Raw genomic sequence first — 56751 nt, forward strand, 5'->3', positions numbered from 1 at the left:
GCTCGGCGTGGAGCACGTGCTGCCGGAGGACGCCGCGGGGGAGTGCGACGTCGTGGTGCACGCCTCCTCCACCGCCGCCGGCCTGGCGCGGGGGCTCGAGCTGCTCGGCGACGAGGGCGAGCTGATCGAGCTGTCCTGGTACGGCGACGAGGACCCGGCCGTCCCGCTCGGCGCGGACTTCCACGCCCGGCGGCTGCAGATCCGCGCCAGCCAGGTGGGCGCCGTCGCCCCCGCGCGCCGGGCCCGCCGCACGACCGCCGACCGGCTCGCCACCGCGCTGGACGCGCTGCGGGACCCTCGCTTCGACGCCCTGCTCTCCGGGAGCTCCGCCTTCGTGGAGCTGCCGGCCACCATGGCGCGGCTCGCCGCCGGAGCCCCGGACGTGCTGTGCCACGTGGTGGACTACGACCGACCCGCCCCGCCGACTTGAGGAGCCCCGTGTTCACCCTGACCGTCCGAGACCACATGATGATCGCCCACAGCCTGCCGGACCCCTTCTTCGGCCCCGCCCAGAACCTGCACGGGGCCACCTACGAGGTGGAGGCCACCTGGTCCCGGCCGGTCCTCGACGAGCACGGGGTGGTCATGGACATCGGCCTGGCCGGCGACCTGCTCACGGGCGTGCTCGACGGGCTGCGCTACCGCAACCTCGACGAGCACCCGGACCTCGCGGGCCGGCTGACCACCACCGAGGTGCTCGCCCAGTACGTGGCCGAGCGGCTCGCGGCGGGCGCGGCGTCCGTCGAGGGGCTCGAGCGGCTGGCCGTGACCCTGCGGGAGAACCCCGACGCCTGGGCCTCCTACACCCTCGAGCTGCCCGTGCTGAGCGAGCGCGGCGGGCCCGTCCCGGCCCGGTGAGCACGGTGCGGGCGGGCCTCGACGTGGTGGTGCCCGACGACGGCGGACGGCCCACCGGGGGATCGCTCTACGACCGCCGGCTCGTGGCGGCACTGGGCGCCCTGGGCCGCCCGGCCCGCCTCGTGCCGGTCGCGGGGGACTGGCCCGCCCCGGACGGCGCCGCCCGGTCGCGGCTGCGGCGGGCCCTGGGCGGCCCGTCCCCCGGGCGGGCGGTCGTCCTCGACGGCCTCGTGGGGTGCGCCGCCCCGGAGACGGTCGAGGACGCCGTGCGCTCCGGCGTGCCCGTGCACCTGCTCGTGCACCTCCCCCTGCCCGCCGAGACGGGGCTGGACCCCGCGGCCGCCGCGGAGCTCGCCCGGCGGGAGGCCGCCGCCCTCGCCGCGGCCACCGGGGTGCTGGTGCCCAGTGCCTGGGCGGCCCGGGACCTCGGCCGCCGCTACGGCGCCGCAGGCGTCGCCGTGGCGGAGCCGGGGGCCGAGCGCGGACCGGTGGCCGCGGGATCCTCCCCGCCGCGACTGCTCTGCCTCGCGTCCCTGACCCCGCGCAAGAACCAGCGCCTCCTGCTGCGGGCCCTCGCGCCGCTGGCCGGCCTCGACTGGACCCTCGACCTCGTGGGCCCGGAGGGCGACCCCCGCCACGTCCACGAGCTGGACGCCGCGGCCCGGCAGCTCCCCGACCCGGGACGCGTGCGCCGCCACGGTCCCCTCCGGGGTGCCGCGCTGGCCCGGCAGTGGGCGCGCACGGACCTGCTGCTGCTGCCCTCCACGGCCGAGACCTACGGCATGGTCGTCACCGAGGCGCTCGCCCACGGCGTGCCCGCGGTGGTCGCGGCCGGCACCGGCGCGGTCGAGGCCCTCGACGGCGCGCCGCCGCACCGGCCCGCCGGCGGCGCCGGGCCCACCACCGCGCCCGCCGCCGGGGCCCGGGCCGGCGCCGCCCTCGACCCCGCCGACCCGTCCGCCTGGACCGAGGTGCTGCGGGACTGGCTGACCGACCCCGCCCTGCGCAGGCAGTGGCGGGCCGCGGCGCTGGCCCGCCGCGAGCGCCTGCGCCGCTGGGAGGACACCGCCCGCGACGTCCTCGCCGCGATCGCCCGGCCGCCCGATCCGTCGGAGCCCCCGGGCACGACACCGGCGACGAGCACGCCGCCGCCGATGACCACCACTGCCGATGACCACGTCAGCACCGCCGCCACCGGCTGCGACGCCGACCACGACACCACCACCGAGCGCACCAGGAGACCGAGATGACGAACCACTCCGCCCCCGACCGTCCCGTCGCCGGCGACTGGCTGGCCCTGCGCGAGCCCGCCGACGCCGCCGCCCGCGAGGACTCGCTGCCCCTGATCGCCCGGCTCGTCCGGCACTGGGAGGAGCGCCCGCCGTCCGGCACCGACACCGCCCCGGGCACGGAGCCCGTCGTCGTCGTGGACCTCGGCGCCGGGACGGGCGCGAACCGGGCCTGGCTGGCCCGGCACCTGCCCGGTCCCCAGCGCTGGATCCTGCTCGACCACGACCGCGGGCTGCTCGAGCAGGCCGTGGCCGCCGCCCGGGCCGAGGGGACCGACGTCGTGCCCGTCCTCGCCGGGGTCGAGGAGCTCGGCCGGGTCCTCGCGGAGCACCCGGCGGACCGCCGGCTGGTCACGTGCTCCGCGCTGCTCGACCTGCTCACCCGGGAGCAGATCCGGGAGCTGGCCCGCGTGCTGGCCGCGGAGGGCGTCCCGGCGCTCCTCGCCCTGACCGTCGACGGCGAGGTCCTGCTCGACCCCCCGCACCACCTGGACCCCTCGGTGCTGGGCGCCTTCGAGGACCACCAGCACCGCGGTGAGCTCGCCGGCACCGACGCCGTGCGGCTGGCCGCGGAGGCCCTGCAGGAGCACGGGATGGCCGTGGACGTGACGCCCACGCCCTGGTGGATCTCCGACCAGGCGTGGGCCCGGCCCCTCCTGGAGCGGTTCCTCGCCGACCGGGCGGACGCCGCCGTGGAGCACCGCCCGGACCTCACGGCCGAGGCCCACGCCTGGCTGCGGACCCGCCTGGTGGACTGCGCCCGCGGCCGGCTGCGGGCCACGGTGGGGCACGCGGACGTGCTCGGCCTGCCGCCCGTCAGCTGAGCCCGCGCCCCGACCGCTCCAGCCACCGGACGTCCCGGCCGAAGGACACCAGCAGCAGGACCAGCGCGACGGCGACGGCGGTGACGGCCAGCGGCAGCGGGATGAGCGGGACCAGCGCCCCGAGCAGGACCCCGCCCTGGATCCCCGCCACGACCCGCCGGTACGAGGAGAAGGGCAGCCCGCGGCGCCACGCGGGACGCACCCGCAGGCCGAGCAGGAACAGGTAGCGCATGGCGCCGATCAGCACCACCCACCCGGCCCCGGGCAGCCCGAGCCGGGCGGCGACGGCCACGGAGAGGACGAGCAGCAGCGCGGCGTCGACCTCCTGGTCGAGCCGCGCGCCGGCGTGCGTGGCGGTGCCGGTGCGGCGGGCGACCCACCCGTCGACGCCGTCGAGCAGCCAGGCGGGCAGCGCGACGGCGAACACGGCCCAGCACCAGGCCTCGGCGGGGCGGCCCGCGTCCTGGCCCAGCACGGGCGCCAGGCCCACGGGCAGCAGTGCGGCGGCCAGCGCGACGAGCACCGAGCGGCCCACGGTGACCCGGTCGGCGGGGCCGTAGGGCTCACCGCGGCGGCGCACGGTGCTGCGCACCACCGCGCCGAGCACGCCGAGACCCAGCGCCCCCGAGGCCAGCAGCACGGGGAGCTCCGCGTCCGACAGCACGGGGAGCACCGCGAGCGCGCCGCCCAGCACCAGGAACGCCAGCACACCGTCCCGGCGCGCCGAGGGGCGGGAACCGGTGGATCGGGCCAGGGCCATGCGGTCGCCTTCCGCGTCGGGGGTCTTCATCGTGGGCGGGCCCGGCCCGCCGCGTCAATCCGGGCGACGACGGGCGGTGGCTAGACTGCGCCCATGCCCGCCGAGACCCCGCCAGCCCCCACCCGGCGGCGGCCCGTTCTCCGTGCGCTGCTCGCCACCGGCCAGGCGGCGGCCGGGCTCCTGCTGCTCGCCCTGCTGTTCCGCGCCCTGGGCACGGACGCGGTGCGCAGCGCCGTCGGGATCCTGACTCCCGCCACGGTGCTGCTCGCCCTGGGGGCCGGACTCCTGGCCACGGCGGCCCAGGCCCAGCGCTGGCGGCTCGTGGCCCGCAGCCGGGGCATGCCGATCGGCACCCGGGAGGCGCTGGGCGAGTGCCTGGCGTCCGGGCTGGTGAACCTGCTGCTGCCCGGCGGCGTGACCGGGGACGCGGTGCGGGTGCTCCGCCGCCGCCGGCGCGGCGACAGCTGGCCCGGGGCCGGCGGGTCCGTGCTGGGCGAGCGGCTGGCCGGGACGTCCGTGCTCCTCGCGGCGGGCACCGTGCCCGCCCTGGCGGTCGGCGGCTGGCTCGCCGCGGCCCTCGGCCTCGGGGCGCTCGGCCTCGGGGCGGTCGCCTGGCGCTCGACGAGCGGTGCCCCGGCGCGCGACCGGGCGGGGGTGTGGGCGCTGTCCGTGCTCGCCTGGGCCTGCTACCAGGGGCTGTTCCTGCTGGCCGCCGTGCGCACCGCCCCGCAGGAGTCCCTGGCGAACCTGTGGGGGACCTCCGTGCTGGGCCTCGCGGGAATGTCCGTGCCCGTCGGGGTGGGCGGCTGGGGCCCGCGGGAGGGGATCACCACCCTGGCCGCCATGGCCCACGGACTGCCCGCCGAGACCGGCTTCGCGATCTCGATCGGCTACGGACTGCTCGCCCTGATCTCCGCGCTGCCGGGGGCTCTCGTGCTGCTCCGGTGGCTGGGCGCGGGATCTCCGCGTCCCCGCCGGGAGTCGCAGAGGGCCGCGAGCGCACGCCCGGACCGCGGCGCAGACTGACCGTGGCGCGCCCCGCCGCGTGTCATGGGCGTCCGCACGACGTCACAACTCGACGCATTTGCATCATCCCCACCGTGTCATGCCATGAACTTGCGTTAACTGATGCAAACTCCAGGTGGGGTCCACCCGTGGGGGGCGGACCGATCGACTCTGGGGGGACCAGACATGTCATTTTTCCGTGGATCCACGCTGTCTTCGAGGGGCCAGAGCACGCAGGGCACCCGCCGTGTCGTCGCGGCACTGGCCGTCTCCACCGTCTTCGGGGGACTCGCCGTGGCAGTGCCGGCGCACGCCGCACCGCCGGCCGGGACGGGCGGTGTCTGCAACGGCGTCGTCAACCAGTTGTCGCACCGGGGAACGGTGCAGCAGAACCTGCTGAAGGCGGCCGCGAAGCAGAACGCCGAGCAGATCGCCGCGCTGCAGGCCGAGCGCGCCGCGCTGGTGACGACCTCCGAGGAGCTCGTGGCGGAGATCGCGGCGGGGGAGCAGGCTCTCACGGCCCTCGACGCCGAGGAGGCACAGGTCGCCGCCGACATCACGGCGGCCGAGGACGAGATCGCTGGACTGACCGCGGAGCTGACCACCACCGCCGCCGCGGTGTCGGAGGCCGAGGAGGCTCTGGCGGCCCTGGAGACCCAGCGGGCCGCTCTGCAGGACGAGCTGACTCCGCTCCAGGAACAGCTGGCCACTGCCGAGCGGAACCTCGCCGACCTCGAGGGCCGGGCCGAGGGCGCCACCGCCGACGCCACCGCCGTGCAGGAGCGGATCGACGCCGCCGAGGCCGAGCTGGCTGCTCTGGAGGCGACCGCCGCGGAGACCGCCGACGCCGTGGCCGCCCAGCACGAGCGGATCGACGCCGCGGGGACCGAGCTGGCTGCTCTGGAGGCGACCGCCGCGGAGGCGGCGCACGCCGTGACCGCGGCGGGCACCGCCGTCACCGACGCCGAGGCGGAGCTGCAGCGCCTCCGGGACGGCGGCCAGGCCGCGCAGGAACAGCTCGACGCCGCGCAGGACGAGCTCACCGGAGCCGAAGCGGTCCTCGCCGACACGCAGCGCAAGGCGGACAGCGCGGCCGGCGCCCTGGCCGAGCAGCAGGAGGAGATCACCCGAGCCCAAACCGACCTGGCCGCACTGCAGGCCACCGCGGACACCGCCGCCGAGGCCGTGACCGCCCAGCAGGAGCAGATCGCCCGGGCCGAGGCCGAGCTGGCCGTCCTCGGGGCCACCGCGAAGGCCGCCGCGGACGCCGCCGCCGCGAACGATGCGAAGATCGCCGTCGCCGCCGCCGGGATCGCCGTGCTCGAGGAGCAGCTCGGCGAGAAGCGCGCGGCGATCGAGGCCGCCGAGGCCGAGCTCGTGAAGGCCCAGGACGAGCTGCGGACGGAGCAGGAGCGGAAGACGTTCCTGGAGCAGGAGATCGCCCGCCTGGAGGCCGTCAAGGGCGAGGGCCAGACGAAGAAGGAGCGGGAGGCGCAGATCGCCCAGCACAAGGCGGAGCTCACGACCGTCACCGCGCAGATCACCGATACCACCGCACTGATCTCCGGCCTGCAGGGCGACCTGGGCGGGCTGCAGCAGCAGGTGACCGTCCTGAACGAGCAGCTCGCCGCGCAGCAGCAGGAGAGCGCCGCGCTGCAGCAGCAGGCGGCCCCCCTGCAGGAGTCGCTGGCAGCTGCCGACGCGGCGGTCGCCACCAGGACCGGCGAGATCGCCGACCTCCAGGACCGGCTCCCGGCGCTGCGGACCGCGGCGCTCGAGGCGCAGTCGGCGGCCTCGGCGGCGCAGGACGCGCTGACCGCGCTGCAGGAGGGCCTGCCGGCGCTGGAGGCCGCGGTCAGCACGGCCGAGAACGCCGTCGCCGCGCAGGAGCAGAAAGTCGCCGACCTGAAGGCTGTGCTGCCGGGGCTCGTGGACGGGGTGGAGACCGCCCAGCGGGAGATCGACGACCAGGAGTCCGAGCTCGCCGATCTGCGGACCGAGCTCGCGGACGCCGAGACGGCGCACCGGAGCGCCACCGCCGCCGTCGCGGAGCAGCAGGCGGAGCTCGACGCGCTCCGGGAGGAGCTGACGGGTCTGCAGGACGCCGCGCACGAGGCCGACCGGACGGTCGCCGCGAAGCAGGACGAGATCGCCGCGCTCTCCGCCGAGATGGACGCCGTCCTCGCGGAGCTGAAGGACCTGAACGCGCAGATCACGGCGAAGGAGCAGGAGATCCTCGGCACCCAGACCCGCGTCGCTCCTCTGCTGGCCGAACTCACCGAGGTCGACGACGCCGTCAGCACCACGGAGACGCGGCTGAGCACGCTGCAGGAGCAGGTGATGACGCTCGACGGCCGGCTGACGGACGCGCAGGATGCGCTGCGCGGCCTGGAAGCGGCCAAGAAGCAGAACAAGGACGCGATCCGGGCCCAGACGGCTGTCGTGCAGGGTCTCCAGGCGCAGCTCGGGGAGGTGCAGCAGCAGATCACGGCCATCGACGGCACCATCGCCCTCGGCGGCTGCCTCGCCTGATTCCGGGTGCCGGTGACGTCCTCACGCCGGCCCACGGGAGGGCGTCACCGGAGCGGAGCACTGGTCACACGATGGCCAGTAACCGGGAAGGATTGTGCCGGCCCACCGCCCGGGACAGACTGTCCCACGGGCAGGGGCGCGGTCCTCGGAAGGGGACCGAGGGCGCGGCCGGCCCCGTCCGCAGCGACCGGTCACTCCAGGGGGAACCCATGCGTCGTCTTCTGAGAAGCATCGTGCACGCCGTCGTCGCGGGACTGGTGCTCTCGCTGGCCGTGCTGTGGTCCGGGCCGGCGCAGGCTCGCACCGTCCCGGAGACCCTGGCCGAGGCCGAACCGGTCCGGGCCGGGGAGGTGACCACGGACTTCACCATCGACCACGTCGGCGTCCTGTGGGACGTCCCGGCCGGTCGGGAGCACGCCGCGGAGGCACCCGGCGCCGAGCCGCACGGTGCGGTGCGGCTGCGCCACGACGGCCGGTGGGGACAGTGGATCCCGCTGATGGAGGACGGCGTCACGAGCAAGGGGCAGTGGGCCAGCGGCCTGGTCCCCGCCGGCGACGCCGAGGCCTACCAGGTGCGCGGCATCCCCGCAGATGCCGTCGCCCCGCGCGCGGTGGCCATGAACACCACCGACGGGCCCCGGACCACCGTGGGGCGGGTCCCGGGCGGGGCCGCGCAGGCTCTCAACAGCAGCCAGTGCCGCTCCCGCGCCGACTGGGGTGCCGACGAGTCCCTGCGCCACGACGCCGCCGGCCAGGAGCTCTGGGCGCCGCAGTTCTACGACGCCCAGGTGACGACCGTCCACCACACCGCGACCGCCAACGACGACCCCGACCCGGCCGCCACGGTGCGCGCCATCTACCGCTACCACGCGGTCGATCAGGGCTTCGGCGACATCGGCTACCAGTACCTGATCGACGAGTTCGGGATCGTCTACGAGGGCCGGTGGTCGGGCACGGCCAGTACCTCGTGCGGGGCCGCGGGCGGGACCGGAGCCGACTTCGCCCACGAGGACGGCACCGACCGGATGGTGACCGGCGCCCACGTCGGCGGCTGGAACTCCGGGAACCTCGGGGTGGCGCTGCTCGGGGAGTTCACCGGCCACCGCAGGTTCGGGGCCGACCCGGAACCGGCGGCCGTGTCCTCCCTGGAGGAGCTGCTCGCCGAGCTGGCCGTGCGCCACGACCTCGAACCGGCCGCCACGGTCACCTACACGAACCCGGTCAACGGGACGCAGCGGACTGTGCCGGTCATCGGCGGGCACCGCGACTACGAGGCCACCGAGTGCCCGGGCGAGCGCCTCTACGCCCAGCTGCCCACCGTCCGCCTGCACGTGGCGGACCGGATGGCCGGCGCCGCCGACGACCCGCCCCGTGTCGCGCTCACCGCTCCCGCCGACGGCGCGACGGTGAGCGGGACGGTGCCGGTGACCGCCGAGGCCGTCGACGACGTGGCGGTCGCCCAGGTCGCCTTCGCCGTGGACGGCCGGGTCCTGGGCACCGACACCGACGGCACGGACGGGTGGACGGCGTCCTGGGACACCACCACGGTCGCCGACGGCAGTCGCACGCTCTCGGCGACCGCCACGGACTCGGCCGGGCAGACCTCGACCGACCTGGCCGAGGTCACGGTCGGCAACGGTCCCGGCGAGGAGAAGGGGAGGGGGACCCCGCCCGTCCGCCCTCCCCGCGCGGGGTGAGCCGGCCGCGCGCTCCCGGGAGGGCCACGGCGCTGTGGTCGCGGCTTCCGGGGACGGTCAGGCGGCGAGCACCCGGAGGAGGTCGGCGGCGACGCTGACGGCGATCACCGCCGGCGCCTTGCCCGGGATGCCGGGGAGCCCGATGGGGCAGGTGATGCGCTCGAGCGCGGCGTCGCCGTGCCCCTCCTCCCGCAGCCGCACCCGGAACCGGGACCACTTGGCCGAGGAACCGATCAGCCCCACGGAGCCGAGGTCGTCCCGGCGCAGCGCGGCGTCGCAGAGCACGAAGTCCTCCGCGTGGTCGTGGCTCATGATCAGCACGTGCGCCCCGGTCGGCAGCGCGGCGAGCACGTTCTCCGGGACGGGGCTGTGGTGGACGTGGACCTGCGCTGTCCCGTCGGTGACGTCGGCCAGCCGGGCAGGATCCAGCTGCCCCTCCCGGCTGTCCACCAGGTGCAGGTGCAGGGGCAGCCGGGAGAGCACCCGGGCGAGCTCGTGGCCCACGTGCCCCACGCCGAACACGGCGACGGACGGCCGGGCGCGCTGGGGCTCGAGCAGGACGCCGACCACGCCCCCGCAGCACTGCCTCCCGTGCTCCACGGCGGCGTGCTCGTTGAGCGAGAAGGTCATCGTCTCCGGGACGCTCGCCCCGGACGCCAGCATCGCCCGTGCCCGCTCCACGACGGTCGCCTCGAGGTTGCCGCCGCCCACGGTGTCCCACGAGGCCGTCTCGGCCACGACCATCTTGGCCCCTGCCTCCCGGGGGGCGTGCCCGCGCACCTCCGTGACGGTGGCGAGCACCCCCGGCGCGCCCGCCGCGCGCAGGTGCTGCAGCGCGTCCAGCCAGTCCACGTCAGTGCGCCGCCGAGGTGGCCGGTGCCGGAGCCTGCTCCGTGTCGGCGGCCAGGACCCGGCGCCCCTCCTGGAGCGCCCAGAACACCGCCTCCGGGGTGGCCGGGCTGGCGAGCTCGACGCTCCGGCGGCCGGGGCCGAAGGCGCCCGCCGCCTCCCGCAGCGCCTCGCGCACGCTGAAGGCCAGCATGAGGGGCGGTTCCCCCACGGCCTTGGACCCGTAGACGACGCCGCTCTCGGTGGCCTGCTCGAAGAGGTGCACGTTGAACTCCTCGGGCATCTCCGAGAAGCTCGGCAGCTTGTAGGTGCTCGCCGCCTGCGTGGCCAGCCGCCCTCGGTGCGGGCCGTCGGAGACGTCCCAGCGCAGCTCCTCGAGCGTCAGCCAGCCGGCCCCCTGCACGAAGCCGCCCTCGATCTGCCCGACGTCGATCAGCGGGGAGAGGCTGTCGCCGACGTCGTGGATGATGTCGGTGCGCAGCAACCGGTAGGCGCCGGTGAACCCGTCGACTTCCACCTCGGAGACGGAGGCGCCGTAGGAGAAGTACTTGAACGGCTCGCCCTGCATCCGGGCGCCGTCCCAGTGCAGCCCCTCGGTCCGGTAGTACCCGGCGGCCCACAACGAGATCCGCTGGAAGTAGGCGTCGTGGGCGAGCTCGGCGAAGGACATCTGCCGGTCGTGGAAGCCGATCCCGGTCACCGTGCCGTCGACGAACCGGACGTCGTCGGGGTGGATGTCGAACTTGCGGGCGGCGACCTCTGCCAGTCGGTCGCGGATCTGCTCGCAGGCGTTCTTCACGGCCCCGCCGTTGAGGTCCGCCCCGGAGCTGGCGGCCGTGGCGGAGGTGTTGGGCACCTTGTCCGTGCGGGTGGGCGCGAGCCGGACGGTCTCCAGGGGCACGCCCAGGGCCGTGGCCGCGACTTGGCGCATCTTGGTGTGCAGCCCCTGCCCCATCTCGGTGCCGCCGTGGTTGATGAGAACGGACCCGTCCTTGTAGACGTGCACGAGGGCGCCGGCCTGGTTGAAGGCCGTGAGGTTGAACGAGATGCCGAACTTCACCGGGGTAACCGCCAGCGCCCGCTTGGTGTCGGGATGGGCGGCGTTGAAGGCCGCGATCTCCTCACGGCGGCGCTCGACCTCGGCCCGGTCGAGCAGCTGCGTCCAGATGGTGCGCAGCCGCTCGGCGTGCCGGACGGGCTGGCCGTAGGGCGTGGTCTGGCCGGGGACGTAGAGGTTGCGGTGGCGCAGCTCCGTGGGGTCCACCCCGAGCAGCGGGGCGCAGCGGCCCATGACCTCCTCGATCACCAGCATGCCCTGGGGCCCGCCGAAGCCGCGGAACGCGGTCTGGGAGGTCTTGTGGGTCCGCGCGATCCGGCCGTGGACCTGCACGTGCGGGATCCAGTAGGCGTTGTCGATGTGGCACAGCGTGCGCTGCAGCACGGGCTCGGAGAGGTCCAGGCTCCACCCGCCGTCGCTGGTGACGGTGGCCTCGAGGGCCTGCAGGCGACCGCTCTCGTCGAAGCCGGCCTCCCACCGGGCGTGGTAGGGGTGGCGCTTGCCGGACAGGGTGATGTCCTGGGTGCGGTTGAGCCGCACCCGGACCGGCCGCCCGGTGAGCACGGACCCGAGGGCGGCAACGGCGGCGTAGCCGTGCGGCTGCATCTCCTTGCCGCCGAACCCGCCGCCCATCCGCAGGCACTGCACGGTGACCTCGTGGCTGTGCAGGCCGAGGACGTGGGCGACGATCTCCTGGGTCTCGGTGGGGTGCTGGGTGCTGCAGTGCACCAGGACCTGCTCGCCCTCGTCGACGTAGGCGAAGGAGGCGTGGGTCTCGAGGTAGAAGTGCTCCTGGCCGCCGAACTCGAACTCACCGCTGAAGCGGTGGGCCGCGGTGGCCAGCGCGGTGCTGGTGTCCCCGCGGCTGACGGTGGGCTGAGCGCCCTGGAAGCTGCCGGCCTCGATCGCCTCGGCCACGGTGACCAGCGACGGCAGCGGCTCGTAGTCGACCTCGACGGCTGCGGCGCCCAGGCGGGCGGCCTCCTGGGTCTCGCCCAGCACCCAGCACACCGCGTGCCCGTGGAACATGACCTCGGTGGGGAACAGCGGCTCGTCGTGCTTGGTGCCGGCGTCGTTGACCCCGGGCACGTCCGCCGCGGTGAGGACCCGGACCACGCCGGGGACCGTCAGGGCCGGGGCCGTGCGCAGGTCCTGCACGAGGGCGTGGGCGTGCGCGGCCTGCACCGGCCAGGCGTGCAGCACGTCCTGGTGGCGCACGATCAGGTCGTCGGTGTACAGGGCCGTGCCCGTGACGTGCAGGGCGGCGTTCTCGTGCGCGACGGGCACGCCCACCACGGGATTGACGGGGCGGTCGGCGAGGGACGTCATCGGGACACCTCCATGTCGGGGGCGAGCGCGTTCTGCGCCCAGAACTTGAGCAGGGCCTGCTCGAGCATGGCCGAGCGGTAGCGGGCGCTGGCTCGGTGGTCGTCGATCGGCGTGCCCTCCCCGGCCAGCGCGGCCGCCGCAGCGAGGACCGTGTCACGGTTCCACGGCGCACCGCTGAGGATGCGTTCCGGGGCATGCGCGCGGATCGGGGTGGCCGCCACCCCGCCCAGTCCGATCCGCGCGGAGGTGACCGTGCCGGCCTCCACGTGCACGGCGATGCCGACGGCCACGCTCGAGATGTCGTCGAAGCGCCGCTTGGCGATCTTGTGGAACGCGCTGTACCGGGCCGGTGGCAGCGGGATCCGCACGGCGCGGATGATCTCCCCGGGGCGGCGGACGCTCTGCCGGTACCCGGTGTAGTACTCGTCCAGGGGGACCTCGCGCTCGCCCCCGGCGGAGGCCAGCACCACGGACGCGCCCAGAGCCAGCAGCGCCGGGGCGGAGTCCCCGATGGGCGAGCCGGTTCCGAGGTTGCCGCCGAACGTCGCGGCGTTGCGGATCAGGCGGGAGGCGAACTGGGGGAAGACCTGGTCCAGCAGCGGCACCCGCCCGGCGAGGCCGCGCTCGACCTCGGACAGACTCAGGGCCGCCCCGATCTCGACACGCTCCTGCCCCACCTCGAGCGTGCGCAGCTGCTCGAGCCGGTCCACCGCCAGGGTCAGCGGCGGACGGGCGTGCTGGATGTTGACGCCCACGCCCGCGTCCGTGGAACCAGCGACCAGCTGGGCGTCCGGGGTGTCCTCCAGGTGCTCGAAGAGCTCCTCCATGGAACCGGGACGGACGAACTGTGCGCCCCCGGCCGCCACCCGGGTGAGCGGGGCCGGCTGCGCGGGCCGGTCCTGGCGCCGCAGCAGCGGGTCGGCCTCGGCAGGGGTGCCCAGCGCGTAGGCGGCGTCGCGGATGGGGCGGTAGCCGGTGCAGCGGCAGAGATTGCCGCTGAGGGCGTGCAGGTCGAAACCGTTGGGCCCGCACTCGTGGTCGGCCGCGTGCTCCTCGCCGACGACCTCGGTGCCGGTCTGGGCCCCGCCGGCCGCCTCGGTGGCCGCGCCGGGGGCCTCGCGCTCGGGACGGTAGTACTCGGCGGCCATGGAGCAGACGAAGCCGGGGGTGCAGTACCCGCACTGGGAGCCTCCCCGGAATGCCATCTCCTGCTGGACGGGGTGCAGCGCCGCCGGCGTGCCGGTGCCGCCCGCGGTGCCGAGGCCCTCTGCGGTGACGACCTCTTGACCGTCGAAGGCGGCGGCGGGGGGCAGGCAGGCGTTGACGGAGGTCCACCGGCTGCGTCCCTCGCCGTCCGGCCGGGCCACCAGCACCGCGCAGGCACCGCACTCGCCCTCGGCGCAGCCCTCCTTGGCGCCGGTCAGGCCCTCGCCCCGCAACCAGTCCAGCAGCCGGGTGTGCGGGCCGACCTCGGCACCGTCCCGGGCCCGACCGTTGACCGTCACTCGGATGTCGCTCATACCTGCTGCTCCTCGGTGCATGCCACTGGCCGCGACCTGGAGTCAGGTGGTTCCCCGGGGGTACTGGGAGCTCTCTGGCGGCGGACCAGCGCGATTCGTCGTTGCTCGCCCGGTAGATAGTCCGCTCGAGGACCCGCCGTAGGCTGAGTCACACCATAACCACGCCGTGACGGGGCCGCAAGAGAACGGTCGCCACCACCGGGTCAGGGTGGATCTGGAAGAATTCTTCCACAATGTGTTGTAGGTCACGTGGATCTCCTCTAGGTTGGCCTCAGCCAAAGGCGGGCCCCGATCGACCGGGGCTATCTACCGGGCATGATCTGACAGCCGGGCGGGCCTGCCGACGGACAAGCCGTTTCTCGGGTTCCCCCACGATCCGTGAGGACCTGAGCATCATGTCGACCATCCACGAAACCACTCCGCGCACCCAGGTCCACCTGGAACGTGCCGTCGAGCTCGCGGCGGAGAACGCCGCCGGCGACGGCGGGCCGTTCGGCGCCGTCGTCGTGACCGCGGACGGGCGGGAGTTCCCCGCCGTCAACCGCGTGACGGCGGACCACGACCCCACGGCGCACGCGGAGGTCATGGCCATCCGCAGCGCCTGCCGCGAGCTGGGGACCTTCGACCTCAGCGGCGCCGTGCTCTACACCAGCTGCGAACCGTGCCCGCTGTGCCTCTCGGCCTCGCTGTGGGCCCGGCTGGACGCGGTGTACTTCGCCGCCGACCGGCACGACGCCGCGGCCGGCGGATTCGACGACGCCGAGTTCTACGAGTTCTTCGCCCGGAGCGCGCAGGAGCGGGACCGGGCCCTTCCGGTCCGCCACGTCGCCCTCGCCACGCGCACGGAACCGTTCGAGGCCTGGGCCGGCAACGCCCAGCGCACCGCGTACTGATCCGAGCACCCCGCCGCCCCGGTCGGCTCCTACCGGGACCACCAGATCTGGACACTTCACGGGAGACCCGCCGGCAACGGACGGCCCGGGAAAAACAGAGGATCGCCGGACCTTGCGTAGCAGAGCCGACGCCTGCGCGCTGAAGGAGGCTCCTTCCATGTCATCGACCACACCTGACCGTCCGACCGACGCCCGCGCGGCGGACGCCCGCACGACCCCGGCCCGCACGAGCCGCCGTGGGCGCCCGGCGCCCGCGCCCGGACCGGAGGACGAGCGGCTGCCGCTAGGACGCACCACCGCCTACGGCTTCCAGCACGTCCTCACCATGTACGGCGCCATCGTGGCCGTCCCCCTCATCATCGGGCAGGCCGCCGGACTCTCCGGCGAGGAGATCGCCCTCCTCATCAGCTCCTGCCTGCTCATGGGCGGGGTCGCCACCGTCCTGCAGAGCTTCGGGGCGCCCTTCTTCGGCTCCAGGCTGCCGCTCGTGCAGGGGGTGTCCTTCGCCGGGGTCGCCCCCATGCTCGCGATCCTGGCCGGGGGCAACGACCTGACCACCATCTTCGGGGCCGTGCTCGTCTCCTCGGTGGTGGGCTTCCTGCTCGCCGGCGCGTTCTCCCGCGTCCTGCGGCTGTTCCCACCCGTGGTCACCGGAACGGTGATCACGGTCATCGGCATCTCCCTGCTGCCGGTCGCGATCTCCTGGGCCGCCGGCGCCGGGGACGGAGGCGCCGCCGACCCCCGCAGCCTCGCGCTCGCGGGGATCACCCTGCTCATCGTGCTGGTGCTGTCCAAGGTGGGCGTCGGAATGATCTCCCGCCTGTCCATCCTGCTCTCCTTCGTCCTCGGCACGGTGATCGCCCACGCGATGGGGATGGTGGACTTCTCCGGTGTGGGCGAGGGGGGCATCGTCACCTTCCCGACGCCCCTGGCCTTCGGACCCCCGACCTTCGAGGTCGCCTCGATCATCTCGATGCTCATCGTGGTGCTCGTGACGATGACCGAGACCACGGCGGACATCCTCGCGGTGGGCGAGATCACGGGGGCCAAGGTCGACTCGAAGCGCGTGGCCAACGGCCTGCGGGCGGACATGCTCTCCTCCGCGGGGGCGCCGCTGCTCAACTCGTTCACCCAGACGGCCTTCGCCGCCAACGTGGGCCTCGTCGCGGTGACGGGCGTCCGCAGCCGCTTCGTGGTCACGGCCGCCGGCGTCATCATGGTGGGGCTGGGGCTGTTCCCCGTCATCGGCGAGGTCGTCGCGGCCATTCCCACCCCGGTGCTGGGCGGTGCGTCGATCGTGCTCTTCGGCACGGTGGCCTCGTCCGGGGTCCGCACGCTGGCCAAGGTGAACTTCAACAACTCGATGAACCTCGTCATCGTGGCGGTCGCCTTCGCCTTCGGCCTCATCCCCGTGGCCGCACCACAGTTCTACGCCGGATTCCCGTCCTGGACCCAGACCATCCTCGGTTCGGGGATCAGCGCCGCGGCGCTCGTGGCCATCGCCCTCAACCTGCTGTTCAACCAGCTGACCGCCGGCAACTCCCGGCACCAATCCGTCATGGCGGCGGCTCCGGTGCGGGTCGTCCGGGCGGACACCCTGGCGCACCTGCGGGAGGGCGACCGGATCCAGGGCGGTGCCGTGGTGGACAGCGACGGAGCCGAGGTGGCGGTCGTGGCGGAGCACCACTTCGACGACGTCCGGAGGATGATCGACGACGGGGAGATCACGCACACGGGGCAGATCCGGACGGTCCTCGCCGCCAAGGACGCGACGGCCTGAGCGCCCGCACCCCACCTGCGAGGCCTCGACCAGGGGCGTTCCCCGCCTCCGCCCGGCACACCGCCGGGCGGAGGCGGGGAACGCCCTGCGACGGTGTCCGGGCCGGCCCGATCAGCTTGCTGCCACCGGGCCGCGGCGCCCCGCCCGGGCCCGGTCCGCGAGCGCCGCGCCCGGCGGGGCCGGGAGCTTCAGGCGTTCACCAGGCGGCGGGCCGCCGCGGAGTGCTCGGCGGTGAGCGCCTCCACGTCCAGACCGGCGATCGCACCGTCCTCCACGAGCCAGCGCCCGCCCACCATCACCCGGTCCGCGCGCTCCGCGCCGCACAGCAGCAGCGCGGAGAGCGGGTCGTGGGCGCCGGAGAAGCGCAGCCCGTCCAGCCGGAACATCGCGAGGTCCGCCTGGGCGCCCGAGCGCAGCACACCGAGGTCCGGGCGCCCGAGCAGGCGCGCGGAGCCGCGCGTCGCCCAGCCGAGGGCCCGCTCCGGGGTCACGGCCTCCGCCCCGTAGCGCAGCCGCTGCACGTACAGGGCCTGCCGGACCTCCTGCACCAGGTTGGAGGCGTCGTTGGAGGCGGACCCGTCCACCCCGAGCCCCACGGGGACTCCCGCCTCCTCGAGCTCCACGGCCCGGCAGATCCCGGAGGCCAGGCGCATGTTGGACGTGGGGCAGTGGGCCACGCCCACCCCGGCCGCGCCCAGGCGGACCACCTCGGCGTCGTCGAAGTGGATGCCGTGGGCCAGCCACGTCCGGTCGGTGAGCCAGCCCGTGGACTCGAGGTGGTCGACCGTCCGCAGCCCGAAGCGCTCCCGGCAGAAGTCCTCCTCGTCGATGGTCTCGGCGAGGTGGGTGTGCAGCCGCACGTCCAGCTCGCCGGCCAGCACGGCGGTGTCCCGCATGATCTCCCGCGTCACCGAGAACGGGGAGCACGGGGCCAGGGCGATCTGGGTCCGGGCGCCGTCGCCGCGCTCGTGGTAGGTCCCCACCAGGCGTGCGCTGTCGGCGAGGATCGTCCCCGCCTCCTGCACCGTCTGCTGCGGGGGCAGCCCGCCGTCGCGCTCGCCCAGGCTCATGGACCCCCGGGAGAGGACCGCCCGCATGCCGAGGCTCCGGGCGGCCTCGACCTGCACGTCGATCGAGTGCTCCATGCCGCCGGGGAACAGGTAGTGGTGGTCGGCCGCCGTGGTGCAGCCCGAGAGCAGCAGCTCCGCCATCGCCACCGTGGTCGCGAGCTGCAGGTCGCGGGGGCGCAGGCGGGCCCACACCGGGTAGAGGTCCCGCAGCCACGGGAACAGGGGGACGCTGACCACTGGCGCCCAGGCGCGCGTGAGCGTCTGGTAGAAGTGGTGGTGCGTGTTGATCAGCCCGGGCACCACCACGTGCTCCCGGGCGTCGAGGACCGCGCACGGAACGCTCGGGGCTCCGCCGGCCTGGACCAGCTCCACCACGGTGCCGGAGGCGGTGTCCACCACGACACCGCCGGCCGTGTCCGCGGAGGCGTCCTCGCCGGTGTACAGGGCCAGGGGCTCGCGCAGCCACAGCCGGTGGGAGCCGGGGTTCGAGGTGTGGGGACGCACAGGGTTCTCCGATCGGTCGCAGGACTCGTCACCGGCGCCGTGCGCCTCGTGTGCTCCGAGGGCGGCACTCGGCGCCGCCAGCTCAGTGAGGTCCTGTCTGCTGATCCAGGAGACCGCTCCCGCGGTCCCGGTGACCGTAGCACCGGCGGATGTTCGCTCTCAACCGTCCGGGCCCCGACGACGGGCCCGTCCGCCGTCCGGTCAGTTCTCCCCGCGCCGGAGGAGTCGGCCGTGCGGTGTCTCGAAGTCCACGGCGGTGCCCCGCACGAAGGTCCTGCGCACTCTTCCGGACAGCGCCTTGCCCTGGTACGGGGTGATGGGGTTCTTGTGGTGCAGCTTCCCGGCGTCCACGACGAAGGCGTCGTCGGGTGCGAAGACCACCAGATCGGCGTCATAGCCCAGGGACAGCCTGCCCTTGGAGCGGAGGCCGGCCCGCTGGGCGGGCCTCGTCGACATCCACTCCACCACGCGGCCCAGGTCTACTCCGCGGCGACGGGCCTCGGTCCAGATCAGGGACAGACCCAGCTGCAAGGAGGAGACCCCGCCCCAGGCCACCCCGAAGTCGCCGTTGTCGAGGTCCTTCAGGTCCAGGGTCGAGGGGGAGTGGTCGGAGACGATGAAGTCGATGGTGCCGTCGATCAGACCCTCCCACAGCAGCTCGCGGTTGCCGACCTCCCGCACCGGCGGGCAGCACTTGAAGGCGGTGGCGCCGTTGGGCACCTCCTCGGCGAGCAGGGTGAGGTAGTGCGGGCAGGTCTCCACCGTGATGTCCAGGCCGTCCCTCTTCGCGGTGGCGAGCATGGGCAGGGCGTCCGAGGAGGACAGGTGCAGGATGTGGGAGCGGGCGCCGGTCCAGCGGGTGCGCTCGATGACCTCGGCGATGGCCAGGTTCTCGGCGCCGCGCGGGCGGGACCTGAGGAAGTTCTCGTACACGTCCCCCTCGGGCCGCGGGGCACGGTCGATGGCCCGGGAGTCCTCGGCGTGCACGATCATCAGCGAGTCGAACGTCTTGATCTCGGCGAGGTCCTCCTCCATCTCGTCGGCCTCGAGGTGGGGGAACTCGTCCACCCCGGAGTGCAGCAGGAAGCACTTGAAGCCGAAGACGCCGTCGTCGTGCAGCTCGCGCAGGTCGGGCTTGTTGCCGGGGATGGCCCCGCCCCAGAAGCCGACGTCCACGAAGACGTTGTTCTGGGCGAAGAGCCGCTTGTACTCGAGGGCCGGCACGTTGACCGTCGCCGGGACGGAGTTGAGCGGCATGTCCAGGACCGTGGTGACGCCCCCGGCGGCGGCGGCGCGGGTCGCGGAGGCGAACCCCTCCCACTCGGTGCGGCCGGGCTCGTTGATGTGCACGTGGGTGTCCACCAGGCCGGGCAGCAGGTGCTCGTCCTCGGCCAGTTCCACGACCTCGCGGCCCGCCAGGCCGGCGCCGAGGGGTTCGATGGCCACGATCCTGCCGTTGCGCACGCCGACCTCGCGCGGGGCGAAGTGGTCGCCGCAGGAGACGTTCCGGCCGCGCACCACGAGGTCGAACTCGCGGTGGTCCCCCGCGAAGGCGCCGTCGTCGTCCGCCCCCAGGTGGGGGTCGTCGGCGGCATCAGCGGGGATCCCGTGCTCCCGCTGGTAGTCGGCGATCAGCCGGCGGACGCGCTCGGGGTCGTTGACGTCGTGGCTCACGTCCAGCTTGTGCGCCTGCTCGGCCTCGTAGGCGCTCCGGGCGGAGGCGGGCTTGGTGGCCGCGCGGGCGGAGTCCTCCCGGGCGATCGCCGCGGGGTCCTCGCTCAGCTGCTGCGCACGCCCGGCGGCGTCAGCGGTGCCGTCCGCGCCCCGGCCGGGCTCCGCGGGCGGTTGCCGCGGGTCCGGCCGGTGCCCCTGCTCGTCGCTCTGCTGCCCGCCCCGGCCGGGGGTCTCCGGCTGCTGCGGCGTCTTCTTCTCCGTCATGTCGGAGCTCCTCCTCGTCATCGGCGTCCGCACCGGCCGCCGGGTCGTCAGTTGGGTCGGGTCCCGGTGAGCAGGCCGGGGAGATCGCGGGCGAGGCGGGCGCCCACCTGCTCGAGCAGCCTGCCGGCCTCGCGCATGCTGACCCGCGGGTCCGGTTCGAGCTCGGCCAGGGCATAGGTGCGCACGAAACCCGCGGCCCGGCGGGTCTCCTCGTCCAGGGTGGTGCGGCCGCACACGGCCACCACCGGCACGCCGGCGGCGTGCGCCGTGGCGGCGACCCCCATGGGGGTCTTCCCGCCGAGCGACTGCTCGTCGAGGCTGCCCTCCCCGGTGACCACGAGGTCGGTGCCCGCCATCCGGTCGGCGAGGCCCACGAACTCCAGGACCACGTCGATGCCCGGGCGGCGCCGGGCCCCGAGGACGGCGAGGGCCGCGTAGCCCACGCCGCCGGCGGCCCCGGCGCCGGGCGACGCGGCCGCGGCCAGGGCGGCCGGGCCCAGGGCGTCCGCCAGCCGGTCCCGGAAGACCGTCAGCGCGGCGTCGAGGGATGCCACGAGCTCCGGGCCGGCGCCCTTCTGCGGGCCGAACACGGCGGCCGCGCCGTTGGCCCCCGTGAGCGGGTTGTCCACGTCCGCGGCCAGGACGAACCGTGCGTCCCGCACCCGGGGGTCCAGTCCGGCGAGGTCCACCCGGGCCAGCCGGGCGAGCTCGGCGCCTCCACGGCCCAGCTCGGCGCCCTCGTCGTCCAGCAGGCGCGCGCCGAGGCCCTGGAGCAGCCCGGCACCGCCGTCGGTGCAGGCGCTGCCGCCCACTCCCAGGACGATCCGGGTGGCTCCGGCGTCGAGGGCGGCGCGGATCAGCTCACCGGTGCCGCGGCTGGTGGCGCCCCCGGCGTCGAGCACGGGATCGCCGTGCTCGTCCACCGGGAGGGCGGCCAGTCCCGAGGCCAGGGCCATCTCCACCACCGCGGTCCGGTCCAGCAGGGCGAACCCTGCCTCGACGGGGTCCCCGACGGGACCGGTCACGGTGGCGGAGCAGGCGGTGAACCCGGCGCCGACGGCGGCGTCGAGGGTGCCCTCGCCGCCGTCGGCCACCGGGACGGCCACGACCGCGGCGGACGGCTCCACGGACCGGATCCCCGCTGCGAGGTGCTCCACCACGTCGGTGGCTTCCAGCGAGCCCTTGAACTTGTCCGGGGCGACGACGATGCGCACGGTCGTTCCTCCTGTTGTGTGCGGACGGGGATCAGTCGAGCAGGGCGATCGCGGTCGGGGCGTCCGCGCCGCGGGCGGCGAGCTCCTCGAACTCGACCACGTTGTCGATCTCGGTCCCCATGGAGATGTTGGTGACCTTCTCCAGGATGACCTCCACGACCACGGGCACCCGGTGCTCCTCCAGGAGGGCGCCGGCCTGGTCGAAGGCCTCCCGCAGCTTCTCGGGGTCGGTCACGCGCAGGGCCTTGCAGCCCAGGCCCTCCACGACCTTCAGGTGGTCCACCCCGTAGCCCTGGGTCTCCGGGGAGTTGATGTTCTCGAAGGCCAGGGAGACGTTCTGCTCCATCTTGAACCCTCTCTGGGACTGGCGGATCAGGCCCAGGTAGGAATTGTTCACCACCACGTGGATGTAGGGAAGGTTGAACTGCGCCCCGACGGCCAGCTCCTCGATCATGAACTGGAAGTCGTAGTCGCCGGAGAGGGCCACCACGGTGGCCTCGGGCTTGCCCCGGACGACGCCGAGGGCGGCGGGCCCGGTCCAGCCCAGGGGGCCCGCCTGGCCGGCGTTGATCCACTGGCGGGGGCCGTGCACGTGCAGGAACTGGCCGCCGGCGATCTGGGAGAGCCCGATCGTGGAGACGTAGGTGACGTCCGTGCCGAAGACGGAGTTCATCTCCTCGTAGACGCGCTGCGGCTTGACCGGGACCTGCGTGAAGTGCGTCTTGCGCTGCATGGAGCCCTTGCGCTGGGCGCAGTCCTTGACCCACACGGACCAGTCCGGCACGGCGAACCGCTCCTTCCGCTCCCGGGCGACCTCGAGGAGGACCTCCAGGGCCGCGCCGGCGTCGGAGACGATGCCGAGGTCGGGGGAGAAGACGCGCCCGATCTGGGTGGGCTCGATGTCGATGTGCACGAACGTGCGGCCCCGGGTGTAGGTGTCCAGGCCGCCGGTGTGCCGGTTGGCCCAGCGGTTGCCGATGCCGAGCACGAAGTCGGACTCCAGGAACGTCGCGTTGCCGTAGCGGTGGGAGGTCTGCAGCCCCACCATCCCGGCCATCAGCGGGTGGTCGTCCGGGATGGCGCCCCAGCCCATGAGGGTCGGGATCACCGGCACGTCCAGCAGCTCGGCGAGCTCGACCAGCTGCGCGGAGGCGTCGGCGTTGATGATGCCGCCGCCGGCCACGATGAGCGGGCGCTGGGCGGAGGAGAGCATGTCCAGGACCTTCTCGGCCTGCGCGCGGGTCGCCGCGGGGCGGTGCACGGCCAGGGGCTCGTAGACGTCGATGTCGAACTCGATCTCGGCGAGCTGCACGTCCAGGGGGAGGTCCAGCAGCACCGGTCCGGGCCGGCCCGAGCGCATGAGGTAGAAGGCCTTCTGGAACGCCCCGGGCACCTGGCCCGGCTCCAGCACCGTCATGGCCATCTTGGTGACCGGCGCGGCGATCGTGGAGATGTCCACGGCCTGGAAGTCCTCCTTGTGCAGCTTGGCCACGGGGGCCTGGCCGGTGATGCACAGGATCGGGACGGAGTCCGCCCACGCGGCGTAGAGGCCGGTGATCATGTCGGTGCCGGCGGGACCGGACGTGCCCACGCAGATCCCGATGTTGCCGGGGGCGGCGCGGGTGTAGCCGTCGGCCATGTGCGAGGCGCCCTCGACGTGCCGGGCGAGGGTGTGCCGGATGCCGCCGTGGGCGCGCATCGCGGAGTAGAACGGGTTGATGGCGGCGCCGGGCAGGCCGAAGGCCTCGGTGGCGCCCTCCTTCTCGAGGATGGCGACGACGGCGTCGACCGTGCGCATTCTGGCCATGATGAACTCCTTGGAAGCAGGACCCGGGATCGGGTCGGGAAGCGGTGGGGCGGGGTGGGGCAGGTCAGCGGCCGGAGCGGCCGGAGAGCTCCTCGACGAGCTTGAACAGACCCGAGTGGTCGAGTCCGCCGTCGCCCTTGTTGACGGTGGCGGCCACGAGCTGGGCGACGATGGCGCCGAGCGGCACGGCCACGCCGGCCTCGCGGGCGGCGGAGGTCACGATGCCCATGTCCTTGTGGTGCAGCTGCAGCCGGAAGCCCGGGTCGAAGTTGCGGTCCAGCATCTTCTGGCCCTTCTGGTCCAGGACCTTGGACCCGGCCAGGCCGCCGCCGAGGACCTTCAGCGCGGCGTCCGTGTCCACGCCGTAGGCCTCGAGGAAGACGACGGCCTCCGCGAGCAGCTGGATGTTGCCGGCCACGATCAGCTGGTTGGCGGCCTTGACGGTCTGCCCGGAGCCGGCGGGGCCCACGTGCACGATGGTCCTGCCGACGGCCTCGAGCACCGGGCGGGCGGCCTCGAAGTCCGCGGCCTCGCCGCCGACCATGATCGAGAGCACGGCGTCGACGGCGCCCTGCTCGCCGCCGGACACCGGGGCGTCCAGCGGGCGCAGGCCGTGCTCGACGGCCTCCCGGGACAGGCGGGCGGCGACGTCCGGGCGGATGGAGCTCGCGTCGATCCAGACGGTGCCCTTCGGGGCGTGGGCGAAGACGCCGTCCTCGCCGGTCACGACGCCCTCGACGTCCGGGGAGTCCGGGACCATCGTGATCACGACGTCGGCGTTCGCCACCGACTCGGCCACGCTGGACGCGCCCTGGCCGCCGGCCTCGACGAGCTGGTCGATCTTGTCCTGCGAGCGGTTGTAGCCGACGACGTCGTAGCCGGCCTTGACGAGGTTCTTGGCCATGGGCAGGCCCATGATGCCGAGTCCGATGACGGTGACGTTGGTCATGGTGGGAGTCCTCACTGTGGGGCCCGTGCGGTGCGGGCGACGGGCGGTGGTGGCAGGAGCGGGGGAGGAGGGGCGTCAGGCGCCGGCGCGGGCGGCGGACCACGCCGAGGTCCAGGCGAAGGGGTCCTGCTGCGACGCCTTGTACTCGAGGCCCACCCAGCCGGTGTAGCCGAGCTCCCGGCTGCGCTCGACCCACTGCTGGAGCGGGAGCTCGCCGGTGCCGGGCTCGTTGCGGCCGGGGGCGTCGGCGATCTGGATGTGGCCGAAGTCCGCGGCGTGCTTCTCGATGACCGCGGCGACGTCGTCGCCGTTGACCGACAGGTGGTAGAAGTCGGCGAGCAGCCTGATGTTGTCCGCGCCGGCCTGCTGGACCTTCGCGATGACGTCGAGGGCGTCCTGGGCGGTCTTCAGGGGGTAGGCCTCGGTGCCGGAGACGGGTTCCAGCAGCACGGTCCCGCCGATCCGGGCCACGCCCTCCGCGGCGGCCACGAGGTTGCGCACCGCCAGCTCGTCCTGGGCCTCCGGGGAGTGCTCGGGCCGGCGGTTGCCGTAGAGGGCGTTGAAGGCCCTGCACCCGGTGCGCTCGCCGATCGCGGCGACCACGGCCACGTTGTCCTTGAACTCGTCGCAGCGGCCCTTCCAGGACACGAGTCCCCGGTCCCCGCCCGGCATGTCGCCGGCGTTGAAGTTCAGCCCGCTCAGCTGCACCCCCGCGTCCCGGATCGCGCCCACGAAGGCGTCGACGTCGCGGTCCGCGGGCACGGACTCGGCGAAGGGCCACCAGAACTCGACCGCGTCGAAGCCGGCGGCCTTCGCCGCAGCCGGCCGCTCGAGCAGGGGCAGGTCGGTGAGAAGGATGGAGCAGTTCACGGTGTAGGACATCGGGATCCTCCTGGTTCGGACGGGACCACCACAGATTTCGAGATGTGGAAGTCAACTTCTGTCTTGTGAAACAGCGTACGGTTCCCTGTGACGCAGGTCAATCCCTGTTTGGAATAAGTATTTCGTGATGTGGAAATCGAGACGCGTGGTCCGATGGCATGGAAGAACCCCGTGCCGCCGCGGTGGCAGGGCGGCACGGGGTCCGGTCGGTGGGGACGGGATCGCCGTCCGGTCAGCGCAGCTTCATCTGCCGGTTGACGTCCTTGTAGAGGAGGTACCGGAAGCGGCCGGGCCCGCCCGCGTAGCAGGCCTGGGGGCAGAACGCCCGCAGCCACATGAAGTCGCCTGCCTCCACCTCGACCCAGTCCTGGTTGAGCCGGTAGACGGCCTTGCCCTCGAGGACGTAGAGCCCGTGCTCCATGACGTGGGTCTCGGCGAAGGGGATCACCGCGCCCGGCTCAAAGGTCACGATCGTCACGTGCATGTCGTACCGGACGTCGTCCGGGTCCACGAAGCGGGTGGTCGCCCACTTGCCGTCGGTCCCCGGCATGGCCGTCGGCTCGACCTCCTGCTCGTTGGTGACGAACGGCTCCGGCACCTCGATGCCCTGCACGTACTCGTAGGCCTTGCGGATCCAGTGCAGACGGGCGGGCTCGCCGCCGCGGTTGCGCACGGTCCACTCGCACTCCGGCGGGAGGAACGCGTAGCCGCCGGGGGAGAGCTCGTGCTCCTCCCCGTCGACGGTCAGGACGAGCGCACCCTCCATGAGGAAGAGCACGCCCTCCACGCCGGACTCCGTCTCGGGCCGGTCGCTGCCGCCGCCGGGGCCGACCTCCACGATGTACTGCGAGAAGGTCTCCGCGAAGCCGGACAGGGGCCGCGCGAGCACCCAGACCCGGGTGTCCTCCCAGAACGGGAGCCGGCTGGTCACGATGTCCCGCATGGTCCCGCGCGGGATCACCGCGTAGGCCTCCGTGAACATCGCCCGGTCCGTGAGCAGCTGGGTCTGGTCGGGGTGGCCGCCGTGCGGCGCGTGGTAGGTGGTCTCGGTCATCTGAAGTCGCCTCCGGTGGTCGATGCGGCCGGTGCCGCGGCCTTGGGATGGGCCAGGGAGAAGAGCTCGTGCTCGCCGATGCCGGCGCTCTGCTCGAGCTCCTCCCCGGAGATCGCGCCGCACAGCACGCCGCGGTGGACGAAGCGGGCCAGGGCGCGAGCCGTGGCGGGCTCGTCCATGATCTCCGACTCGATGCCGTGCACGTAGTTCTTCAACCGCAGCGCCGCCGGGGGGAAGCCCTCGCGGTAGAAGAAGTACGTGGCGAGGTAGCGGGTGGGCAGCTGGTGCGCGTGCAGGTCCCAGCCCTGGTAGTAGCCCCGCTCCAGGGAGCGGCGCACCAGGCGGGCGTGCAGCCGCCAGGCGGCCAGCTTCTGCTGCTCGTTCCCGGTGGGCAGGATGTTCGTGGAGCCGTCGGAGAGCCGCACCCCGGTGCCGGCCACGGCGACCTGCATGACGGCCTTGGCGTGGTCGGCGGCCGGGTGCTCCATGGACTGGTACTGAGCGGCGATCTGCAGGGAGTCGGAGTAGTCGTAGGTCCCGTAGTGCAGGGCCTCGACCCGTCCGTCCGTCCGGTGGAGCATCGCCGGGATGGGGCAGGCGCCGTCGGCTCCCAGGATCATCGGGGCGGTCTCCATCTGCACCTCGAAGCGCAGCCGCCCGGCGGGCAGACCGAGTCCCGCCTCGAGCTGTTCGCAGGCCTCGACCATGACGTCGACCTGCTCCGGGGTGCTCACCTTGGGCAGGGTGAGCACGAGGCCGCGGGGGAGGCCGTCCTCGCTGTGCCCGGCCTCCCGCAGTCCGCCCTCGTGCACCAGGGTGGTGACGAACAGGTCGAGCGTGCGCAGCCCGCGGTCCCGGGTGGCGGCCTCGAAGCACTTGAAACGGATCCCGATGTACGGCGGCGCGGTGCCCTCCCGGACGGCCAGGGCCACGGTGTGCGCCGCGCGCACGACCCACTCGTCCTCCTCCTCGTCCCCGCGGTCGCCGAAGCCGTCCTCGAAGTCCAGACGGACGTCCTCGATGGGCTCGGTGGCGAGCTTGTGCTCGACCGCTCGGACCACCCGGTCGACCAGGCCGGGGTCGGCACCCTCGGGAGCGACCTGCGCCGCGAGGGAGGCCGCCCCGAGCCCGGCCACGGCCTCGGCGGCGCGCTCTCCCCACTGCCGGGCGGTCGCCGGGGTGAAGCTGTCGGCGGGGAGGTAGACGGTGTGCACCGGCTGGCGTGTCCCCGGGTCCCCCGGATAGGACCGCCGGAGCAGCTCGTCGGTGCCGGCCAGCCGCTCGGCGGCGCGCTGCCGGAAGGCCGTGCCCAGCGTCCCGGCGCCCTGGACGTCGGCGCTCACTTCGTGGCCACCCGGTCGCGGTCGGACTGCTCGAGCAGCTCGTAGGCGGGCAGGGTGAGGAAGTCGACGTAGTCCTCGCCCAGCACCAGGTCGGCGATCAGGGCGGCCGCGGGCTCGAAGTGCGCCTCGTAGGACTCCTGGTCGACCTCGCCGCGAAGAACCTCCTTCTGCCGCTGGAGCTCCTCGGCGACGAGCTCACGGGTCGCGGTGTTGCCGGTGTCCTCGTAGACCACGCCGTTGCGGATCTGCTGCCAGATCTGCGAGCGGGAGATCTCGGCGGTGGCTGCGTCCTCCATGAGGTTGTGGATGGCCACGGCTCCGTTGCCGGACAGCCACACCGCGGTGTAGCGGATCGCCACGTAGAGGTTGGCCGCGAGCTCCTGCTGGGTGCTCACCCGCCCGGCGCTGGCGACATCGAGCAGCTGCTCGGCGCTCACCTGCACGTCCTCGCGCAGCCGGTCCACCTGGTTGGGTCGCTCGCCGAGGACCCGGTCGAAGACCTCCCGGCACGTCGGGACGAGGTCGGGGTGGGCCACCCAGGACCCGTCGAAGCCGTCCTCGGCCTCGCGGGTCTTGTCCGCGCGCACCTTGGCGAACGCGGCCTCGGTGGCCTCCTGGTCCCGGCGGTTCGGGATGACGGCGGCCATGCCGCCCATCGCGAAGGCGCCGCGGCGGTGGCAGGTCCGCACGAGCAGCTCGGTGTAGGCGCGCATCAGCGGGGCGGTCATGGTGATGGTGGAGCGGTCCGCCAGGACGAACTTCTCACCGGCGTCCCGGAAGTACTTGATGATGCTGAACAGGTAGTCCCAGCGCCCTGCGTTGAGCCCGGAGGCGTGCTCGCGCAGCTCCCAGAGGATCTCTTCCATCTGGAAGGCCGCGGGGATCGTCTCGATGAGCACGGTCGCCCGGATCGTGCCATGCTCGATGCCCAGGTGCTCCTCGGCGAACGTGAACATGTCGTTCCACAGCCGGGCCTCGAGGTGGGACTCCAGCTTCGGCAGGTAGTAGTACGGTCCGTGCCCGTTGGCCAGCAGGAGCTTCGCGGTGTGGAAGAAGTGCAGGCCGAAGTCCACGAGCGCGCCGGAGGCCGGCTGCCCGTCCACGGTGACGTTGTGCTCGGGCAGGTGCCAGCCGCGGGGCCGGGTGACGACCACGGCGAGCGGGACGTCCTGGCGCAGCGCGTACTGCTTGCCCTCCGGGGACGTGAAGCTCAGGGTGCCCCGGGCGGCGTCGCGCAGGTTGAGGACGCCGTCCACCTGGTTGTGCCACGTGGGGCTCGAGGCGTCCTCGAGGTCGGCGAGCCAGACCTTGGCCCCGGAGTTCAGCGCGTTGATCGCCATCTTGGCCGGCGAGGCGGGCCCGGTCATCTCGACCCGGCGGTCCTGCAGGGCCGGCGGCGCCGGGGCGACCGTCCAGTCCCCCTCGCGGATCTCCCGGGTCTCCGGGAGGAAGTCGAGGGCGCCGGTCTCGGCGGCCCGGCGGCGGTTCTGCTCCCGGGCGCCGAGCAGCTCGTCGCGGTGGTCGGCGAAGTTCTGGTGCAGGGCCTCCACGAAGGAGAGGGCCTCGGCGGTGAGGATCTCGCTCGCGCGGTCCAGGCCGGCTGGGATGGTGAACTCGATGGCCATGGTGGTCTCCGTTCGGTGCTGGGTTCGGTGGGCGTCGCGGCCCGTGGTGCGGACTCGGTGCCGCGCTGCTAGCGGGCGGCCACCGGCGCGAGCTGGCGGGTGTCCTGCTGGGCCGCCTGCTGCACGGCCTCGGCCACGGCCGGTGCCACGTGCTGGTCGAAGACACTGGGGACGATGTAGCTCGCGTTGAGCTCGTCCTCGGCCACGCAGTCCGCGATGGCCTGCGCGGCGGCGACCAGCATGTCGGTGGTGATGTCGGATGCCCCGGCGTCGAGCAGGCCGCGGAACAGGCCCGGGAAGGCCAGGACGTTGTTGATCTGGTTCGGGAAGTCCGAGCGGCCGGTCGCGACCACCGCGGCGTGCTCCGCGGCGACGCCCGGATCGATCTCGGGGTCAGGATTGGCCATGGCGAAGACGATCGCGCGGTCGTTCATGGCGGCCACGTCGGCCCCGTCGAGCAGGTCGGGGGCGGAGACGCCGATGAAGACGTCGCTGCCCACCACGGCCTCCTTGAGCGAGCCGGAGAACCCGGTCTCGTTGGTGTTCTCGGCGATCCACTGCCGGTGCGGGTCGTCGTAGCTCTCCCCGCGGTGGATGGCGCCCTTGCGGGAGCAGGCAATGATGTCCTGCACCCCCTGGGCCTTGAGCAGCTGGATGATGGCGTGCCCTGCGGCGCCCACCCCGGAGACCACGACCTTGACGTCGCCGATCTGCTTGTCCACCACGCGCAGGGCGTTGAACAGCGCTGCCAGGGCCACGATCGCGGTGCCGTGCTGGTCGTCGTGGAAGACGGGGATGTCGAGCTCCTCGCGGAGCCGGGCCTCGATCTCGAAGCAGCGCGGGGCCGCGATGTCCTCGAGGTTGATCCCGCCGTAGACGGGGGCCATGGCCTTGACGATCCGCACGATCTCGTCGGTGTCCGTCGTGTCGAGGCAGACCGGCCAGGCGTCCACGCCGGCGAACGCCTTGAACAGGGCGGCCTTGCCCTCCATAACCGGCAGGGCGGCGGCGGGGCCGATGTCGCCCAGCCCGAGCACCGCGGTGCCGTCGGTGACCACGGCCACCGTGTTGCGCTTGATCGTCAGCCGCCGGGCGTCCTCGGGGTTGTCGTGGATGGCCATGCACACCCGGGCCACGCCGGGGGTGTAGGCGCGGGAGAGGTCGTCACGGTTGCGCAGCGAGACGCGGGGGGTGACCTCGATCTTGCCGCCGAGGTGGATCAGGAACGTGCGGTCGCTGATCTTGCGCACCCGGACTCCGTCGAGCGCCTCGAGGGCGTCGCGCACCTCGTCGCGGTGGGATGCGTCGGAGACGTTGCAGCTGACGTCGACGACGACGTGGTCTGCGTGGGACTCCACGATGTCGAGGGCGGTCACGGCCGCGCCGGCCCGAGCGGCCGCGGTGGCGAGCTCGCTGGTGACGGTGAGGCCGGCCGGGGCCTGTACACGCAGGATCATCGAGTAGCCGGGACTGGGCGTGGCCATGGTTCCTCCAAGAGCGGTGGTGCGACCATTTCAGTCGCATTGTGGAATGAAACTTTCGTATTATGGATATTATGGGAGTCGGCCGAGGTTGGCAAGGAACTTTCGTGACACCTGTCACGGGGCCGGCCGCCGAGATCTCGCCCGCCGCACGAGGCGGCCGGGCCGTACCGACGGGAGATGGCCATGACCACGACGACCACACGAGCCGGTTCGGGTGGTGTGCAATCGGTGGAGCGCGTTTTCGAGCTTCTCGAGGTGATCACCGCGGCAGGTGGGGACATGTCGCTGAGCGAGCTCTCCGCCGCCGTGAAGCTCCCACTGCCCACCATCCACCGGCTGCTCCGCACGCTGGTGCCCTCCGGCTACGTCCGCCAGCTCCCCAACCGGAACTATGCGCTGGGCCCGAGGCTGATCCTGCTGGGGGAGGCCGCCGGGCGCCAGTTCGGTTCGGCGGCCCGCACGCGGCTGGACGAGCTGGTGACCGAGCTCGGTGAGTCGGCGAACATGGCCGTGCTCGACGGCCAGGAGGTCGTCTACATCGCCCAGGCCCAGCCCAACCGGTCCATGCGCATGTTCACGGAGGTGGGCCGCCGGGCCGACACCCACGACACCGGTGTGGGCAAGGCCATGCTCGCCACCCTGCCGGACGAACGGGTCCGCGCCATCGTGGGCGCGGCGGGCATGGCCACGCCCACGCCCAAGAGCATCGGGACCCTCGAGGAGCTCTTCGCGGATCTCGACCGGATCCGGGAGCGCGGCTACGCGATCGACGACGAGGAGACGGAGCTCGGGGTGCGCTGCTACGCGATGGCGGTGCCCGGCGCCCCCACGCCCACGGCCATCTCCGTGTCGGGCCCCGTGTCCCGGGTGGACGAGGACTTCGGCCGCCGGGCCGTGCCCGTGCTGCGCCGGGCCGCCGAGGCGATCGCCGCGGAGCTGATGCCCGCCTCGGGCTGAGGCTCGCACGCACCGGCTGCGCCCGCCGCCCCTCGTGGGGCGGCGGGCGCAGCCGTCGGATGCCCGGACCGTGCGGGTCAGGCGTCCCCGCCCGCGTTGCCGGTGGTGCCGGCGGTGACCTCGTCCAGGCGGTAGCGCTCGAACGCCCGGGCCGGGGCCCCGGCGTCCGCGTCCCCGCGGTCGGCGAGCATCTGCAGCGCCCGCACCACGATGGAGTGCACGTCCGTCCGGAACCAGCGCCGCGCCGCGGCCCGGGTGTCGGAGAAGCCGAAGTCGTCGGCGCCCAGGGTCGCGAAGTCGTTCGGCAGGTACTGCCGGATGCGGTCCGGCAGCTCCGAGACGAAGTCCGTGGAGGCGATGACGGGTCCTTCCGCCCCCGCGAGCTGCTGGGCCACGAACGGCACCCGGCGCGGTGCCCCCGGGGTGCGGAACGCCTCCCGCTCGGCGGCCAGGCCGTCGCGGCGCAGCTCGTTCCAGGAGGTCACCGACCACACGTCGGCGGAGACTCCCCACTCCTCGGCCAGCACCTGCTGGGCCTGCAGGGCCCACGGCACCGACACGCCCGAGCCGAGCAGCTGGACCTTGGGCCCGGGGTGCTCGGAGCGGGCGACCCGGTGGATGCCGCGGACGATGCCCTCGACGTCCACGTCCACCGGCTCGGCCGGCTGCTGGTACGGCTCGTTGTAGACCGTCAGGTAGTACATGACGTTCGGGTCCGCCGAGTCCGGGCCGTACATCTGCTCGAGGCCGTGCCGGACGATGTGGGCGATCTCGTAGCCGTAGGCCGGGTCGTAGCTGCGCACGGCCGGGTTCGTGCCCGCGAGCACGGGGGAGTGGCCGTCGGCGTGCTGGAGGCCCTCGCCGGTGAGCGTGGTGCGCCCGGCGGTGGCCCCGATGATGAAGCCGCGGGTCATCTGGTCGGCGACGGCCCAGAAGGAGTCGCCGGTGCGCTGGAAGCCGAACATCGAGTAGAAGATGTAGACCGGCACCATGGGCTCGCCGTGGGTGGCGTAGGCGGTGCCCGCGGCGGTGAACGCCGCGACGGCGCCGGCCTCGTTGATCCCCGGGTGGAGCAGGACGCCCTGCGGGGACTCCTTGTAGGCGAGCATGAGCTCGCGGTCCACGGAGAGGTAGTTCTGCCCGTTGGGGTTGTAGATCTTCGCCGTGGGGAAGAACGAGTCCATGCCGAAGGTGCGGGCCTCGTCGGGGACGATGGGCACGATCCGGTGGCCGAAGTCCTTGCTCCGCATGAGGTCCCGCAGCACGCGGACGAAGGCCATGGTGGTGGCCGCCATCTGCTTGCCCGATCCCTTCTTGCCGGACCGGTAGGCGTCGTCGCCCGGCAGAGCCACGGGGGCGTGCCCGGCCTGGCGCGAGGGCAGGCCACCGCCCAGCTCCCGGCGCCGGGCCAGCAGGTACTGGATCTCCGGGGCGTCGGGGCCCGGGTGGTAGTACGGGGCGCCGTAGAGGTCGTCGTCGATCTGCTCGTCGGTGACCGGGATGCGCAGGTGGTCCCGGAAGGCCTTGAGGTCCTCCAGGGTCAGCTTCTTCATCTGGTGGGTCGCGTTGCGCGCCTCGAAGGAGGCGCCCAGGCCGTAGCCCTTCACCGTCATCGCGAGCACCACCGTCGGCTTGCCGCGGAACTCGGTGGCGGACCGGTAGGCCGCGTAGACCTTCCGGTAGTCGTGGCCCCCGCGCTTGAGGGCCCAGATCTCGTCGTCGGACATGTCCGCGACGAGCTCCTTGGTCGTGGTGGACCGGCCGAAGAAGTGGTCGCGGACGAACCCGCCGGACTCCGCCTTGAAGGTCTGGTAGTCCCCGTCGAGGGTCTCGTTCATGATCCGCACGAGCTCGCCCTTCGTGTCGGCCGCCAGGAGCGGGTCCCACTCCCGGCCCCAGAGGACCTTGACCACGTTCCAGCCGGCGCCGCGGAAGAAGGCCTCCAGCTCCTGGACGATCTTGCCGTTGCCGCGCACCGGCCCGTCCAGGCGCTGCAGGTTGCAGTTGATCACGAAGGTGAGGTTGTCCAGCTTCTCGTTGGCGGCCAGCTGCAGCAGTCCGCGCGACTCGGGCTCGTCCATCTCGCCGTCGCCGAGGAACGCCCACACCTGCTGGTCGGAGGTGTCCTTGATGCCCCGGTGGTGCAGGTAGCGGTTGAACTGCGCCTGGTAGATCGCGTTCATCGGCCCGATGCCCATCGAGACCGTGGGGAACTGCCAGAAGTCCGGCATGGACCGGGGGTGCGGATAGGACGGGATGCCGTCGGCGCCCTTGGACTTCTCCTGCCGGAACCCGTCCAGCTGCTCCTCGGTGAGCCGGCCCTCCAGGAACGCCCGGGCGTACATCCCCGGGGAGGCGTGGCCCTGGAAGAAGACCTGGTCGCCGCCGCCGGGGTGGTCCGGCCCGCGGAAGAAGTGGTTGAAGCCGACCTCGTAGAGGGTCGCCGCGCCCGCGTAGGTGGAGATGTGCCCGCCCACGCCGATCTCGGGGCGCTGGGCCCGGTGCACCATCACCGCGGCGTTCCAGCGCAGCCAGCGGCGGTAGGTGCGCTCGACGTCCTCGTCGCCGGGGAACTCCGGCTCCTGGTCCATGGGGATCGTGTTCACGTAGTCCGTGGTGACCGTCGGGGCCGCCGGGCCCCCGGCGGCGGGCCGTGGTGCCGACGACTGCAGGATGTACTGCGTCCGCTCCCGCACCTGCTTCTCGATGAGGTCCTCGAACGAACCCGTCCACGCCGCGGTCTGCCGCGGAGCGCCGTGGGGGAGCTCGGGTGCCGGCCGGTGGTGGGTCTCGACCATGTGCTCAGGGTTCACGTCAACTCTTTCTCAGTAGTGATGGGTGGAGAAGAGATCTGTCCGGTGCACGACCTGCGGCGCCGGGGTCCCCGGCGCCGCAGGAGGTTCACGGTGGATCGATGCTGGTGCGTCAGTGGGCGGAGGACCCTCCGGCGCCGTCCGAGGACCGGCAGATCCGGGTGTCGATGATCTCGCCGGCCGCGGTGATCACGGGGACCGCGTTGCCGTCGCAGTCCACGAGCTTGCCGTCCTTGACGGTGTCGCCCTCCTGCAGGTGGTCCTGCAGGTGCTCCAGGCTCTCGTAGCGCACGGCGCGCACCGGGGCGTTGGCGAAGACGGAGCCCGTGCCCCGCGGCGGGTTGCCGGCGCGGAACTCGTTGTAGAGCAGGTTCAGCAGCACCGCCATCACGGCCGCGGAGCTGATGCCGGAGTGGAAGATGGTCTCGAACCAGCCCGGGAAGTTCGCGTAGATCTCGGGGACCGCGATCGGCAGCATGCCGAAGCCGATGGAGGTGGCCACGATGATCAGGTTGGCGCCGTTCTTGTAGTCCACCTTCGCCAGGGTGCGGATGCCGGAGGCGGCCACGCTGCCGAAGAGCACGATGCCGGCCCCGCCCAGCACGGGCGGCGGGACCGCGGCGACGACCCGGCCCAGGACGGGCAGCAGGCCGAGGACCACCAGGATCACGCCGCCGGCCGTGACGACGAAGCGGCTCTTGACGCCGGTGATCGCCACGAGCCCGACGTTCTGGGCGAAGGCGCTCTGGGTGAAGCCGTTGAAGAGCGGGGCGACCGCCGAAGCCGCCATGTCGGCGCGCAGGCCGTCGCCGATCCGCTTCTTGTCGACCTTCGTGTCGACGATCTCGCCGACCGCGATGATGTCGGCGGTGGTCTCGGTGAGGATCACCAGCACCACGATGAACATGGAGAGGATGGCGGCCACCTCGAAGACCGGGGGGCCGAAGGCCAGCGGCTCCGGGAACGCGAAGATGTTGCCCTCGAGCACCTGGCTGAAGTCGGCCTTGCCGAGGAGCACGGCGGCGACCGTGCCCAGCACCAGGCCCAGGAGGATGGACAGCCGGGAGATGGTGGCGCTGCCCACCTTGGACAGCAGCAGGATGATCAGCAGCGTCAGGCCGGCCAGCCCGAGGTTGCCCACCGAGCCGTACTCGGGGGACTGGGCGTTGCCGCCCATGGCCCAGCGGGCCGCCACGGGGAACAGCGTCAGCCCGATCGCGGTGATCACCACGCCGGTGACCACCGGCGGGAAGAACCGCACGATGCTGGCGAAGAAGGGCGTGATGAGGAAGCCCAGGACCGCGGAGGCGATCACGGCGCCGAAGACGGACTGGATGCCGCCCTCGCCCTGGGCGATCGCGGTCATGGTGGCCACGGACGCGAAGGAGGTGCCCTGGACGAGAGGCAGCTGGGAGCCGAAGAACTTGATGCCGAAGGACTGCAGGATCGTGGCGAGACCGCCCACGAAGAGGCAGGCCGCGATGAGCAGGCCCTGCTCCTGCGGGGTCACCCCCGCGACGCCGCCGATGATGAGCGGGGGCGCGATGATGCCGCCGTACATGGTGAGCACGTGCTGCAGCCCGTAGCCGAGGCTGCTGCCCACCCCGAGGTACTCGTCCTCCGGGCGCGTGCGGGTGCGGGTGCTGGGCGGCTCGGCGGTGCGTGACCTGGCCATGGTGTTCTCCCAGGGATCCTGGTGACGGGAGAGGCCCGGGGCCGGCGAAGGGGCCGGGCCGGGGCGGAGCGAGGAGGTGAAGAGGAGTGCGCGGTGCGCGGTGGTCGCGGCGGGAGCGCCGGACGGGCGGGCGGCGGACGCGCCGGCCGCAGGAGGGTGTGACGGGGGCCCGTCGTCGTCGTGCGCGGACGGCGACGACGGACCCCGGTGGCGCCGCCGTGGGCGGCGCCGGCTGGTGCGCAGCTCAGCAGAAGCCGGCGATGCCCATCCAGGCGTGCTCGTTCTCGGGCGCGCCCTTGCGCTGGACGGTGGCCTCGATCAGGCCGAACGGACGGTCCGCCGCGTAGTGCGTCTCGTTGTTGTTCGGCAGGTCGCAGAACCCGAGGTCGTAGACGAAGTGGTGCTTGTTCGGGCAGGAGAACTTGATCTCGTCGATCTCCGGGTGGGCCTCGATGACGGCCTTGCCCATGAGGTAGAGGGTCTCCTGCAGCGCCCGGGAGTAGTGGTCGGTGAACTTGGAGAGGATGATCTTCTTGACGTCCTCGTAGACGGCGTCGAAGTCCACGTCGGTCGTGTTGTACCGCCAGCGGGTGGCCACGTCCGTGGACATGATGCGGTCCTCGGTCTCGGGCAGCGTCGTGTACTTGTCCTTGGGGTAGCCCGCGAAGCCGGACTCGGTCGACTTCAGGACCGTGAGGTCCTTGAACCCGGAGATGACGGTGCGGGACCCGCCGTCGGCCACGACCACCGCGGTCCGCACCTCGTCCTTGTTCTGCACGAAGCAGTGGTCGTGGTCGTCGATCCGGTTCCAGGCGTACTCCTGGGCGGCCCAGCGGCCTCCGGTGATCCACTCGAACTCGCCGGTGAAGTGGTCGGCGAGCTTGAGCAGGAGCTGCTCGGGCGACTCGATCCCGTACTGCTGCGCGAAGGCGAAGACGGTGTTCTTCTGCGTGTCGGTCGGCACGCAGTGGGCGTTGTCGCCCTCCGTGTGCACGGCCTCGAGGTCGCCGCGCAGCTGCGAGGTGACCACGAGGTCGCGGATCTCGTGCCGGGCGGTGGCGCGGTCGACGCGCACGACGTGGTTCTCCGCCTTGCCGTACTGGTTCTTGCCCAGGACGACGGTGTCCGTGGCGGTCCGGGTGGTGACGTCAGTCATGACGATTCTCCTTGGCGTGTGGGACGTGCTCTCTGCTGCTCGGGGCGGTCGAAGACGGGCGGACCCGTCAACTCCTGGGTCAACTGCCCCGGTAGGTGGAAAAGGCGAACGGGCTCAGCAGGAGCGGCACGTGGTAGTGCCGCTCCTCGGCCTGCACCGTGAAGTTCACCGTCACGAACGGGTAGAACGTCGGCTGGTTCCTGCCGGCGAAGTACTGTCCCGTGGCGAAGGTGATCCGGTAGTCGCCGGATTCCAGGGTCTCTGGGCCCAGTTCGGGCACGCGGCCGTCGGCGTCGGTCTCGGCGGTCGCGATGGAGGTGCCGTCGGCGGCCTCGAGGGCCACGGCGATCCCCCGGGCGGGGGTGCCGGTGACGGAGTCGAGGACGTGGGCGGTGACGTAGCTCATGGGGTGACGAGTCCTTCGAGTCGGAGGAGCGCGATCTGGCGCAGCTGGTCGGCGACCACGCCCTGCTCCGTCGCGGGGTCGTTGGTCATGCGGGCGGAGAGGTTCTCGAGGATCTCCTCGGGGGTGCGCCCCGCGGCGCGGATGAGGAACACCTGGCCGAACCGCTCCTCGTAGGCGAGGTTGCCCTCGCGCAGGCGCTGCTGGACGCCGGTGTCCGAGGGGTCGACGGCGGCCTGCTCCGCGCGCGACAGCCCGGCCTCCTCGCTGTCGCCCTCGGCCCGCTCACCGATGCGGGGGTGGTGGGACAGGGCTCCCTCGATCTCCTCGGCGCTGAACGGCTTCGCTGCCGTCCGGGCCGTGGTGAGCAGGGCATCATGGTGGGCGTAGGGCCGGGCGTCGACCACGGCCTCCAGCCAGCGCGGGATGTCGAGCGCCGGCCGGACGGCCTCGGCCGCCTGGGTCCTGCTGAGGGAGTTGAACTCGGTGAGCTTCATGGAGTGCGCCTCGCGACCTTTCCGTATTCCGTATTGTGGAATAAAACTTTCACTACATACAGTGAACTGGCTCACAGGCCAGAAGTCAATGGGTCGGAGAAATATTCCGTCGCCCATGACGGACCCTCGTCCGAGGCGTCCGTGCCCACCAGGACCGAGGAGGCAGAGATGCAGGCAGCGACTGATGTGACGGGGGAGCCGGGGCGGGGGCCGGCGCACGAGAAGGTGGCCGTGGTGACCGGGGCCGGTTCGGGGATCGGCCGGGTCGTGGCGCGCCACTTCCTGGCGGCCGGGTGGGTGGTCGTGCTCGCCGGCCGGCGGCGGGCCGCGCTGGTCGAGACGGCCGGAGGGGAGCGGGGCGCCCGGGTCGTGCCGGTGGACGTGGCCGACGCGCAGGGCGTGTCGGCGGCCTTCCAGGAGATCGAGCGGCTGACCGGGCGGATCGACGTGCTGTTCAACAACGCCGGCACCTTCGGGCCCCGCGGCGAGGTGGACGAGATCGATCCGGAGGAGTGGGGGCGCACGCTGGGGGTCAACCTCACCGGGACGTTCCTGTGCTCGGCGCAGGCCTTCCGGATCATGAAGCGGCAGAGCCCCCGGGGCGGGCGGATCATCAACAACGGCTCGATCTCCGCCCACGCGCCCCGGCCGCTGTCCGCCGCCTACACCGCGAGCAAGCACGCCGTCACCGGTCTCACCCGGTCCCTCGACCTGGACGGGCGCCCGTACGGCATCACCTGCGGACAGATCGACATCGGCAATGCGGCCACGGAGCTGCTGGCGGGGCTGGGCACGGATGACGGCGCGCTCCAGGCCGACGGCACGCTCCGCCCGGAACCGAGCTTCCCCGTCGAGGAGGTGGGGCGGGCGGTGCTGCTGATGGCCGAGCTCCCCGCGTCCGCCACGGTGAACTCGCTCGTGCTCACCGCCTCCGGGATGCCGTTCGCCGGGCGGGGCTGACGGGCCGGAGCGGCGCCCGGGAACGCCGGCGGATCCGTCCCCCGGGACGCCCGCCGCCTGGGCGACCGCCCTGGCGGCGGGCGACCGCCGGCGGAGCCGGTCCTGCCGTCCTGCCCCAGCGGGCGCCCCCTGGTTCCGCCGACCGGTCTTGACGCCACGATGAGGGTCCACTAAGTTTCATAATGTGGAACTAGAATTCCATTCTATGAACCCAGGAGGACCCGTGAACCACACCGCGCCGTCGACCGCATCCGCGTTCTCCATCGACTGCACCGCCATCGACTGCGACCCCGATCTCAGCCGTCCGCAGGGCCCGCACCGCAGCACCGCCCCGCTGTGGGTCCTCGCGGTGTCCTCCGCCTGCATCGGTGCAGTGGTGGGCCGCGTGCTGGCCCGGCACCACTCCTAGCCCGGTCCTTCGGACGCCGGTGCGGACCGGAAGCCCGGTTCGCACCGACGTCCCTGCGCCCGAGGGGAGTCCGTCCGGCTGCCTCGTCGGCGCCGATGATTCCGGCTCACCGGCAGGGCACGCCCGGATCCCTGCCTCAGGGGTGAGGGGACCGATCGGCCGGAACCCCTCTCCCTCCCGCCCCGATGACAGGAAGTCCGATGAGACGAGCAAAGATCGTCGCCACCATCGGCCCGGCCGTTGCCGGCCGCTCCCGGACCCGGGCGCTGCTCGCGGCCGGGGTCGACGTGGCACGCCTGAACATGAGTCACGGCGATCACCAGGTCCACGACACCACCTACCTCGACATCCGCGCTGCCGCCGCTGAACTGGGCCGCGACGTGGGCGTCATGGCGGATCTGCAGGGACCGAAGATCCGGCTGGGCCGCTTCCTCGACGGACCCCATGAGCTGGCCGTCGGCGACCGGTTCACGATCACCGTCCGGGACGTGCAGGGCACCCGCGAGATCTGCTCCACCACCTTCGCCGGCCTGCCCCGGGACGTCCGCGTCGGAGACGCCCTGCTGATCGACGACGGCAAGGTCGCCCTGCGGGCCACCGAGGTCACCGACCACGAGGTCATCACCGAGGTGACCGTGCCCGGGGCGGTGTCGGACAACAAGGGCATCAACCTGCCGGGCGTCCCGGTCGATGTTCCTGCGCTGTCCTGCAAGGACGAGGAGGACCTGCGCTGGGCGCTGGGCCGCGGTGTGGACTTCATCGCCCTCTCCTTCGTGCGGAACGCCTCCGACATCGGCCGTGTGCACGAGATCATGGAGGAGGAGGGCCGACGGGTCCCGGTGATCGCGAAGATCGAGAAGCCGCAGGCCGTGGAGGCTCTCGGGGAGATCGTCAAGGCTTTCGACGCCCTCATGGTGGCCCGCGGTGACCTCGGGGTGGAGATGCCCCTGGAGGACGTCCCGGTGGTCCAGAAGCAGGCCGTCGAGCTGGCCCGACGCTGGGCCAAGCCGGTGATCGTGGCCACCCAGGTCCTCGAGTCCATGATCGACAGCCCCCGGCCCACCCGCGCGGAGGCCTCCGACTGCGCCAACGCGGTGCTCGACGGCGCGGACGCGGTCATGCTCTCCGGGGAGACCAGTGTGGGCGCCCACCCGGTGACCGCCGTGCAGACGATGGCCCGCATCATCGCCTCCACCGAAGCCCACGGGCTCGAGCGCATCCCGCCTCTGGGCAGCGCACGACGGACCCGCGGTGGGGCCATCACCATGGGGGCGGTGGAGATCGCCGACCAGCTCCAGGCACACTCCATCTGCACCTTCACCCAGACCGGCGACTCCGCCCGCCGGCTCTCCCGGCTGCGCCCCGTCCTTCCGCTCTACGCGTTCACCCCCACGGAGGACGTGCGCAACCAGCTCACCCTCGCCTGGGGCATCCACCCCCTGCTGACCCCGGTCCCGGCACACACCGACGAGATGACCGCGCACATCGATTCCGCGCTCATGGACAGGGAGCTGGCCGCGCCGGACGACCTCGTGGTCATGGTGGCCGGTGTCCCGCCCGGGGTCCCCGGGTCCACGAACCTCATCAAGCTCCACCGGATCGGCGAGCAGGCCGGTCCCGACCGGGCGTCCACCCGGACTCCAGACCCTCCCCGGGGGGCCTGAAGTCGCCGTGCCCGGACGCACGGTGCCCGCAGGGCTCCTCGTGCCGCTCGCCCGGGGCCCCGCCCACCCGCACCGCACGGACGGCCTGGTCCGTGGTCACGGCCGGGGAGCGTCGACGAGGCCGTCCCGACGAGGCCGACAGGCGCCGACGGACCTGGCGACGGACTCGCCGGTCGGCACGAAGGGCTCCTCCGCGCACTGCGGAGGAGCCCTTCGGGTCTGCCGGACGTGCGTCAGCCGGCCAGCCGGCGCCGGAGGTCGGCCACGTGCCCCTCGGCCTGGACGTTGTACTCCGCGGAGCTCACGGTGCCGTCCTGCTCGATCACGAAGGTCGAGCGGAGCGGGCCGACCACGGTCTGCCCGTTGACGGTCTTCTCACCCCAGGCGTCCCACGCCCGGGCGGTCGACGAGTCCGGGTCGGAGAGCAGCCGGTAGGGGAGGTGGTGCTCCTCGGCGAAGCGCCGCAGGGTCTCCTGGTCGTCCCCCGAGACGCCGAGCACGGTGACCCCGAGGGACTCGAGGGACGCGAGATTGTCCCGGAAGTCGCACGCCTCGGACGTGCAGCCAGGGGTGAAGGCCTTCGGGTAGAAGTAGACGATCACCCGGCGGTCGCGCAGGTCGGAGAGTCGCACCTGTCGGCCCTCGTGATCGGTGAGCGTGAAGTCGGGGGCCTGCCGGCCGGTCTGGATCTGCGGTGTCATGGGTGCTCCTGAGCGCGGTGGTCGGGGCGGGGCGGGACGTGTTGCCGCGGGTGCCGGGGGTGAGCGGGGCGGTGCTACGGGCGCCGGGTCGAGAGGCGACCCATCGCGGCCCCGACACAGGCCGAGGACACCGCGAGCACCCACAGCGGGGCGGAGCGGGTGTCGGCGTGCGTGGGCAGGGCGAGGTCCGGATCGCAGTCGGTGCCGGTGTAGCTGAAGAAGGACGCGTGGGCGGCGGAGGCCGGGCTGGCGTTCATGGGAACTCCTTCGGGTTCGTAATGCGGAATCCTAATTCCGTAATACGAAATATACCGACGACCGAGCCGGACGTCAAGAGGTCCTGGGATGGCTGCGACCCGGGTCGAGGACGCACGGCGGAAGGGGGCGGTGCTCAGGCCCGGAAGGTCAGCTCGGTGCAGAGGTCGTCGCCGAGCACGAAGCGGCGCACCGGGGCGCGCAGGGCCCCGGACAGGTGGTCCGCGCCGCGGAACCGGATGCCCGGCACGCCGTCCCCGATCAGCAGGGGTGCGGTGGTGAGGTAGAGCCGGTCCAGCGTCCCGGCCGCGAGGAACCTCGAGACGGTGCGTCCGCCGCCCTCGACCAGCACCCGGTGCAGGCCTCGCCCGGCCAGGGCCTCGAGCACGGCCCGGGGTGCCAGCCCGTGCTCGTCCGCGGGCACGGGCAGCACCGCGACGTGCGGGCTCGGGGGCGCGGGCACGTCCGCGTGCTCCCCGACGACCCACACGGTGGGCGCGGCGCCGTCCGTGAGCACCGCCGCGGTCAGCGGGGCCCGCGCCGAGGGGTCCAGGACCACCCGGGTGGGGTGGGGGCCGGGCACGGCGCGGACGGTCAGCCGGCAGTCGTCGGCGACGACCGTGCCGACCCCCACGACCACGGCGTCCACGAGCGCGCGCAGCCGGTGCAGGTGCTCCCGGTCCTGGGGGCCGGTCACGAACTCGGCGTGCCCGGTGCGGGAGGCGATGAACCCGTCCAGGCTCTGTCCCAGCTGGGCGAGCACGAGGGGCCCGCGGTGCGCCACGAGCGGCCCGTAGCGCTCGACGAGCTCCGCCCCCGGGGGCGGCACGGGACGGGCCCGGCCGGCCAGCAGGGCCTCCCAGGCGGCATCGGAGGCGGTGTCGCCGCCCGCGGGCGGAGCGGGGGCGGCATCGTCCGCGGGCGGTGGAGAACCGCCGGGGGCACGGGGCGCGGTGCTGTCGGTCACGGCGTCAGCTCCGGGCGAGGAACCGGTCCCGTGCCGTCTCCTCGGCGATGGCCCGCAGACGGTCGTACTGGTCGGCGGCGTCGGCCTCGAGCTTCGTCAGCTCCCCGGCGTCCAGGCGCGGCTCGGCGGGGGCGAGCTGCAGGAGGGTGACCCACATGCTGCGCTTGGCGACCACGAGGGACTGCAGCATCTCGAGCTCCCCGTGCGCGGCGATGCCGGCCCGCTCCCGGATCCGGCTCAGCGGATTGAGCCGGGAGGCGATGCCGGTGACGGTCCCGAGCCCCTTGGCCAGCCCGCGCCGGCCGGAGCCCAGGCGGTCGAGCATCGCCTCGAGGTGGCCGATGTCGTTCTTGATCTCGCCGACGAACGCGGTGAACCGCTCCTCGTACGGCGTGCCGGCCCACGTGGTGGCCGCCTCGTCGAAGAGCCGCACCCCCGAAAGGGCGCCCATGTAGTGCCCGAGCATGTAGGCCTCGAGCTTGTCGGACCGGACCTCGGCACCCGCGGCGCCGTCCGGGCCGGTGTGCGGCTGCTCGCTCATCTGCTTCTCCTCGTTCGTGGGGCGGCTCGTGGGACCGCGCGTGGGCGGGCGCTGCCGGGGCGCCCGCCCGGGGCGTGCCGGTGGTCGTCCCGGGGATCTCCTCGGCCTCCCAGCCTACTGACTTCGTCCTCCGCGCGGCAGGAGACAAGCGGCGGGAGACAGGCGGCGGCAGACGTGCGGCAGGAGGGGCCCCGGGCGCGAACCATAAGGGACATGACTATCATGGGCGCATGACTGAGAACGCGAACGGAGCCCCCGACCCCGACGAGCAGGAGACCCTCGGCGCCTCCAGCCCCGAGCCGGGCAGCGGGCTCGACCGCGACCCGGACGAGTGGGCCACCGGCGAGGAGCCGATGACCAGCGCGCAGCGCAGCTACCTCGACACCCTGGCCCGCGAGGCCGGGGAGGAGCTGCCGGCGGACCTGACCAAGGCCGAGGCGTCCAAGCACATCGACCGTCTGCAGGGCGAGAGCGGCCGGGTCCAGGACCAGTAGGTCCTGCACCGGCGGAGGGGGAGCACCGTGAAGATCGTCGTCCTGGGAGCCACGGGCAACGTGGGCACCGCAGTGCTCCGGCGGCTGCACGCCGCGCCGGAGGTCACGCAGATCGTCGGGGTCTCCCGCGAGGGGCCCGAGCGGGACGGTGAGCCCTACGACGGCGTGGAGTGGCACACCGTCGACGTCGCCGCGAAGGAGTCCACCGCGGCGCTGGCGGAGATCCTGGCCGGCGCGGACGCCGTGATCCACCTCGTGTGGCTCATCCGCCCGAACCGGGACCTCGCCCTGATGCACGCGACGAACGTGGACGGCCTCGTCCACGTGCTCGACGCCGTGGTGCTCGCCGGCGTGCCCCAGGTCGTCTACCCCTCCTCGCTCGGGGCCTACAGCCCCGGGCCCAAGGACCGGACCGTGGACGAGTCCTGGCCCGTCGGAGGGGTCGAGACCTCGCACTACAACGTGCAGAAGGCGGAGACGGAGGCGGTGCTCAACCGGTTCGAGGAGTCCCACCCCGACGTGGTGGTGACCAGGCTGCGGCCCGGCTTCCTGTTCCAGGCCGGCGCCGCCCCCGAGATCGGGGACTACTTCCTCGGTGCCCTCGTGCCCAAGCGGCTGATCGCCCGGCTGCGCCTGCCCGTGCTGCCGTTCCCCGAGCAGTTCCGCTTCCAGACGCTGCACACCGACGACGTCGCGGACGCGTTCTGGCGGGTCATCCAGCACCGGGCCGGCGGGGCGTTCAACATCGCGGCCGAGCCGGTGCTCGGCGCCGACGGCGTGGCGCAGGTGCTCGGCGCCAAGCGGATCCTGCCGGTGCCGCCGGCCCTGGTCAGGGCCCTCGTGGCGATCACCTACCGGCTGCGGCTGCAGCCCACCGACCCGGGCTGGATCGACCTCGCCGGGGCCGTGCCCATCATGGACACCACGCGGATCCGCGAGGTCACGGGCTGGTCGGAGACCGTCAGCTCGCTCGAGGCGCTCCGCCAGATCGTGGACCACCTCGACGGCCGCGAGGGTCTCGGCAACCGGGAGCACCGGCCCAGCTCACCCCTGGTGTAGCCGTTCCGGCGCCCCGGGCGGCCGCGTCCCCGGGGGTCCTCCGGGTCAGCGGCGCCGGAGCAGGGCCAGCACCGCGCTGACCAGGACCATGGCGCAGGCCGCGCCGACCGCGGCGGCGAACGCGCCGCGGTGGCCGGCGGTCTCGGCCAGGAGACCGGCCAGCGCCGCGCCCACGGCGGACCCGAGGACCACGCCGCTCGCGAGCATCGTCATGACCGTGCCCAGCCGCTCCGGGCGGGCGACGTCCCCGCCGATGGTGTAGATCGTGACCATGGCGGGCCCCAGGGGCAGTCCCGCGAGCAGCAGCACCACGAGCATCGTCCCGATGCCGCTCGGCAGGAGGAACAGCAGGCTCAGGGCGGCCATGGCGGCGGAGCTGACCACCCAGCGGGCGGCGGGCCGGAAGCGCTCCGGCCACCACGCGACGGACAGCGCGGCGGCCGCCGAGCTGATGCCGAGCACGGCGTAGAGCAGCCCGGTGGCGCTCTGCACGCCGAGCTCGCCGCCGAAGGCGTTGAGGCCGTTCTGCACGGCGCCGAAGAACGCGCCCATGGCCACCATGCCCAGCACGGGGAGCAGCACGAGGAGCCGCTCACGGCCGGGAACGGGACGGGCAGCCGCCAGCCGGCGGTCCTCGCGGGAGAGGGCCGGGACCGCCAGGCGCGTGGGGTGCACGGCGAAGGACGTGACCATCGTGAGCGTCAGGACCGCCGCGAGGACGAAGGGGGACCAGGGGGCGACCAGGGAGGCGAGCAGGCCCACCAGGGCCGGGCCGAGCACGAAGGTCAGCTCGTCGGCGGTGGACTCGTAGGACAGCGCGGTGTCCAGCTCCCGCCGGTTCCCGCCGACCAGCCCGCGCCACCGCACCCGGGCCAGCGGACCCACCTGGGGGCACGTGGCGCCCACGAGCAGGAACGCGCCCACGAGCAGCGGCACGGGCGGTGCGGCCGGCCCCGCGGGGGCGTGGGCGGTGACCAGCAGCAGCCCGATGGCCACGGCGTGGGCGAGGGCGGAGACCAGCAGGACGATCCGCTGGCCCAGCCGGTCGGCGAGGTGGCCCATCAGGGGCCCGCCCAGTGCCGAGCCGATGCCCACGGCGCCGGAGGCCAGGCCCCCGACGACGTAGGAGCCGCTGACGGCGGTGGCGAGCGTGAGCGCCCCGACGGTGAGCATCGCCAGGGGCAGGCGGGCCACGAAGGCGACCGGCAGGAAGTCGCGTCCCGCGAGGTGCACGAGCCGCGCGTACCGGCCGCCGGACGAGGGCGTCGTCCGGCGGCCGGTGGAGTGCTGCGCGGCCGCGGGCCGCTCCGCGGCGGGGATCCGGGCGGCGCGCTCAGCGGGGGCAGAGGTGGTCGGGGGGTTCACAGGGCTCCTCGGAGGAAGTGCGCACCGTCCCCCCTCCCGGTGCGCCCGACCCGGACAACAGGGGCCAGTCTATCGCTCGCGCGCCCCGCTGCCGGGGGTGGAGGACCGGTCTCCGTAGGTGATCTCCGCCGCACCCACGGCCGAGGAGACGTACAGGCAGGGCCGGTCACCGGGTGCGGCGGCGCAGACCGTGGCCGCCGTCAGGTCCTGGGGCTCGCGCTCGTCCGCCCCGGGCACCACGGGGACCCACCAGTCGGACTCCGGGAGCGAGGCCTCGACGGCCCCCGCGCGGGTCGTGACGGACACGCGCCGCGGGGCCTCGCCCAGGAGCCGGACCTCGGTGGCCCCGACCTCGGTGTGCACGTCCAGGTCCTCGCGGACCCGGACCCCGTCGAGGTCGACGGCGCCGACCTCCGAGGCCGCCCACAGGGTGCGGGCGCTGCCGCTCATCTCGATCACGCCGGCCTCGGTGTCGAGCCGGACGTCGCCGAAGTCGCCCTCGACGTCGAGCGCGCCGGCGTCCCCGGAGAGCCGCAGGTCCACGGGCTCGTCCTCGACCGGGACGGTGACCCGCACGTGCATCCCGCTGCCGGCGCCGGGCCAGGAGCCCGAGGGGAGGGAGTCGATGCTCAGCCGGCCGTCCTCCACCCGCGGCTCGGGGGCGCTCTCGAGGTGGAAGCCGGCGTACACGGACTCCACCCGCAGCTGCGGGACGTCGGCCGTCACGACCTCGATGACAGCCGACCGCCCGTCGACCACGACCGTGTCCACGGACTCGGTCACCGTGGTGTCCACCCGGTGCTCCTGGACGGACAGGGACGCGGCCGCGGTGGCGCCGCCGGCGCCCAGCAGGAGGAGGGCGCCGAGACCGCCGAGCACGGCGGTGGGCACGAGCCACGCGGTGCGCTCGTTCTCGCTGACGACGTCCCGGGCGGCGACGTCGCCGGGGACGGCACCGGGGGACGTGGCGTCGCGGGAGGAGGGGTGCTCGGGATGGGTGCTCATGGCCGGAACTCCTGGTTCGACTGGTGGGCTGGTGCGGAGTGGCCGGGCCCGAGGTCCGGGTAGCCGAGGTAGCGCAGGACCGCGCGGACGCGGCGGTTGCCGCCGTCCTCGTGGGCGAGGCCCAGCTTGGTGAACACGGAGCGGATGTGCTTCTCCACCGAGGACTCGGTGAGGAACAGGTTCGCGGCGACCGAGGCGTTCGAGAGCCCCTGGGCCATGAGCCCGAGCACCTCGTGCTCGCGCGGGGAGAGCAGGTCCAGGTCCTGCCGGTGCCGGGAGCGCACGAGCAGCTGGGAGACGACCTCCGGGTCCAGGACGGTGCCTCCCGCACCCACGGTCTCCACGGACTCGAGGAACTGGTCGACGTCCGCGACCCGGTCCTTGAGCAGGTACCCCAGCCCGTCCCGGCGGGACGCGATGAGCTCCGAGGCGTAGCGCTCCTCGACGTACTGCGAGAGCACGAGCACCGCGATCCGCGGGTGCTGGGAGCGGACCAGGACGGCGGCGCGGATGCCCTCGTCCGTGAACGTCGGCGGGAGCCGCACGTCCACGAGGGCGAAGTCCGGCTCGTGCTGCTCGACGGCCTTCAGCAGGTCCTCGGCGGTGTCGACGTCGGCGACCACGTCGTGCCCCGCCTCGGTGAGCAGGCGGACGAGGCCCGCGCGCAGGAGGACGGCGTCCTCGGCGATGACGATGCGCATCAGGATCCCGCCCCCAGGGCGACCGGCAGCTCGACGGTCAGCTCGGTCGGCCCGCCCGCGGGCGAGTCGAGGAAGAAGTGCCCGCCCGCGGAGCGGATCCGGTCGGCGATCCCGGACAGGCCGCCGCCGGGGACCACCACGGCGCCGCCGCGGCCGTCGTCGGCGATCCGGGCGACCACGCGGGTGCCTCCCGCGGGGTCGTCCTCGAGGCCCACCCGCACCGACGCGGCGCCGGCCTGGGCGTGCTTGACCAGGTTGGCGATGCCCTCGGAGACCGCGAAGTACACGGCGGCCTCGGTCTCCGGCGCCAGCCGCGGCACCCGGACGTCCACGGCGACCGGGACGGGGGACTGGGCGGCCACGGCGGAGAGAGCGGCGTCGAGGCCCCGGTCCTCCAGGACCGCCGGGTGGAAGCCGCGGGCGAGGCGGCGCAGCTCGGCGATCGCGGCCTTCGTGGTGGCGTGCGCCTCCCCGATGAGGTCCTTGGCCCCGGCGGGGTCGTGGTCGATCCGCCGCTGGGCCATCGACAGGTTCATGGCCACGGACACGAGCTGGGGCTGCACGCCGTCGTGCAGGTCGCGCTCGATCCGGGAGCGCTCGGTGCGGGCGCCGCGGACCGCGGTCTCGCGGGCGGCCGCGGCCTCGGCGGCCCGGCGGCGCAGCTCCGCCGCCTCGTCCACCCGCAGCAGCAGCCGGGACAGGCCCCGGTGCGCGGCCACGGCGAGGAGCACGACGAGCAGCCCGAGGAGCGCCAGGGTGATCCCGGTCAGGACCACGGCCCAGTCCGGCCACGTCCCGACCACGTCGGAGGGCCACAGCGGGTTGTTCGGCGCCGCGTACAGCGGCGCGAAGGCCAGGGCCACGGCGGCGCCGGTGCCGGCCAGGGCGGCCACGGCCACCCAGCCCAGGGCCGTGGTGAGGAGCAGGTGCAGCAGGCCCGTCCAGAACGCGGCGTCGGAGACGTCCAGCCACCACTGGTGGACGATCCGCCAGCCGTCGGTGCGGGACGAGCGGCGCCGGCGCGGGGCGGGCAGGTGCAGCCCGAACGCGGCCTGCGTGCGGCGGCGCTCGACCCACTCGACCCCGCGGACCGCGTAGATCGCGGCCACGAGCAGGACCACGCCCACCAGGGCGGCGAGCGAGGCGAAGCCGGCGGAGACCAGGGACACGAGGGCGGTCAGCCACAGCGTGCCGAGCGCGGCGTCCACCACGAGGTCGGTGGTGCCGAAGAAGAGGGTCCTGGGGGACCACGGTCCCCACTCCCGGAAGCGGGGGCCGGGGCCCGCGGCGCGGGAGCCGGCGGCCGGGCCGTGGGCGGCGGCCGGGGCCCCGGGACCGGTGCCGGGGGCGTCGGCGGGGCGCCCGGGACCGGTGTCGGGACCGGTGCCGGGGTTGCCCCACGGCACGGGTGGAAGGGGTCGGGTTTCGTGCGGTGTGCTCATGCCCTCACGCTACGGTCGCGGGGGCTCCCGGCACTGCGACGTTCTCCACCTGTTCCTCCTGCGGTTTTCCGCACCCCGTCCCGCACCCCGTCCCGCGCCGCGGCCCGGGCCGTCCGTCGTGCGCCCGTTCCGGGCGGGCCGGCAGAGCAGTGCCCCGCCGCGGTGCGCTGAGCACTCCGGCGGGGCACGGCCCTCGGCGCAGGGGACGCGGCCTCACCCCTCCTGCTGGGTCACGGTGACCTCGGTGGCCCGGACGTAGGACTCGCCCTCCATGTCGGTGAGCTCGTCGCCGAGGTCCACCCCGAGGTCCTCCTCGGCGGCGGCCACGTCCAGGGACGCCTGGAGCGTGCCGGTGAGCTCGACCACGGCACCGTCCTCGAGCTCCGGCAGGTCGGCGTCGTGCAGCACGAGCAGCGAGCCCAGCTCGACGTCGTCCGGGTCCGTGAGCTGCAGCGCGTTCGGCGAGACGACGTCCTCGACCTCACCGGTGAGGGTCACCTCCTGGCCCTCGTAGAGGGCCCGGTCGTCGCTGAACTCCCGGTTGTACGCGCCGTTGTAGGGGGCGACGACGTCCGCGGGCCCTGTCGTGCCCTCCTGCGGCGCCGGCGAGGACTCCAGGACCTCGCTCTCCTGCACGTCCTCGACGTCGGTGCCGGTCTCCTCCTCACCGCCACCGCATCCGGCCAGGGCAAGTCCGGCGGCGGCGAGCAGACCGGCCGCGGCCTTGCGGGTGCTGTGGGTCTCACGCGTGCTCATGATGTGCCTCCTGGTGTTGGCCATGGTCACCGGTCCGGCGCCTCGGCGGTGGGGCACCGGATCCGGCTGCGTGCTCCTTCACCGTAAGCAGGCTTTTCCTCGGCTCACAAGGGATGACGTCCGACTCTGCGGTGGCTCCACGGGTCTTCCGAGGACACTCTGCGCGAGCCGTGACCGCCGCGTGACGCGCCGGCCGGCCGGCTCAGATCCGCAGGTGGACGAGGCTCGGCCCCTTCACCGCGAGCGCCTCGACGACCTTCTCGGCGAGGTCCTCCGGGGTGGCCTCGAAGCCGACCGCGCCGAAGGCCTCGGCGAGGGCCGGCCAGTCCGGCTGCCGCAGGTCCACGGCGAGCGGGTCGATGTCCCGGTCGGCCATGTTCTGCCGGATCTCGCCGTAGCCGCCGTTGTCCACGCACACGATCGGGAGGTCCACGCCGAGCTCCACGGCGGTCATCAGCTCCTGGATCGAGAACATCAGGGCGCCGTCGCCCACGAGGCACAGCACGGGGCGGTGCGGGGCGGCGAGCTTCGCCCCGATCGAGGCCGGCAGGCCGTAGCCGAGGGTCGCGTAGGTCCCCATGTAGAGCAGGGAGTGCGGGAGCTGGGCGCGGAAGAACGTGGTGGAGCCCAGATAGGTGACCTGGGAGGAGTCGCCGCCGATGATCGTGTCCTCCGGCACCACGGCCATGATCGTCTCGTTGAGCGCCGCGAGCTCCGGCGCGGTGCGGCGGCCCTCGTCGTCGAGCCGGGCGAAGACCTCGGTGAGGTCGCGCGGGGGGCGCGGCGCGATCGGGCCGATCGCCTCGAGCAGCTGCGGGACCACGGCCGCGGAGTGGCCGGGCAGCTCGATGTCCGGGTCGAGGTTGCACAGCATCTGGTCGCGCATGATGTCCACGCGCACGATCGGCCCCCGGGGCGTGATGTCCCCGCCCCACAGCTCGGCCTCGCCGACCTTCGAGCCGATGACCAGCAGGGCGTCGGCGGAGCGCAGGAACTCGTGCGCGGTGGACAGGCGCAGGTCGGCGCCCAGCGAGAGGCGGTGCCGCTCGGGGATCGCCCCCTTGCCGTTGGTCGTGGTGATCACGGGCGCCTCGAGCAGCTCGGCGAGCTCGAGCAGCCGCCCGCCGGCGGCCAGCGAGCCGCCGCCGGCCAGGATCACGGGGCGCTCGGCGCCGCGGAGCACCTGGGCGGCGCGGCGCACGTCGTCGGCCGGGGCCGGCTGCGGCGCGCCGAGCGGGCGCGGCGCCAGCTGCCGGTCGGTGCAGTCGAGCTCCGCCTCCAGCACGTCCAGGGGGATCTCGATGTGCACCGGGCGGGGGCGGGAGTGGGCGAAGTCCCGGAAGGCGTCGTGGACCATGGTCACGGCCTCGGAGCCGCTCGTCACCCGGCGGCTGCGGCCCACGATCGCGTCCACGGCCGCGGACGGGTTCTTCGTCTCGTGCAGCGAGCCGATGTCCCGGAAGTCCTGGCCCAGCGGCCGGCCGGGGGAGAGCAGGATCATGGGCCGGGACTCGGCGTAGGCCGTGGCCGCGCCGGACAGCGAGTTCAGCAGGCCCGGCCCGGAGGTGGTGATGACGACCCCGGGCAGCCCCGAGACCTGGCTCCACCCGTCCGCGCCGTACGCGGCGCCCTGCTCGTGCCGCGGGGTGACCGCGCGGATGCCGAGCTCCCGCAGTGGGCGGTAGAACTCGAGGGAGTGGGTTCCGGGGATGCCGAAGACGGTGTCGACGCCGTAGCCCCGGAGGGTCTCCAGCACGGCACGGGCGGTGGTCCTGCGGGCGGTCATGAGCGGTCCTCCAAGGGGTGGTGGGAGCGGGACGGAAGGAGCAGGGCGGGGGTCAGTCCTGGACGTAGAGCAGGCGCTTGTTGACGAACTCGTCCATGCCGAGCGGGCCGAGCTCGCGGCCGTAGCCGGAGCGCTTGACCCCGCCGAAGGGCATCCCGGCGCCCTCGGCCTCGGCGGCGTTGACGGCGGCCATGCCGCACTCGAGGCCCTCGGCGACCCGCCGGGCGCGCTCGGGGTTCGTGCTGAAGACGGCCCCGCCGAGTCCGTAGGGGGTGTCGTTGGCCAGGGTCAGCGCCTCGTCGTCGTCGGCTACCCGGTAGACCACCGCGACGGGGCCGAAGAGCTCCTGGTGGTGGGCGGCCGTGCCCGGGGTGATCCCGGTGAGCACGGCCGGCTCCAGGTAGGCGCCCGGGCCCTCGAGCAGCCGCCCGCCGGCGTGCAGGGTCGCCCCGGCGTCCACGGCCTCCTGGATCCGGGCCGCCAGGCCCTCGGCCGCGGCGCGGGAGGACAGGGGCGCGAAGGTGCCGGGTGCGTCGGCGGCCGGGTCGCCCGGGGTCAGCGCCCGGGCCTGGCGGGTGAGCTCGGCGACGAACTCGTCGTAGAGGTCCGCGGAGACGATCATCCGCTTGTTGGAGTTGCAGGCCTGGCCGGTGTTGCCCATCCGGGTCGCGAAGGCCGCCCGGGCGGCCTCGGCCGGGTCCTCGGCGTCCAGCACGATGTAGGGGTCGGAGCCGCCGAGCTCGAGGACGACCTTCTTCAGGTTCCGCCCGGCGATCTCGGCGACGGCCGCCCCGGCCCGCTCGGACCCCGTGAGGGACACCCCCTGGACCCGGGGGTCGGCGATGATGTCCGCGACCTGGTCGTGGCTCGCGAAGACATTGACGTATCCGCCGGCCGGCACCCCGGCGTCGGCCAGCAGCTGCTCCAGGGCCAGGGCGGCCCGGGGGCAGGACTCGGCGTGCTTGAGCAGGATCGTGTTGCCCAGCACCAGGTTGGGGGCCGCGAAGCGGGCCACCTGGTAGTAGGGGTAGTTCCACGGCATGATCCCCAGCAGCACCCCCACCGGGCGCTTCTGGATCACCGCCCGGCCTCCGCCGGAGGCCGTGATGGGCTGGTCGGCGGCGAGTTCCGGGCCCTGCTCGGCGAAGTAGCCGAAGATCTCGGCACAGAACTGCACCTCCTCGCGGGCCTCGGAGAGGGGTTTGCCCATCTCCTCGGTGATGATCGCGGCGAGCTCCTCGGTCCGCTCGGCGAACAGCTCGCCGGCCCGGGCGGCGACGGCCGCCCGCTCCTGGATCGGCCGGGACCGCCAGTCGTGGAAGGCGGCGTCGGCGGCGGCCAGCGCCTCCTGGACCTGGTCCTCGGTGGCCGTGGGGTGCTCGGCCAGCACCTGGCCGGTGGCAGGGTTGACGGACCGGTAGGGGGACGGGGCGGTGACGGGGACATCAGCGGACATGGCGGGATCTCTCCTCGGGGAACGGGGTGTCGTCGGTGTCGTCGGGGTGGGGAGTGCCGGGAAGGGGGCCGCCGGAGCGGGACCCGCCGGGGTGCGGGCGGGGCCCGGCCGTCCGTGCCCGGGGCGGCGGTGCGGGGCTCACAGCTGCATCGCCACCGCCCGGACCGGGGAGCCGTCCAGGCCGCGCAGCCGCAGCGGCAGGGCGCTCAGCAGCGGATCCGGCCAGGTGACGGCGTGCAGGTTCGTCAGGTTCTCGATGATCGCCCCGCCCGCTCCCAGGACCGCCGCGTGCACCGGCAGCTCGAGCGGGCCGGTCGAGGAGGCGTCCGGGGTGCGGTCCGGGTTGAGGGTGTCGACGCCGAGCACGCGCACGCCCGCCGACAGCAGCCGCTCGGCGACGCCCACGTCCAGCACCGGGTGCCGCAGGTAGCGCGGCGTGCCGAAGTGCCGGGACCAGTCGGTGCGGAACAGCACGATCGTGCCGGCGGGGACGTCCTCCAGCTGCGCGCGGACGTCGTCCCAGCCGATCACGGCGTGCTCCCGGAGGTCCGGCACGTGCACCACGCGGGCCGGTCCGACCAGCCGGGAGAGATCGAGCTCGTCCACGGGCGAGCCGCCGTCCACGGTGTGCAGGGGCGCGTCCACGTGCGTCCCGCTGTGCGTGCCCAGGTGCAGCTCGGCCACCTGGAAGCCGTCCTGCGGGACGGACGCCGCGAGCCGGCCGTCCACCGGCGGATCCCCCGGGAAGACCTGCATGCCGGCCTCCACAGGGTGGCTCAGGTCAACGAGGAGCATCGGCGGCCTCCTCCGGCCGGCCGGCCTCGCCGGCCCTGCCGCACCCGTCCGGGGCGGCGGCCCCGTCCGGGGCGGCGGCCCCGTCCGGGGCGCCGGGCCCGTCCAGGGCGGAGGCCCGGCCGGGCCCGGCGCCGGGCGCGTGCGCCTCGTCCGCCGCGTCGGAGAGGTGGCGCTGCACCGGCCGGCCCGCCACGACCCTCCCGGCCGCCACGGCCCAGCCCAGGTAGAGCGCCGCGGACACGGCGAACGTGGGGATCGTGGCGCCCACCGGGCTCGGCAGCACGTAGGTGAGCACGAGGGACGTGGCCGCGCCGACGAGCCACACCGGCACGGCGGCGGGATTGACCCCGCCCCGGTACCAGTACCGGCCGCCGTGCCCCCGCAGGATGTCCGCGGCGTAGGCGCCGCGCTTGACCACGTAGTAGTCCACCAGCATGATCGCGAAGACCGGCAGGAACAGGGAGCCGATCAGCACCAGGAAGCCGGTGAACTGGTCCAGCAGGCCCAGCCAGGTGGACCCGAGGACCGACACGGCTCCCAGCACCAGCGCCGTGGGCAGGAACCGCACCCGGCGCGAGGGCGCGAGGTTCACCACCGAGGAGACCATGCCGTAGACGACCATGGTGTTGGTGGCCATCACCGACAGGAAGATCACCACCGCCAGGGGCGCGCCGAAGGCGGCGACGAGCACCGTCGGGTCGAAGCCGACCGCCTCCCCGCCGTCGAGCACCACGTAGCCGATCGCGGTCGCCCCGAGGCTCATGGCGGCGACCGTGGACAGGACGTAGCCCGTGCCGGAGCCGACCATGCCCGCGGCCTGCGTCCGGGCGAGGCGGTTGAACTCCGCGGAGAGCACCGTCCAGGAGACGGCCGTGGCGATGACCACGTCGAGGACCGTGATGGAGGACCAGCCCGCCCCGGCGTCCACGGGCAGGGCGGCGAAGCCGGCCGGCGGGTAGGAGGTGAACGCCACGGCGAAGACCCAGGCCATGATGCCCAGGATCACCGCCGCCAGCCACGGCTCGACCCGGGCGATGCCCTCGTGGCCGAAGACGGCCAGGGTCACGACCAGCGTCTGGCAGAGCACGGAGAACAGCACCGGGTTGGAGTAGCCGGTCGCCTGCGCCACCAGGAAGTTCACGGTGACGCCGGCGAGCATGGCCTGCACCCAGCTCCAGCCCATGAGGATGACCACGTTCGCGGCCACCGGGAGGAAGGAGCCGCGCAGCCCGAAGGAGCCCTTGGTCAGGGACATGGTGGGGAGGCCGGTGCGCGTGCCCATGTTCCCCACGAGCACCAGCACCGTCCCGCCGATCAGCGTGCCCAGCACGATCATGGCCAGGGCCGTGGGCCAGGAGACCCCGGGCACGAACAGCGTTCCCGTCAGCAGCGTGGTCACCACGAGGTTCGCCGCGAGCCAGATCATCCCGATCCGGCCGGCCCCCAGCGTGCCCCGCAGCGGGCCGTAGCCCTCGGAGTTCTCGTCCAGGTGGTCGGAGAGCCGGGACCAGGCGCTCACGAGCGGACCTCCGTGCGCTCGGCGCCGGCCGGACCGGAGCCCGCGAGGCGCTCGTTCCACTGCCGCAGCACCCCGGCGTGGGTGGGACGGGACAGCAGCGAGACGACCACGTAGACGAGCGCCGAGCTCGCCAGCCCCAGGTAGATGGGGGCGTTGGCAAGCACGCCGAACACCGCCATGGACGCCACGGTCACCACGGACCCGACGAGCATGGACAGGGCCGCGCCGAGGCTCGTGCCCCGCCGCCACACGAGCCCGCCGAGGATCGCGACGAGCAGACCGCCCACCAGGATGTCGTAGGCGATGGTCAGGGCGGTGACGGTGTCCGAGACGAAGATCGAGATCCCGGTGATCACCACGCCGAAGACGAGCACGTAGACCCGGTCACCGCGCAGCGCCTCGGCGGTGCCCTCCGGGGCGGGGGCCGCGTGCCGGGTGACCAGGGACCGCAGGGTCGGCACGACGTCCACCCGGGCGACCGTGGCCGCGGCGATGAGCGCGCCCGAGGCCGTGGACATCATGGCGGCGACACCGGCGGCGAGCACCACCCCGCCGAGCCCGGCCGGGACGTACTGCTGCGCCATCGTGGCGAACGCGTCGTCCGGGGAGGCGAGGTCCGGGGCGACCGCGGCGGCCGTCATCCCGATGACGGCCCCGGCCACGCCGTAGAGCCCCACGTAGGCGGCGGAGGCGAGCCCGCCCCAGCGGGCGACCCGGGGCGAGCGGGCGGTGAAGACGCGCTGCCAGATGTCCTGGCCGATCAGCATGCCGAAGCCGTAGACCACGAACTGGGTGACGATCGCCTGCGTGCCCATGCCGTCCCAGGTGAAGTACGTGGCGTCGAGCCGCTCCTCGAGCCCGGACCAGCCGCCCGCGGCGGAGAGGGAGAACGGCAGCAGGATCAGGAACAGCCCGATCGTCATGAACACGAACTGCATCATGTCGGTGAGCGTGATCGACCACATCCCGCCGAGCACGGAGTAGGCCACGACCACCACGCCGCCGAGCAGGATCGCCCAGGCCCGGTCGACCGGGAAGAGGACGGAGAAGATCGCGGCGTACGCGGACGTGGACGTCACGGACAGCATCACGGTGTAGGCGAGCATCACGAA

Annotated in this window: 48 protein-coding genes (2 of these 48 only partly in view); 15 read left to right on the forward strand and 33 right to left on the reverse strand. The window is 73.5% G+C overall.

All coding sequences use genetic code 11. The annotated features are described in order from the left end of the window. The 4 genes in view from AVL61_RS04460 to AVL61_RS18580 are tightly spaced (at most 8 nt apart) and all read left to right on the forward strand, a layout consistent with a single transcriptional unit that may run on beyond the window. Nucleotides 1-430, forward strand: partial view of a zinc-dependent alcohol dehydrogenase gene (locus tag AVL61_RS04460; protein WP_058873116.1) — the 3' end only. It extends 590 nt beyond the left edge of the window; 430 of the gene's 1020 nt are visible here — the last part of the coding sequence; the start codon falls outside the window, past its left edge; its stop codon occupies nucleotides 428-430. An 8-nt stretch (nucleotides 431-438) separates the two neighbouring features. Continuing rightward, on the forward strand, nucleotides 439-858 hold the full coding sequence (locus tag AVL61_RS04465) for a 6-pyruvoyl trahydropterin synthase family protein (RefSeq protein WP_058873117.1): 420 nt from the start codon (nucleotides 439-441) through the stop codon (nucleotides 856-858). Then, on the forward strand, nucleotides 855-2108 hold the full coding sequence (locus AVL61_RS04470) for a glycosyltransferase (protein ID WP_058873118.1): 1254 nt from the start codon (nucleotides 855-857) through the stop codon (nucleotides 2106-2108). Before AVL61_RS04465 ends, AVL61_RS04470 begins: the two co-directional genes overlap by 4 nt. Then, entirely contained in the window at nucleotides 2105-2971 is an 867-nt protein-coding gene (locus AVL61_RS18580; RefSeq protein WP_058873119.1) for a class I SAM-dependent methyltransferase, read from the forward strand. Before AVL61_RS04470 ends, AVL61_RS18580 begins: the two co-directional genes overlap by 4 nt. On the opposite strand, the gene AVL61_RS04480 is transcribed toward AVL61_RS18580, so the two are convergent. Then, nucleotides 2964-3731, reverse strand: coding sequence for a CDP-alcohol phosphatidyltransferase family protein (locus AVL61_RS04480; RefSeq protein ID WP_157571286.1), 768 nt, complete (start codon nucleotides 3729-3731; stop codon nucleotides 2964-2966). The two genes, AVL61_RS18580 and AVL61_RS04480, sit on opposite strands and share 8 nt — an antisense overlap. 93 nt (nucleotides 3732-3824) lie before the next feature. On the opposite strand from AVL61_RS04480, the gene AVL61_RS04485 reads away from it, so the two are divergent. The 3 genes from AVL61_RS04485 to AVL61_RS18115 all read left to right on the forward strand — a co-directional run bounded on the left by AVL61_RS04485 (nucleotide 3825) and on the right by AVL61_RS18115 (nucleotide 8965). Beyond that, nucleotides 3825-4757: a lysylphosphatidylglycerol synthase domain-containing protein gene (locus AVL61_RS04485; protein ID WP_058873121.1), complete on the forward strand. Its 933-nt coding sequence runs from the start codon at nucleotides 3825-3827 to the stop codon at nucleotides 4755-4757. 165 nt (nucleotides 4758-4922) lie between these two features. Continuing rightward, nucleotides 4923-7268 (forward strand): coiled-coil domain-containing protein, encoded by a 2346-nt coding sequence (locus AVL61_RS04490; protein ID WP_157571287.1) that lies wholly within the window; start codon nucleotides 4923-4925, stop codon nucleotides 7266-7268. Between the two features lie 233 nt (nucleotides 7269-7501). Beyond that, on the forward strand, nucleotides 7502-8965 hold the full coding sequence (locus AVL61_RS18115) for an Ig-like domain-containing protein (protein WP_058873123.1): 1464 nt from the start codon (nucleotides 7502-7504) through the stop codon (nucleotides 8963-8965). Between the two features lie 57 nt (nucleotides 8966-9022). Here AVL61_RS18115 and xdhC read toward each other — a convergent pair whose 3' ends face one another. From xdhC to AVL61_RS04510, 3 genes are read right to left on the reverse strand one after another with little or no spacing between them, the layout of a single operon-like run. Beyond that, entirely contained in the window at nucleotides 9023-9817 is a 795-nt protein-coding gene (gene xdhC, locus AVL61_RS04500; RefSeq protein WP_058873124.1) for a xanthine dehydrogenase accessory protein XdhC, read from the reverse strand. 1 nt (nucleotide 9818) lies between these two features. Then, the gene (gene xdhB / locus AVL61_RS04505; protein ID WP_058873125.1) at nucleotides 9819-12200 is read right to left on the reverse strand and encodes a xanthine dehydrogenase molybdopterin binding subunit; all 2382 of its coding nucleotides are present in this window, start codon (nucleotides 12198-12200) and stop codon (nucleotides 9819-9821) included. Continuing rightward, nucleotides 12197-13720, reverse strand: a complete 1524-nt coding sequence (locus AVL61_RS04510) for a xanthine dehydrogenase small subunit (protein WP_058873126.1) — start codon at nucleotides 13718-13720, stop codon at nucleotides 12197-12199. The genes xdhB and AVL61_RS04510 overlap by 4 nt, the downstream gene beginning before the upstream one ends. Before the next feature lie 395 nt (nucleotides 13721-14115). Between AVL61_RS04510 and AVL61_RS04515 the strand changes: the two genes are divergently transcribed. Both AVL61_RS04515 and AVL61_RS04520 read left to right on the forward strand, forming a co-directional pair. Beyond that, a complete protein-coding gene (locus AVL61_RS04515; protein ID WP_058873127.1) occupies nucleotides 14116-14613 on the forward strand; it encodes a nucleoside deaminase in 498 nt (165 codons plus the stop codon). Between the two features lie 157 nt (nucleotides 14614-14770). Then, nucleotides 14771-16393 carry a nucleobase:cation symporter-2 family protein gene (locus AVL61_RS04520; protein ID WP_058873128.1) on the forward strand — a complete coding sequence of 541 codons (1623 nt, stop codon included), beginning with the start codon at nucleotides 14771-14773 and terminating at the stop codon, nucleotides 16391-16393. Between the two features lie 188 nt (nucleotides 16394-16581). On the opposite strand, the gene AVL61_RS04525 is transcribed toward AVL61_RS04520, so the two are convergent. The 10 genes from AVL61_RS04525 to AVL61_RS04570 all read right to left on the reverse strand — a co-directional run bounded on the left by AVL61_RS04525 (nucleotide 16582) and on the right by AVL61_RS04570 (nucleotide 30263). After that, nucleotides 16582-17967, reverse strand: a complete 1386-nt coding sequence (locus AVL61_RS04525) for an 8-oxoguanine deaminase (protein WP_058873129.1) — start codon at nucleotides 17965-17967, stop codon at nucleotides 16582-16584. 201 nt (nucleotides 17968-18168) lie between these two features. Further along, complete coding sequence (allB, locus tag AVL61_RS04530) at nucleotides 18169-19542, reverse strand: allantoinase AllB (protein WP_157571297.1); 1374 nt, start codon at nucleotides 19540-19542, stop codon at nucleotides 18169-18171. Between the two features lie 410 nt (nucleotides 19543-19952). Next, on the reverse strand, nucleotides 19953-21119 hold the full coding sequence (locus AVL61_RS04535; protein ID WP_058873130.1) for a glycerate kinase: 1167 nt from the start codon (nucleotides 21117-21119) through the stop codon (nucleotides 19953-19955). Nucleotides 21120-21150: 31 nt separating this feature from the next. Beyond that, complete coding sequence (gcl, locus tag AVL61_RS04540; RefSeq protein ID WP_058873131.1) at nucleotides 21151-22926, reverse strand: glyoxylate carboligase; 1776 nt, start codon at nucleotides 22924-22926, stop codon at nucleotides 21151-21153. Between the two features lie 64 nt (nucleotides 22927-22990). Further along, a complete protein-coding gene (locus AVL61_RS04545) occupies nucleotides 22991-23875 on the reverse strand; it encodes a 2-hydroxy-3-oxopropionate reductase (RefSeq protein WP_058873132.1) in 885 nt (294 codons plus the stop codon). 75 nt (nucleotides 23876-23950) lie between these two features. Then, nucleotides 23951-24757 carry a hydroxypyruvate isomerase family protein gene (locus AVL61_RS04550; RefSeq protein ID WP_058873133.1) on the reverse strand — a complete coding sequence of 269 codons (807 nt, stop codon included), beginning with the start codon at nucleotides 24755-24757 and terminating at the stop codon, nucleotides 23951-23953. Between the two features lie 232 nt (nucleotides 24758-24989). After that, nucleotides 24990-25811 carry a bifunctional allantoicase/(S)-ureidoglycine aminohydrolase gene (locus AVL61_RS04555; protein WP_058873134.1) on the reverse strand — a complete coding sequence of 274 codons (822 nt, stop codon included), beginning with the start codon at nucleotides 25809-25811 and terminating at the stop codon, nucleotides 24990-24992. After that, the gene (locus tag AVL61_RS04560; RefSeq protein WP_408669406.1) at nucleotides 25808-27154 is read right to left on the reverse strand and encodes a DUF6986 family protein; all 1347 of its coding nucleotides are present in this window, start codon (nucleotides 27152-27154) and stop codon (nucleotides 25808-25810) included. The genes AVL61_RS04555 and AVL61_RS04560 overlap by 4 nt, the downstream gene beginning before the upstream one ends. Then, nucleotides 27151-28779 carry a malate synthase A gene (gene aceB / locus AVL61_RS04565; protein WP_058873135.1) on the reverse strand — a complete coding sequence of 543 codons (1629 nt, stop codon included), beginning with the start codon at nucleotides 28777-28779 and terminating at the stop codon, nucleotides 27151-27153. The genes AVL61_RS04560 and aceB overlap by 4 nt, the downstream gene beginning before the upstream one ends. Nucleotides 28780-28847: 68 nt before the next feature. Further along, nucleotides 28848-30263, reverse strand: coding sequence for an NAD-dependent malic enzyme (locus AVL61_RS04570; protein WP_058873136.1), 1416 nt, complete (start codon nucleotides 30261-30263; stop codon nucleotides 28848-28850). A 183-nt stretch (nucleotides 30264-30446) separates the two neighbouring features. Here AVL61_RS04570 and AVL61_RS04575 point away from each other — a divergent pair, with 183 nt between their 5' ends. Further along, a complete protein-coding gene (locus AVL61_RS04575) occupies nucleotides 30447-31220 on the forward strand; it encodes an IclR family transcriptional regulator (RefSeq protein ID WP_058873137.1) in 774 nt (257 codons plus the stop codon). A gap of 77 nt (nucleotides 31221-31297) precedes the next feature. Here AVL61_RS04575 and aceE read toward each other — a convergent pair whose 3' ends face one another. The 5 genes from aceE to uraD form a co-directional block, all read right to left on the reverse strand. Continuing rightward, entirely contained in the window at nucleotides 31298-34018 is a 2721-nt protein-coding gene (gene aceE, locus AVL61_RS04580) for a pyruvate dehydrogenase (acetyl-transferring), homodimeric type (protein ID WP_058873254.1), read from the reverse strand. 127 nt (nucleotides 34019-34145) lie between these two features. Further along, on the reverse strand, nucleotides 34146-35708 hold the full coding sequence (locus AVL61_RS04585; RefSeq protein ID WP_058873138.1) for a nucleobase:cation symporter-2 family protein: 1563 nt from the start codon (nucleotides 35706-35708) through the stop codon (nucleotides 34146-34148). Nucleotides 35709-35952: 244 nt separating this feature from the next. Beyond that, nucleotides 35953-36864, reverse strand: coding sequence for a factor-independent urate hydroxylase (pucL, locus tag AVL61_RS04590; RefSeq protein WP_058873139.1), 912 nt, complete (start codon nucleotides 36862-36864; stop codon nucleotides 35953-35955). Nucleotides 36865-36943: 79 nt separating this feature from the next. Then, nucleotides 36944-37270 (reverse strand): hydroxyisourate hydrolase, encoded by a 327-nt coding sequence (uraH, locus tag AVL61_RS04595; RefSeq protein ID WP_058873140.1) that lies wholly within the window; start codon nucleotides 37268-37270, stop codon nucleotides 36944-36946. Continuing rightward, nucleotides 37267-37764, reverse strand: coding sequence for a 2-oxo-4-hydroxy-4-carboxy-5-ureidoimidazoline decarboxylase (uraD, locus tag AVL61_RS04600; protein ID WP_058873141.1), 498 nt, complete (start codon nucleotides 37762-37764; stop codon nucleotides 37267-37269). The genes uraH and uraD overlap by 4 nt, the downstream gene beginning before the upstream one ends. A 168-nt stretch (nucleotides 37765-37932) precedes the next feature. On the opposite strand from uraD, the gene AVL61_RS04605 reads away from it, so the two are divergent. The 3 genes from AVL61_RS04605 to pyk all read left to right on the forward strand — a co-directional run bounded on the left by AVL61_RS04605 (nucleotide 37933) and on the right by pyk (nucleotide 40797). Next, nucleotides 37933-38724: an SDR family oxidoreductase gene (locus AVL61_RS04605; RefSeq protein WP_058873142.1), complete on the forward strand. Its 792-nt coding sequence runs from the start codon at nucleotides 37933-37935 to the stop codon at nucleotides 38722-38724. Between the two features lie 223 nt (nucleotides 38725-38947). Further along, nucleotides 38948-39133 carry a hypothetical protein gene (locus AVL61_RS04610; protein ID WP_058873143.1) on the forward strand — a complete coding sequence of 62 codons (186 nt, stop codon included), beginning with the start codon at nucleotides 38948-38950 and terminating at the stop codon, nucleotides 39131-39133. Between the two features lie 200 nt (nucleotides 39134-39333). Further along, nucleotides 39334-40797: a pyruvate kinase gene (gene pyk / locus AVL61_RS04615; protein ID WP_058873144.1), complete on the forward strand. Its 1464-nt coding sequence runs from the start codon at nucleotides 39334-39336 to the stop codon at nucleotides 40795-40797. Between the two features lie 233 nt (nucleotides 40798-41030). Here the strand turns inward: pyk and bcp are convergent, their stop codons facing one another. From bcp to AVL61_RS04635, 4 genes are all read right to left on the reverse strand, one after another. Continuing rightward, on the reverse strand, nucleotides 41031-41498 hold the full coding sequence (gene bcp / locus AVL61_RS04620; RefSeq protein WP_058873145.1) for a thioredoxin-dependent thiol peroxidase: 468 nt from the start codon (nucleotides 41496-41498) through the stop codon (nucleotides 41031-41033). 74 nt (nucleotides 41499-41572) lie between these two features. Next, a complete protein-coding gene (locus AVL61_RS04625) occupies nucleotides 41573-41755 on the reverse strand; it encodes a hypothetical protein (RefSeq protein WP_058873146.1) in 183 nt (60 codons plus the stop codon). A gap of 134 nt (nucleotides 41756-41889) precedes the next feature. Further along, complete coding sequence (locus AVL61_RS04630) at nucleotides 41890-42720, reverse strand: RibD family protein (protein WP_058873147.1); 831 nt, start codon at nucleotides 42718-42720, stop codon at nucleotides 41890-41892. A 4-nt stretch (nucleotides 42721-42724) separates the two neighbouring features. Further along, nucleotides 42725-43261: a hypothetical protein gene (locus AVL61_RS04635; protein ID WP_058873148.1), complete on the reverse strand. Its 537-nt coding sequence runs from the start codon at nucleotides 43259-43261 to the stop codon at nucleotides 42725-42727. A gap of 230 nt (nucleotides 43262-43491) precedes the next feature. Here AVL61_RS04635 and AVL61_RS04640 point away from each other — a divergent pair, with 230 nt between their 5' ends. After that, nucleotides 43492-43755 carry a DUF3072 domain-containing protein gene (locus AVL61_RS04640; protein ID WP_058873149.1) on the forward strand — a complete coding sequence of 88 codons (264 nt, stop codon included), beginning with the start codon at nucleotides 43492-43494 and terminating at the stop codon, nucleotides 43753-43755. 27 nt (nucleotides 43756-43782) lie between these two features. Continuing rightward, complete coding sequence (locus tag AVL61_RS04645; protein ID WP_058873150.1) at nucleotides 43783-44814, forward strand: NAD-dependent epimerase/dehydratase family protein; 1032 nt, start codon at nucleotides 43783-43785, stop codon at nucleotides 44812-44814. A gap of 45 nt (nucleotides 44815-44859) precedes the next feature. On the opposite strand, the gene AVL61_RS04650 is transcribed toward AVL61_RS04645, so the two are convergent. From AVL61_RS04650 to AVL61_RS04695, 10 genes are all read right to left on the reverse strand, one after another. After that, on the reverse strand, nucleotides 44860-46179 hold the full coding sequence (locus tag AVL61_RS04650) for an MFS transporter (RefSeq protein WP_082696951.1): 1320 nt from the start codon (nucleotides 46177-46179) through the stop codon (nucleotides 44860-44862). A 69-nt stretch (nucleotides 46180-46248) separates the two neighbouring features. Next, nucleotides 46249-47184: a hypothetical protein gene (locus AVL61_RS04655; protein WP_058873151.1), complete on the reverse strand. Its 936-nt coding sequence runs from the start codon at nucleotides 47182-47184 to the stop codon at nucleotides 46249-46251. Beyond that, on the reverse strand, nucleotides 47181-47885 hold the full coding sequence (locus AVL61_RS04660; protein ID WP_058873152.1) for a response regulator transcription factor: 705 nt from the start codon (nucleotides 47883-47885) through the stop codon (nucleotides 47181-47183). Before AVL61_RS04660 ends, AVL61_RS04655 begins: the two co-directional genes overlap by 4 nt. Beyond that, the gene (locus AVL61_RS04665; protein WP_269433306.1) at nucleotides 47885-49327 is read right to left on the reverse strand and encodes a sensor histidine kinase; all 1443 of its coding nucleotides are present in this window, start codon (nucleotides 49325-49327) and stop codon (nucleotides 47885-47887) included. Before AVL61_RS04665 ends, AVL61_RS04660 begins: the two co-directional genes overlap by 1 nt. A gap of 213 nt (nucleotides 49328-49540) precedes the next feature. Continuing rightward, entirely contained in the window at nucleotides 49541-50083 is a 543-nt protein-coding gene (locus AVL61_RS04670; RefSeq protein ID WP_058873154.1) for a hypothetical protein, read from the reverse strand. A 202-nt stretch (nucleotides 50084-50285) separates the two neighbouring features. Then, nucleotides 50286-51869 (reverse strand): thiamine pyrophosphate-binding protein, encoded by a 1584-nt coding sequence (locus AVL61_RS04675; protein ID WP_058873155.1) that lies wholly within the window; start codon nucleotides 51867-51869, stop codon nucleotides 50286-50288. A gap of 52 nt (nucleotides 51870-51921) precedes the next feature. Beyond that, entirely contained in the window at nucleotides 51922-53325 is a 1404-nt protein-coding gene (locus AVL61_RS04680; protein WP_058873156.1) for an NAD-dependent succinate-semialdehyde dehydrogenase, read from the reverse strand. Between the two features lie 138 nt (nucleotides 53326-53463). Next, a complete protein-coding gene (locus AVL61_RS04685) occupies nucleotides 53464-54120 on the reverse strand; it encodes a cyclase family protein (RefSeq protein ID WP_058873157.1) in 657 nt (218 codons plus the stop codon). Next, on the reverse strand, nucleotides 54107-55639 hold the full coding sequence (locus tag AVL61_RS04690; protein ID WP_058873158.1) for a purine-cytosine permease family protein: 1533 nt from the start codon (nucleotides 55637-55639) through the stop codon (nucleotides 54107-54109). Before AVL61_RS04690 ends, AVL61_RS04685 begins: the two co-directional genes overlap by 14 nt. Next, nucleotides 55636-56751, reverse strand: the 3' portion of a protein-coding gene (locus tag AVL61_RS04695) for a sodium:solute symporter family protein (protein ID WP_058873159.1). It continues 354 nt past the right edge of the window; only the last 1116 of its 1470 coding nucleotides appear in the window; its start codon lies beyond the right edge, outside the window; it ends in the stop codon at nucleotides 55636-55638. The genes AVL61_RS04690 and AVL61_RS04695 overlap by 4 nt, the downstream gene beginning before the upstream one ends.

The organism is Kocuria rosea subsp. polaris, from assembly GCF_001483755.1.
GTDB lineage: Bacteria > Actinomycetota > Actinomycetes > Actinomycetales > Micrococcaceae > Kocuria > Kocuria cellulosilytica.

What these genes read in the sequence shown, in the direction of transcription:
- AVL61_RS04640 (WP_058873149.1), top strand. Translation starts at nt 43,492, where the DNA reads ATGACTGAGAACGCGAACGGAGCCCCCGACCCCGACGAGCAGGAGACC.
- AVL61_RS04570 (WP_058873136.1), bottom strand. Translation starts at nt 30,263, where the DNA reads ATGGCCACGCCCAGTCCCGGCTACTCGATGATCCTGCGTGTACAGGCC.
- AVL61_RS04665 (WP_269433306.1), bottom strand. Translation starts at nt 49,327, where the DNA reads ATGAGCACACCGCACGAAACCCGACCCCTTCCACCCGTGCCGTGGGGC.
- AVL61_RS04680 (WP_058873156.1), bottom strand. Translation starts at nt 53,325, where the DNA reads ATGTCCGCTGATGTCCCCGTCACCGCCCCGTCCCCCTACCGGTCCGTC.
- aceB (WP_058873135.1), bottom strand. Translation starts at nt 28,779, where the DNA reads ATGGCCATCGAGTTCACCATCCCAGCCGGCCTGGACCGCGCGAGCGAG.
- xdhB (WP_058873125.1), bottom strand. Translation starts at nt 12,200, where the DNA reads ATGACGTCCCTCGCCGACCGCCCCGTCAATCCCGTGGTGGGCGTGCCC.
- AVL61_RS04510 (WP_058873126.1), bottom strand. Translation starts at nt 13,720, where the DNA reads ATGAGCGACATCCGAGTGACGGTCAACGGTCGGGCCCGGGACGGTGCC.
- AVL61_RS04575 (WP_058873137.1), top strand. Translation starts at nt 30,447, where the DNA reads ATGACCACGACGACCACACGAGCCGGTTCGGGTGGTGTGCAATCGGTG.
- AVL61_RS04655 (WP_058873151.1), bottom strand. Translation starts at nt 47,184, where the DNA reads ATGAGCACCCATCCCGAGCACCCCTCCTCCCGCGACGCCACGTCCCCC.
- AVL61_RS04480 (WP_157571286.1), bottom strand. Translation starts at nt 3,731, where the DNA reads ATGGCCCTGGCCCGATCCACCGGTTCCCGCCCCTCGGCGCGCCGGGAC.
- pucL (WP_058873139.1), bottom strand. Translation starts at nt 36,864, where the DNA reads ATGACTGACGTCACCACCCGGACCGCCACGGACACCGTCGTCCTGGGC.
- AVL61_RS04545 (WP_058873132.1), bottom strand. Translation starts at nt 23,875, where the DNA reads ATGACCAACGTCACCGTCATCGGACTCGGCATCATGGGCCTGCCCATG.
- AVL61_RS04555 (WP_058873134.1), bottom strand. Translation starts at nt 25,811, where the DNA reads ATGACCGAGACCACCTACCACGCGCCGCACGGCGGCCACCCCGACCAG.
- AVL61_RS04605 (WP_058873142.1), top strand. Translation starts at nt 37,933, where the DNA reads ATGCAGGCAGCGACTGATGTGACGGGGGAGCCGGGGCGGGGGCCGGCG.
- bcp (WP_058873145.1), bottom strand. Translation starts at nt 41,498, where the DNA reads ATGACACCGCAGATCCAGACCGGCCGGCAGGCCCCCGACTTCACGCTC.
- uraD (WP_058873141.1), bottom strand. Translation starts at nt 37,764, where the DNA reads ATGAAGCTCACCGAGTTCAACTCCCTCAGCAGGACCCAGGCGGCCGAG.
- AVL61_RS04550 (WP_058873133.1), bottom strand. Translation starts at nt 24,757, where the DNA reads ATGTCCTACACCGTGAACTGCTCCATCCTTCTCACCGACCTGCCCCTG.
- AVL61_RS04635 (WP_058873148.1), bottom strand. Translation starts at nt 43,261, where the DNA reads ATGAGCGAGCAGCCGCACACCGGCCCGGACGGCGCCGCGGGTGCCGAG.
- AVL61_RS04585 (WP_058873138.1), bottom strand. Translation starts at nt 35,708, where the DNA reads ATGGCCAGGTCACGCACCGCCGAGCCGCCCAGCACCCGCACCCGCACG.
- AVL61_RS18580 (WP_058873119.1), top strand. Translation starts at nt 2,105, where the DNA reads ATGACGAACCACTCCGCCCCCGACCGTCCCGTCGCCGGCGACTGGCTG.
- AVL61_RS04490 (WP_157571287.1), top strand. Translation starts at nt 4,923, where the DNA reads ATGTCATTTTTCCGTGGATCCACGCTGTCTTCGAGGGGCCAGAGCACG.
- AVL61_RS04520 (WP_058873128.1), top strand. Translation starts at nt 14,771, where the DNA reads ATGTCATCGACCACACCTGACCGTCCGACCGACGCCCGCGCGGCGGAC.
- uraH (WP_058873140.1), bottom strand. Translation starts at nt 37,270, where the DNA reads ATGAGCTACGTCACCGCCCACGTCCTCGACTCCGTCACCGGCACCCCC.
- AVL61_RS04685 (WP_058873157.1), bottom strand. Translation starts at nt 54,120, where the DNA reads ATGCTCCTCGTTGACCTGAGCCACCCTGTGGAGGCCGGCATGCAGGTC.
- aceE (WP_058873254.1), bottom strand. Translation starts at nt 34,018, where the DNA reads ATGGTCGAGACCCACCACCGGCCGGCACCCGAGCTCCCCCACGGCGCT.
- AVL61_RS04660 (WP_058873152.1), bottom strand. Translation starts at nt 47,885, where the DNA reads ATGCGCATCGTCATCGCCGAGGACGCCGTCCTCCTGCGCGCGGGCCTC.
- gcl (WP_058873131.1), bottom strand. Translation starts at nt 22,926, where the DNA reads ATGGCCAGAATGCGCACGGTCGACGCCGTCGTCGCCATCCTCGAGAAG.
- AVL61_RS04625 (WP_058873146.1), bottom strand. Translation starts at nt 41,755, where the DNA reads ATGAACGCCAGCCCGGCCTCCGCCGCCCACGCGTCCTTCTTCAGCTAC.
- AVL61_RS04675 (WP_058873155.1), bottom strand. Translation starts at nt 51,869, where the DNA reads ATGACCGCCCGCAGGACCACCGCCCGTGCCGTGCTGGAGACCCTCCGG.
- AVL61_RS04485 (WP_058873121.1), top strand. Translation starts at nt 3,825, where the DNA reads ATGCCCGCCGAGACCCCGCCAGCCCCCACCCGGCGGCGGCCCGTTCTC.
- AVL61_RS04515 (WP_058873127.1), top strand. Translation starts at nt 14,116, where the DNA reads ATGTCGACCATCCACGAAACCACTCCGCGCACCCAGGTCCACCTGGAA.
- pyk (WP_058873144.1), top strand. Translation starts at nt 39,334, where the DNA reads ATGAGACGAGCAAAGATCGTCGCCACCATCGGCCCGGCCGTTGCCGGC.
- AVL61_RS04670 (WP_058873154.1), bottom strand. Translation starts at nt 50,083, where the DNA reads ATGAGCACGCGTGAGACCCACAGCACCCGCAAGGCCGCGGCCGGTCTG.